Annotated in this window: 58 protein-coding genes and 1 other RNA gene (2 of these 59 running past the window's edge); 26 read left to right on the top strand and 33 right to left on the bottom strand. The window is 56.0% G+C overall.

Annotated features, from left to right (window positions below):
- From CFI10_RS06175 to doeB2, 4 genes are all read left to right on the top strand, one after another.
- On the top strand, positions 1–354 hold the 3' end of the coding sequence (locus tag CFI10_RS06175) for a mannose-1-phosphate guanylyltransferase/mannose-6-phosphate isomerase (protein ID WP_206840587.1). It extends 873 nt beyond the left edge of the window; the window shows 354 of its 1,227 coding nt (coding positions 874–1,227); its start codon lies off the left edge, out of view; its stop codon occupies positions 352–354.
- Positions 248–520: a phosphomannose isomerase type II C-terminal cupin domain gene (locus tag CFI10_RS19350; RefSeq protein WP_277987754.1), complete on the top strand. Its 273-nt coding sequence runs from the start codon at positions 248–250 to the stop codon at positions 518–520. The genes CFI10_RS06175 and CFI10_RS19350 overlap by 107 nt, the downstream gene beginning before the upstream one ends.
- Before the next feature lie 61 nt (positions 521–581).
- Entirely contained in the window at positions 582–1,115 is a 534-nt protein-coding gene (locus tag CFI10_RS06170) for a DUF3750 domain-containing protein (protein WP_206840585.1), read from the top strand.
- A gap of 81 nt (positions 1,116–1,196) precedes the next feature.
- A complete protein-coding gene (doeB2, locus tag CFI10_RS06165) occupies positions 1,197–2,366 on the top strand; it encodes a N(2)-acetyl-L-2,4-diaminobutanoate deacetylase DoeB2 (RefSeq protein ID WP_206840583.1) in 1,170 nt (389 codons plus the stop codon).
- A 332-nt stretch (positions 2,367–2,698) separates the two neighbouring features.
- Here doeB2 and CFI10_RS06160 read toward each other — a convergent pair whose 3' ends face one another.
- Positions 2,699–3,622, bottom strand: coding sequence for an AraC family transcriptional regulator (locus CFI10_RS06160; protein WP_242530136.1), 924 nt, complete (start codon positions 3,620–3,622; stop codon positions 2,699–2,701).
- Between the two features lie 252 nt (positions 3,623–3,874).
- On the opposite strand from CFI10_RS06160, the gene CFI10_RS06155 reads away from it, so the two are divergent.
- From CFI10_RS06155 to CFI10_RS06110, 10 genes are all read left to right on the top strand, one after another.
- Complete coding sequence (locus CFI10_RS06155; RefSeq protein WP_206840581.1) at positions 3,875–4,924, top strand: NAD(P)-dependent alcohol dehydrogenase; 1,050 nt, start codon at positions 3,875–3,877, stop codon at positions 4,922–4,924.
- Between the two features lie 40 nt (positions 4,925–4,964).
- Complete coding sequence (locus tag CFI10_RS06150; protein ID WP_206840579.1) at positions 4,965–6,083, top strand: alpha/beta hydrolase; 1,119 nt, start codon at positions 4,965–4,967, stop codon at positions 6,081–6,083.
- Positions 6,084–6,222: 139 nt separating this feature from the next.
- A complete protein-coding gene (locus tag CFI10_RS06145) occupies positions 6,223–7,440 on the top strand; it encodes an MFS transporter (protein ID WP_206840577.1) in 1,218 nt (405 codons plus the stop codon).
- 540 nt (positions 7,441–7,980) lie between these two features.
- Positions 7,981–9,237, top strand: a complete 1,257-nt coding sequence (locus tag CFI10_RS06140; protein WP_206840575.1) for an aspartate aminotransferase family protein — start codon at positions 7,981–7,983, stop codon at positions 9,235–9,237.
- Positions 9,237–10,538: an ectoine hydrolase gene (doeA, locus tag CFI10_RS06135; protein ID WP_206840572.1), complete on the top strand. Its 1,302-nt coding sequence runs from the start codon at positions 9,237–9,239 to the stop codon at positions 10,536–10,538. The genes CFI10_RS06140 and doeA overlap by 1 nt, the downstream gene beginning before the upstream one ends.
- A gap of 10 nt (positions 10,539–10,548) precedes the next feature.
- Positions 10,549–11,919 carry an NAD-dependent succinate-semialdehyde dehydrogenase gene (locus tag CFI10_RS06130; RefSeq protein ID WP_206840570.1) on the top strand — a complete coding sequence of 457 codons (1,371 nt, stop codon included), beginning with the start codon at positions 10,549–10,551 and terminating at the stop codon, positions 11,917–11,919.
- Positions 11,920–12,112: 193 nt separating this feature from the next.
- Positions 12,113–12,979 (top strand): MBL fold metallo-hydrolase, encoded by an 867-nt coding sequence (locus CFI10_RS06125; protein WP_091828207.1) that lies wholly within the window; start codon positions 12,113–12,115, stop codon positions 12,977–12,979.
- Positions 12,980–13,032: 53 nt separating this feature from the next.
- Complete coding sequence (locus tag CFI10_RS06120; RefSeq protein WP_206840568.1) at positions 13,033–14,772, top strand: bifunctional protein tyrosine phosphatase family protein/NAD(P)/FAD-dependent oxidoreductase; 1,740 nt, start codon at positions 13,033–13,035, stop codon at positions 14,770–14,772.
- 36 nt (positions 14,773–14,808) lie between these two features.
- Entirely contained in the window at positions 14,809–16,536 is a 1,728-nt protein-coding gene (locus CFI10_RS06115) for a SulP family inorganic anion transporter (RefSeq protein WP_206840566.1), read from the top strand.
- Between the two features lie 152 nt (positions 16,537–16,688).
- The gene (locus CFI10_RS06110; RefSeq protein ID WP_091828204.1) at positions 16,689–17,282 is read left to right on the top strand and encodes a TetR/AcrR family transcriptional regulator; all 594 of its coding nucleotides are present in this window, start codon (positions 16,689–16,691) and stop codon (positions 17,280–17,282) included.
- A gap of 65 nt (positions 17,283–17,347) precedes the next feature.
- Here CFI10_RS06110 and CFI10_RS06105 read toward each other — a convergent pair whose 3' ends face one another.
- From CFI10_RS06105 to CFI10_RS06070, 8 genes are all read right to left on the bottom strand, one after another.
- Positions 17,348–18,634, bottom strand: coding sequence for a TRAP transporter large permease (locus CFI10_RS06105; protein WP_341868546.1), 1,287 nt, complete (start codon positions 18,632–18,634; stop codon positions 17,348–17,350).
- Between the two features lie 11 nt (positions 18,635–18,645).
- A complete protein-coding gene (locus CFI10_RS06100) occupies positions 18,646–19,149 on the bottom strand; it encodes a TRAP transporter small permease (RefSeq protein WP_206840563.1) in 504 nt (167 codons plus the stop codon).
- An 11-nt stretch (positions 19,150–19,160) separates the two neighbouring features.
- Positions 19,161–20,201, bottom strand: coding sequence for a TRAP transporter substrate-binding protein (locus CFI10_RS06095; protein WP_206840561.1), 1,041 nt, complete (start codon positions 20,199–20,201; stop codon positions 19,161–19,163).
- Positions 20,202–20,345: 144 nt separating this feature from the next.
- Positions 20,346–21,335, bottom strand: coding sequence for a 2Fe-2S iron-sulfur cluster-binding protein (locus CFI10_RS06090; protein ID WP_206840557.1), 990 nt, complete (start codon positions 21,333–21,335; stop codon positions 20,346–20,348).
- Complete coding sequence (gene dmpG, locus CFI10_RS06085) at positions 21,335–22,363, bottom strand: 4-hydroxy-2-oxovalerate aldolase (RefSeq protein ID WP_206840555.1); 1,029 nt, start codon at positions 22,361–22,363, stop codon at positions 21,335–21,337. Before dmpG ends, CFI10_RS06090 begins: the two co-directional genes overlap by 1 nt.
- A 14-nt stretch (positions 22,364–22,377) precedes the next feature.
- A complete protein-coding gene (locus tag CFI10_RS06080; protein ID WP_206840554.1) occupies positions 22,378–23,289 on the bottom strand; it encodes an acetaldehyde dehydrogenase (acetylating) in 912 nt (303 codons plus the stop codon).
- 14 nt (positions 23,290–23,303) lie between these two features.
- Positions 23,304–25,139, bottom strand: a complete 1,836-nt coding sequence (locus CFI10_RS06075) for a feruloyl-CoA synthase (protein WP_206840552.1) — start codon at positions 25,137–25,139, stop codon at positions 23,304–23,306.
- Positions 25,140–25,175: 36 nt separating this feature from the next.
- Positions 25,176–25,331 (bottom strand): hypothetical protein, encoded by a 156-nt coding sequence (locus tag CFI10_RS06070; protein ID WP_206840551.1) that lies wholly within the window; start codon positions 25,329–25,331, stop codon positions 25,176–25,178.
- Here CFI10_RS06070 and CFI10_RS19345 point away from each other — a divergent pair.
- Entirely contained in the window at positions 25,318–25,521 is a 204-nt protein-coding gene (locus CFI10_RS19345; RefSeq protein WP_206840549.1) for a hypothetical protein, read from the top strand. The two genes, CFI10_RS06070 and CFI10_RS19345, sit on opposite strands and share 14 nt — an antisense overlap.
- Before the next feature lie 81 nt (positions 25,522–25,602).
- Here the strand turns inward: CFI10_RS19345 and CFI10_RS06060 are convergent, their stop codons facing one another.
- Genes CFI10_RS06060 through CFI10_RS06025 form a run of 8 tightly spaced genes read right to left on the bottom strand, consistent with a single transcriptional unit; the run spans position 25,603 to position 31,557 of the window.
- Positions 25,603–26,541, bottom strand: a complete 939-nt coding sequence (locus CFI10_RS06060; RefSeq protein ID WP_206840547.1) for an NAD(P)H-dependent flavin oxidoreductase — start codon at positions 26,539–26,541, stop codon at positions 25,603–25,605.
- Positions 26,542–26,550: 9 nt separating this feature from the next.
- Entirely contained in the window at positions 26,551–27,333 is a 783-nt protein-coding gene (gene hcaB, locus CFI10_RS06055; RefSeq protein ID WP_091825752.1) for a 3-(cis-5,6-dihydroxycyclohexa-1,3-dien-1-yl)propanoate dehydrogenase, read from the bottom strand.
- An 8-nt stretch (positions 27,334–27,341) separates the two neighbouring features.
- Positions 27,342–27,881, bottom strand: coding sequence for a 3-phenylpropionate/cinnamic acid dioxygenase subunit beta (locus CFI10_RS06050; protein WP_206840545.1), 540 nt, complete (start codon positions 27,879–27,881; stop codon positions 27,342–27,344).
- A complete protein-coding gene (locus CFI10_RS06045) occupies positions 27,881–29,227 on the bottom strand; it encodes an aromatic ring-hydroxylating oxygenase subunit alpha (protein ID WP_206840543.1) in 1,347 nt (448 codons plus the stop codon). The genes CFI10_RS06050 and CFI10_RS06045 overlap by 1 nt, the downstream gene beginning before the upstream one ends.
- Positions 29,228–29,246: 19 nt before the next feature.
- Positions 29,247–29,594: a non-heme iron oxygenase ferredoxin subunit gene (locus CFI10_RS06040; protein ID WP_206840541.1), complete on the bottom strand. Its 348-nt coding sequence runs from the start codon at positions 29,592–29,594 to the stop codon at positions 29,247–29,249.
- Positions 29,595–29,600: 6 nt separating this feature from the next.
- On the bottom strand, positions 29,601–30,443 hold the full coding sequence (locus tag CFI10_RS06035; protein WP_091825739.1) for a DODA-type extradiol aromatic ring-opening family dioxygenase: 843 nt from the start codon (positions 30,441–30,443) through the stop codon (positions 29,601–29,603).
- A gap of 5 nt (positions 30,444–30,448) precedes the next feature.
- A complete protein-coding gene (locus CFI10_RS06030; protein WP_206840539.1) occupies positions 30,449–30,733 on the bottom strand; it encodes a hypothetical protein in 285 nt (94 codons plus the stop codon).
- Complete coding sequence (locus CFI10_RS06025) at positions 30,730–31,557, bottom strand: alpha/beta fold hydrolase (protein WP_206840537.1); 828 nt, start codon at positions 31,555–31,557, stop codon at positions 30,730–30,732. Before CFI10_RS06025 ends, CFI10_RS06030 begins: the two co-directional genes overlap by 4 nt.
- A gap of 264 nt (positions 31,558–31,821) precedes the next feature.
- On the opposite strand from CFI10_RS06025, the gene CFI10_RS06020 reads away from it, so the two are divergent.
- The 3 genes from CFI10_RS06020 (at position 31,822) to CFI10_RS19340 (ending at position 36,556) form a co-directional block, all read left to right on the top strand.
- Positions 31,822–32,514 (top strand): dienelactone hydrolase family protein, encoded by a 693-nt coding sequence (locus CFI10_RS06020; protein WP_206840535.1) that lies wholly within the window; start codon positions 31,822–31,824, stop codon positions 32,512–32,514.
- 143 nt (positions 32,515–32,657) lie between these two features.
- A complete protein-coding gene (locus CFI10_RS06015; RefSeq protein ID WP_206840533.1) occupies positions 32,658–34,505 on the top strand; it encodes a sensor domain-containing diguanylate cyclase in 1,848 nt (615 codons plus the stop codon).
- Positions 34,506–34,699: 194 nt separating this feature from the next.
- A complete protein-coding gene (locus tag CFI10_RS19340) occupies positions 34,700–36,556 on the top strand; it encodes a methyl-accepting chemotaxis protein (RefSeq protein ID WP_206840531.1) in 1,857 nt (618 codons plus the stop codon).
- A 41-nt stretch (positions 36,557–36,597) separates the two neighbouring features.
- Here CFI10_RS19340 and hypE read toward each other — a convergent pair whose 3' ends face one another.
- Genes hypE through hypA form a run of 6 tightly spaced genes read right to left on the bottom strand, consistent with a single transcriptional unit; the run spans position 36,598 to position 42,424 of the window.
- Positions 36,598–37,623, bottom strand: coding sequence for a hydrogenase expression/formation protein HypE (gene hypE / locus CFI10_RS06005; protein ID WP_206840529.1), 1,026 nt, complete (start codon positions 37,621–37,623; stop codon positions 36,598–36,600).
- Positions 37,620–38,750: a hydrogenase formation protein HypD gene (hypD, locus tag CFI10_RS06000; protein ID WP_206840527.1), complete on the bottom strand. Its 1,131-nt coding sequence runs from the start codon at positions 38,748–38,750 to the stop codon at positions 37,620–37,622. The genes hypE and hypD overlap by 4 nt, the downstream gene beginning before the upstream one ends.
- A complete protein-coding gene (locus CFI10_RS05995; RefSeq protein ID WP_206840526.1) occupies positions 38,747–38,971 on the bottom strand; it encodes a HypC/HybG/HupF family hydrogenase formation chaperone in 225 nt (74 codons plus the stop codon). Before CFI10_RS05995 ends, hypD begins: the two co-directional genes overlap by 4 nt.
- The gene (gene hypF / locus CFI10_RS05990) at positions 38,971–41,277 is read right to left on the bottom strand and encodes a carbamoyltransferase HypF (protein WP_206840524.1); all 2,307 of its coding nucleotides are present in this window, start codon (positions 41,275–41,277) and stop codon (positions 38,971–38,973) included. Before hypF ends, CFI10_RS05995 begins: the two co-directional genes overlap by 1 nt.
- On the bottom strand, positions 41,277–42,095 hold the full coding sequence (gene hypB / locus CFI10_RS05985; RefSeq protein ID WP_242530135.1) for a hydrogenase nickel incorporation protein HypB: 819 nt from the start codon (positions 42,093–42,095) through the stop codon (positions 41,277–41,279). The genes hypF and hypB overlap by 1 nt, the downstream gene beginning before the upstream one ends.
- Positions 42,092–42,424, bottom strand: a complete 333-nt coding sequence (gene hypA / locus CFI10_RS05980) for a hydrogenase maturation nickel metallochaperone HypA (protein ID WP_242530134.1) — start codon at positions 42,422–42,424, stop codon at positions 42,092–42,094. Before hypA ends, hypB begins: the two co-directional genes overlap by 4 nt.
- Before the next feature lie 122 nt (positions 42,425–42,546).
- Between hypA and CFI10_RS05975 the strand changes: the two genes are divergently transcribed.
- The 3 genes from CFI10_RS05975 (at position 42,547) to CFI10_RS05965 (ending at position 45,601) form a co-directional block, all read left to right on the top strand.
- Positions 42,547–43,527 (top strand): nucleoid-associated protein, encoded by a 981-nt coding sequence (locus tag CFI10_RS05975; protein WP_091825693.1) that lies wholly within the window; start codon positions 42,547–42,549, stop codon positions 43,525–43,527.
- 62 nt (positions 43,528–43,589) lie between these two features.
- The gene (gene paeA / locus CFI10_RS05970) at positions 43,590–44,912 is read left to right on the top strand and encodes a polyamine export protein PaeA (RefSeq protein ID WP_242530133.1); all 1,323 of its coding nucleotides are present in this window, start codon (positions 43,590–43,592) and stop codon (positions 44,910–44,912) included.
- Complete coding sequence (locus CFI10_RS05965; protein ID WP_091825691.1) at positions 44,912–45,601, top strand: pseudouridine synthase; 690 nt, start codon at positions 44,912–44,914, stop codon at positions 45,599–45,601. The genes paeA and CFI10_RS05965 overlap by 1 nt, the downstream gene beginning before the upstream one ends.
- Before the next feature lie 56 nt (positions 45,602–45,657).
- On the opposite strand, the gene CFI10_RS05960 is transcribed toward CFI10_RS05965, so the two are convergent.
- Genes CFI10_RS05960 through CFI10_RS05950 form a run of 3 tightly spaced genes read right to left on the bottom strand, consistent with a single transcriptional unit; the run spans position 45,658 to position 48,190 of the window.
- Complete coding sequence (locus CFI10_RS05960; protein ID WP_206840519.1) at positions 45,658–46,347, bottom strand: VIT1/CCC1 transporter family protein; 690 nt, start codon at positions 46,345–46,347, stop codon at positions 45,658–45,660.
- A 43-nt stretch (positions 46,348–46,390) separates the two neighbouring features.
- Positions 46,391–46,888 carry a DUF2271 domain-containing protein gene (locus CFI10_RS05955; RefSeq protein ID WP_206840517.1) on the bottom strand — a complete coding sequence of 166 codons (498 nt, stop codon included), beginning with the start codon at positions 46,886–46,888 and terminating at the stop codon, positions 46,391–46,393.
- A 15-nt stretch (positions 46,889–46,903) separates the two neighbouring features.
- Positions 46,904–48,190 carry a ferredoxin reductase family protein gene (locus CFI10_RS05950; RefSeq protein ID WP_206840515.1) on the bottom strand — a complete coding sequence of 429 codons (1,287 nt, stop codon included), beginning with the start codon at positions 48,188–48,190 and terminating at the stop codon, positions 46,904–46,906.
- 176 nt (positions 48,191–48,366) lie between these two features.
- Between CFI10_RS05950 and CFI10_RS05945 the strand changes: the two genes are divergently transcribed.
- A complete protein-coding gene (locus tag CFI10_RS05945) occupies positions 48,367–49,203 on the top strand; it encodes an endonuclease/exonuclease/phosphatase family protein (RefSeq protein WP_206840512.1) in 837 nt (278 codons plus the stop codon).
- Between the two features lie 112 nt (positions 49,204–49,315).
- On the opposite strand, the gene CFI10_RS05940 is transcribed toward CFI10_RS05945, so the two are convergent.
- From CFI10_RS05940 to rsmI, 4 genes are all read right to left on the bottom strand, one after another.
- A complete protein-coding gene (locus CFI10_RS05940; RefSeq protein ID WP_206840510.1) occupies positions 49,316–49,849 on the bottom strand; it encodes a hypothetical protein in 534 nt (177 codons plus the stop codon).
- Positions 49,850–49,920: 71 nt separating this feature from the next.
- Positions 49,921–50,208, bottom strand: a complete 288-nt coding sequence (locus CFI10_RS05935) for a sll1863 family stress response protein (protein WP_206840507.1) — start codon at positions 50,206–50,208, stop codon at positions 49,921–49,923.
- Between the two features lie 273 nt (positions 50,209–50,481).
- Positions 50,482–50,835: RNase P RNA component class A (rnpB, locus tag CFI10_RS05930), an RNA gene on the bottom strand.
- Positions 50,836–50,875: 40 nt separating this feature from the next.
- Positions 50,876–51,709 (bottom strand): 16S rRNA (cytidine(1402)-2'-O)-methyltransferase, encoded by an 834-nt coding sequence (rsmI, locus tag CFI10_RS05925; protein WP_206840505.1) that lies wholly within the window; start codon positions 51,707–51,709, stop codon positions 50,876–50,878.
- A gap of 35 nt (positions 51,710–51,744) precedes the next feature.
- On the opposite strand from rsmI, the gene CFI10_RS05920 reads away from it, so the two are divergent.
- From CFI10_RS05920 to CFI10_RS05905, 4 genes are read left to right on the top strand one after another with little or no spacing between them, the layout of a single operon-like run.
- Complete coding sequence (locus tag CFI10_RS05920; RefSeq protein ID WP_091825674.1) at positions 51,745–53,565, top strand: penicillin-binding protein activator; 1,821 nt, start codon at positions 51,745–51,747, stop codon at positions 53,563–53,565.
- A gap of 18 nt (positions 53,566–53,583) precedes the next feature.
- On the top strand, positions 53,584–53,943 hold the full coding sequence (locus CFI10_RS05915; protein ID WP_206840502.1) for a YraN family protein: 360 nt from the start codon (positions 53,584–53,586) through the stop codon (positions 53,941–53,943).
- 18 nt (positions 53,944–53,961) lie between these two features.
- A complete protein-coding gene (locus CFI10_RS05910; protein WP_091825669.1) occupies positions 53,962–54,546 on the top strand; it encodes an SIS domain-containing protein in 585 nt (194 codons plus the stop codon).
- 3 nt (positions 54,547–54,549) lie between these two features.
- Positions 54,550–55,125 carry a BON domain-containing protein gene (locus tag CFI10_RS05905; RefSeq protein WP_206840500.1) on the top strand — a complete coding sequence of 192 codons (576 nt, stop codon included), beginning with the start codon at positions 54,550–54,552 and terminating at the stop codon, positions 55,123–55,125.
- A 63-nt stretch (positions 55,126–55,188) separates the two neighbouring features.
- Here CFI10_RS05905 and CFI10_RS05900 read toward each other — a convergent pair whose 3' ends face one another.
- From CFI10_RS05900 to CFI10_RS05890, 3 genes are all read right to left on the bottom strand, one after another.
- Complete coding sequence (locus CFI10_RS05900) at positions 55,189–55,611, bottom strand: ClpXP protease specificity-enhancing factor (RefSeq protein WP_242530183.1); 423 nt, start codon at positions 55,609–55,611, stop codon at positions 55,189–55,191.
- Between the two features lie 123 nt (positions 55,612–55,734).
- Complete coding sequence (locus CFI10_RS05895) at positions 55,735–56,367, bottom strand: glutathione S-transferase N-terminal domain-containing protein (protein WP_091825662.1); 633 nt, start codon at positions 56,365–56,367, stop codon at positions 55,735–55,737.
- A 92-nt stretch (positions 56,368–56,459) separates the two neighbouring features.
- On the bottom strand, positions 56,460–57,095 hold the 3' portion of the coding sequence (locus CFI10_RS05890) for a cytochrome c1 (RefSeq protein WP_206840497.1). It continues 135 nt past the right edge of the window; 636 of the gene's 771 nt are visible here — the last part of the coding sequence; its start codon lies beyond the right edge, outside the window; it ends in the stop codon at positions 56,460–56,462.

The raw sequence follows: 57,095 nt of genomic DNA, 5'->3' as shown, positions 1-57,095 counted from the left end.
CACTGCCACAACACGCTGTTCATGGGTGGGGAGCGCTTGATTGCAGCCCTGGGGCTGAGCAACCTGTTGGTGGTGGATACCCCGGATGCCTTGCTGTTGGCCGACAAGAACTACGCCAACGAGATGAGGCAACTGGTAGCCGAACTGCAGCAACAGGGCCGATCCGAGCTGATCAACCATCCCCGGGTCCACCGCCCCTGGGGCTTTTACGAGCATCTTCTTGACGCTGATCAGCTTTCGCGTCAAGCTGATCAGCGTCAACCCCGGTGCTGCCCTGTCTCTGCAACGCCACCAGTATCGTGCCGAGCACTGGGTCGTTCTAAGCGGCCATGCCAGCATCTCGCGGGATGCTGAACATATTGAGCTGGGTGCCAACCAATCCATCGCCATTGCGCAGGGACAGCTGCACCGGCTATCCAACAATGGCATGGAACCCCTGTTGATTCTTGAAGTCCAGTCAGGTGATGTACTGGATGAAGCCGATATTGAACGGCTGGATGATCGCTATGGCCGTGGGTGACATGGGTACCGAATAATCCGTATGCAAGCACGCTACGTAAGCTGAATCAGGAGGCCCCTTGATGATACAACCCAAACACCTGCTGATTCTGATGTTGTTACCGTTGCTGACGGCCTGTGCCAACAACGACTGGCGTACCGCCAGCCGTGCCAGTGCCGGCATCGCTCCCGACCCAAGCACAACACCCGAGCCCGTGATACAAGTCTATGCCGCAGACGCCTGGGGCTGGCGAGGGATCTTCGCTGTGCACACATGGATCGCGCTCAAACCACGCAACGCGGATCAGTACACCGTATACGAGGTCGTTGGCTGGCGCGAGCGGCGCGGCTTGCCGGTGCTGCGCATCGAGCAGGACACACCTGACCGCCACTGGTTTGGCGCCAGGCCTGAGCTGATTCTGGATCGTCGTGGCGAAGGCGTGGATGAGCTGATCACCCAGATCGAGAGCACGGCACAAAACTACCCCTGGAAACATGAATACCGGGTATTCCCCGGCCCCAACAGCAATACCTTTCCGGCCTGGGTCGCTCAAAAAGTGCCTGATCTGCAACTGGAACTGCCGTTCAGAGCGATCGGTTCGGGCTGGGCAGACTGACGATCGATTTGGGGGTTGGCGAGACTCTCTGCCAGACTGTGTGACATGACAAGATGTACAACCCACTGACAAGGAGGGGGCATGTCTCATTCATGGCAGGCCATCATGCAAGAGGCTGTTCAATTCAGACACCAGCTGCATCGCCAGCCGGAGCTGACCTGGCAGGAGCAAAACACCAGCCGAATGATCCGAGAACAGTTGGACAAACTGGGGATTGCCTGGCGCAGCTGTGCAGAATACGGCACGCTTGCCACTCTGGCTGCTGATGCAAGCGGACCTCATATCGCCCTGCGCGGCGACATAGACGCCCTGCCTATCGAAGAGCTTACCGACCTGCCCTACCGATCTGAATCGCCCGGCTGTATGCATGCCTGCGGCCACGACGGCCATACCGCAGCTCTTTGGGCAACAGCAGCCTGGCTGAAGACTCACGAAACAGACCTTCCGGGCCCCGTTACACTGCTGTTTCAGCCGGCTGAAGAAGGCGGTCATGGCGCCCGCAAAATGATTGAAGAGGGGGCGCTGAACGGCATTGACCGTATTTACGGCTGGCATAACTGGCCCGCCATACCCTGGGGACAGGCGGCCTGTCCCGATGGACCGGTCATGTCCGGCAACGGCACCTTTCATATCACCCTCACCGGCAAAGGGGGCCACGCCAGTCAGCCCGAAATCTGTCGCGACCCGGTGCTGGCCGCCGCAGCCGTGACCCTTAACCTGCAGCAGATCGTCAGCAGACGCCTGCCGCCACAGTCCGCGACCGTGATAAGCGTTGCCTCCATTGAAGCGCCCAGTGCACCGACCGTGACACCCGAGACCGCTCGCATTGAGGGCAGCATCCGTCTAGCACAGCCCGAGCTGCGTCCACTGGTGAACGAACTCATCGAGCAGATCACCCAAGACACCGCGCGCACCTACGGTGTCACGGCGCAGGTTGAAACCGTGAAGCGCTATGAAGCCACCATCAATCATCCTGAAGCGGCCACAGAATACCGCCGCGCACTTGAGTCCTCCCTTGGGGAAGAATGGCAGATGCAGAACCTGCCGCTGCCGATCATGGCATCGGAAGACTTCAGCTATTACCTGAACGAAGTGCCGGGGGCGTTCGCGCTGATTGGCATGGCACGGGAGGACAACTTCCAGGCACCCTGCCACAGCCCACACTACCAGTTCAATGACGACCTGCTGCCCAGAGTGGTAGAGGTTTTTGCTCGACTGACAGGAGCGCCTTTGCCGGAAAAGGCCGATTGACTACCTATCGAATACCTGGAGCACAACCGGGATGGTTAACCGTTTGTGGACGTCGCAATGGCAACAAAAGACCTTGTGGAGCGCAAAGTCAGATACATACTCCTCAAGTTCAGTAGTAAAGTCTGCAGACTCTACAAACTGTTGTAGGCAATAGCCCAATGAAGCTCAAATTTAAAACCCTGGCCTATGAGACCAATGCTATTGAGTTCGTGGTGGGCTGCTTTGACGGACAACCAATCAGCAGTATTTGGCCCTTTGCATACGTCAGAGTTTGTTGATGGCTCCCAGTGTCAGGGACGTTAACGGAAAAGCGGCCATTACCAATCAATCTATCAGTTGGCCGCCTGGGCACGCAACGCCTCTATATCACGCTTGGGCGAAGTCCCGAACATACGGCTATACTCGCGGCTGAACTGGGATGGGCTCTCATAACCCACGGTGTAAGCAGCACTGGCGGCATCCAAATATTCGCTCAACATCAGCCGTTTAGCTTCGCTAAGACGCAGCCACTTCTGATATTGCAGCGGACTCATGCCTGTCAGTCGGCGAAAATGGCTGTGAAAGCTGGGCGAGCTCATTTGCACGGAGGCCGCCAAGGCATCAATACGCAGTGGCTCGGCATAATGCAGACAAAGCCAGTCGATTGCTTTTGCGATCTTGTACCCTTGCCCCCCCACCGAGGCGATCTGGCGCAGCCGACTGCCTTGGTCACTGGTGAGTAGACGGTAATGGATTTCACGTATGATCCCGGGGGCCAGTGCCGTGATGGCCGCAGGCTCGTCCAGAAGTTCCAGCAGTCGCTTGAATGGATCCAGTATCAGCGGCGTTACAACGCCAGTGCCGAAACAACCGTCGCCGGCACTGCTCTCGGCAGCCGGTACCTCTCCGTGCGCGAGCATCTCGGTTATCAGTCGAGAATCCAGCTCCAGATTCAGCCCCAGGCAGGGAGCCTCGGTGCTCGCCGTCAATGTTTCCGACTTGGCGGGCAGCTCCAGTGAAGTGATCAGGAAACGGGAGATATCGTAGGGATAGGCCTCATCGCCGGCGAACACCTGTTTGTTGCCCTGCACCACCAGCACGATGCTCGGTTTGATCAGGCAAAACGCTGGCGGTGTGGGCGCTTCGCGGCGGAACAGGTTGAACCCCGGGATCGCGGTCGCGACATCCGTCTGCTCCAGAGTCCAACGATCGATGAGAGGCACCAGTGCCTGTTGCAGGGGGCTGCAAGACGCATGCAGCCTGGTTGACGTGTTCATGCCTGATTCCTGTTCCCCCGGTTTGACGATTTCCAAGCGGCTCATGGCAAGGCAAAACAGCGCCTGCCGTACTTTTCAAGCCTACCCCAAACTGAAACCAAAATATCCTGAACGGATGCAAACTCATCGGATCAGGCAATAGAACCAATGGATCGTTATATCGGTGCATGACAAAAGGCAGCAATAATTTATGCCACATCATCAGTGACTCGTGCCAGCGGTCACCCGAATAATTCATGTCGAGGAGTTCCCATGTCCATTCACGCATACGGTGCCCACGCCGGCGACCAACCGCTTGAACCGATGAATATCACTCGCCGCACTCCGGGTGCGCACGATGTGCAGATCGACATCGCCTACTGCGGCGTCTGTCATTCCGATATTCACCAGGTACGCGCCGAATGGGCCGGCACGTTGTTCCCCTGCGTGCCCGGCCACGAGATCGTTGGTCGCGTCGCGGCGGTGGGTGCACATGTATCCGACTATCAGGTTGGTGATCTGGTCGGCATCGGCTGCATCGTCGATAGCTGCAAACACTGCGCGGATTGTGCCGAGGGGCTGGAGAACTACTGCGATGAGATGATCGGCACCTACAACTTCCCCACGCCGGACGCACCGGGGCATACCCTGGGTGGTTATTCCGAGCAGATCGTGGTGCATGAACGGTACGTGCTGCGTATCCGTCATCCTGAAGCCCAGCTGGCCGCCGTGGCGCCGCTGCTCTGTGCCGGTATCACCACCTACTCACCGCTGCGCCACTGGCAGGTCGGCCCGGGACACAAGGTCGGTGTCGTCGGCATCGGTGGTCTGGGTCATATGGGCATCAAGCTGGCCCATGCCATGGGCGCTCATGTGGTCGCGTTTACCACCTCGGAATCCAAGCGCGAAGCCGCCAAGGCACTGGGTGCGGACGAGGTTGTGGTCTCACGCAATGCCGAAGAGATGGCAGCCCATGCCAACAGCTTCGAATTCATCCTCAACACCGTGGCCGCGCCGCACGATCTGGATGCGTTTCTGACCCTGCTCAAGCGTGACGGCAACCTGACACTGGTAGGCGCCCCGTCCTCGCCACATCCGTCGCCGGAGGTGTTCAACCTGATCATGAAACGTCGCAGTTTGTCCGGCTCTATGATCGGCGGTATCCCGGAGACCCAGGAGATGCTGGATTTCTGTGCCGAGCACGGCATCGTCGCGGACATCGAGATGATCCGTGCCGATCAGGTCAATGATGCCTACGAGCGCATGCTCAAGGGCGATGTGAAGTACCGCTTTGTCATGGATATCGCCACGCTTGCCGACTGAGTCGCTGGCGCAGAATGGCTCACTTAACGGAGGCTCCATCATGAACAATGAAACCCACAACACCCCCATTCACCAGGAGGAACCGAACATGGCACGCCGCAACCTGATCAAGCTGGCCGGCATCGGTGCCGCGACTGCGGGCGTGGCCGCGATGACCACCGGTCAGGCCTTCGCTCAGTCAGAACAACAGCCGTCTGCACTGACACTCAGCGATGAATGGGACAAGACCTTTGCCAAGAGCGACAGGGTTGACCACCGCAAGGTCAGCTTCAAGACCCGCTATGGCTTCACCCTGGCGGCGGATATCTACCAGCCGAAAAACAGCAGCGGCAAGCTGGCAGCGATCATCGTGAGTGGCCCCTTTGGCGCGGTGAAAGAGCAATCATCCGGCCTCTATGCGCAGACCCTGGCCGAGCGTGGTTTCGTTACCCTGGCGTTCGACCCCTCCTACACCGGCGAAAGCAGCGGTGAACCGCGTAACGTTGCTTCACCGGATATCAGTACCGAAGACTTCAGTGCCGCGGTCGATTTCATCGGCCTGCTGCCGGATGTCGATCGCGAGCGTATCGGTATTATCGGTATCTGCGGCTGGGGTGGCATGGCGCTGAACGCCGCGGCAGTGGACAAGCGCGTCAAGGCTGTTGTAGCCAGCACCATGTACGACATGACCCGCGTCATGTCCAAGGGGTATAACGACAGCCTGACCCAGGAACAACGCACCCAGACCCTGGAGCAACTGGGTCGGCAGCGCTGGCAAGATGCCGAAAATGGTGCCCCGGCCTATGGCCCGGTTTCGCTTGAGCTGAGCGGCGGTGAACCGCAATTTGTGGTGGAATATGCGGCCTACTACAAATCACCAGAGCGTGGCTTCCATCCGCGCGCAATCAACTCGAACGCGGCCTGGACGCTGACCACTCCGCTGTCGTTCATGAACATGCCGATCCTGAGCTACATCACGGAGATCTCGCCGCGCCCGGTGCTGTTCGTCCATGGTGAACAGGCTCACTCGCGCTACTTCAGCGAAACCGCCTACGCTGCGGCAGCAGAACCAAAGGAACTGATGATCATACCGGGCGCCAATCACACCGACCTGTACGACCAGATGGATGTGATCCCGTTTGACAAGCTGGCAGCCTTCTTCCAGCAGCACTTGGGCTGAGCCACCCAAGGCCAGCCCACTCGTACCGGCACTGCGCTCCCTTTTTTTTGGGGGGGCGCGGTGCCGCCCTCATTCTCACTCCTGATCATCGCCTGTGCGAGTGGTCGGGCTCGCCGTGTTCAGCAACAGGTATCGCTGCATGACTCAATCCTGTGAAGCGTCTTTCGACACCATTTTACCTGCCCAGGAGCCGGCTAAGCCGGTAGCGCGCTGGGGCGCCGTATTCGCCATGTCTCTGTGCGCCTTTATCATGGTCGCCGCCGAGTTTCTCCCGGTCAGTCTGCTCACGTTGATGGCCAACGACCTGGGCGTCAGTGAAGGAGCGGTGGGTCAGGGGATCTCGATTTCAGGCCTGTTTGCGCTGCTGACCGCGTTATCCATCTCTCCACTTGCCGGCAGCTTGAACCGTCGTGCACTGCTGCTTGGGCTGACCGGGGTCATGGTGCTGTCGACCCTGATAGTCGGTTTCGCCTCCAGTTACACCCTTTATATGCTTGGACGTATCCTGGTGGGAGTTGCCCTGGGCGGCTTCTGGTCGCTGTCGGCCGCCGCAGCCGTGCGCCTGGTGCCTATCGACAAAGTCCCCAAGGCTCTTGCCATCTTCAATGCCGGCAATGCACTGGCGATGGTGATTGCGGCGCCGATGGGCAGCTATCTGGGCGCTATCGTCGGTTGGCGAGGAGCGTTTCTCTGTCTGGCGCCGCTCGCTGCGCTGGCCTTTGTCTGGCAGTGGCTGGCGCTGCCGTCCATGGCTGCCGAACAGCGGAGAAAGAAACTGGTCGACATTTTCAAGCACCTGAAACAGGTCCGGATTCTGCTCGGCTTTAGCGCCGTCTCGTTGCTTTTTGCCGGACAGTTTTCGCTGTTCACCTATATCCGGCCCTATCTTGAAACGGCCACCGGTGTGGATAGCGTGACGCTCTCTTCGATTCTGTTGTTGCTGGGGGTCGCAGGCTTTATCGGCACCACGATTATCAATCGCTTCCTGCAGGCGAGCCTGCATCTGACGCTCTGTATCATGCCCGCCATATTGGCGTTCATTGCGATCATGCTGATCGAGTTCGGAGGCAACCTGACAGCAGTGGTTGTTTTGCTCGGCTTCTGGGGGCTGATCGCGACTGCCGCACCCGTCGGCTGGTGGGCCTGGGTGACCCGATCAATGGCACAGGACTCGGAAGCCGGCGGCGGCTTGATGGTGGCATTTGTACAGCTCGCCATCGGCCTTGGCTCCACTGTCGGCGGTATTATGTTCGATCATTACGGCTATCAGGTTTCATTTAGCCTGAGCGCAGCATTGCTGCTGGCCGCGGCCCTGAGCGTGTTGGTGCTGCGTGCGCTGGAATCAGATAAAGACTGAAAGGAGGTTGGCTTTGAACTGGAAAAAACCTCGGCTGCAAGCGCCGTTGTCCTCGTTGCTTTGCTGGCCAGCGGCTATGCCTATGTGCAGCAGCCACAGTTTGGTGCGCTCGCCGAACCGGCCAGGTTGAGCGCAAGTGCCTCACTGTAGTTGCCCCCGCTAAAACGAACACCCCACCTGGGCTTTAATTGTGCCCACACACTACCGGCCCCAGTACGCTCACACCCCTCTGATTTCAAAGAATTTATGGTTCAATATCAGAACTCATAATCCATTGGTAGTACCCGTCCCTGCTCTTGCAGCATACCGTACGTCCCTGTACATAAAAAACGCCCCCTTTACTTGCTGCCCTGCACTTTCTCTTCTAGGGTGAAGTTGCAGGGCTGTGCAAGCCTGTACGTATTCCGCTAACACTCAATTGAACATCTCAGCTGTACATCCACCCGGTGACTCACCGGCAAACACATAACAGTCCGAATTCTGGCGAGGCCCCTGCCTTGCCTGGCTCCATTTCACAATTGGCTACACAAGGAGATCGACATGGATCTGTTTGAAAAATGGGAATCCGAAATCCGTGGCTACTGCCGTGCCTACCCAACCGTGTTTGCAAGCGCATCCAACGCCCGTCAGGTGGATGAACAGGGGCGAAGTTATATCGACTTTTTTGCTGGGGCCGGGGTGCTGAACTTTGGCCATAACAACCCGCACATGAAGGAAGCCCTGATCGACTTCATCCGCTCAGACGGTGTTGCCCACAGCTTGGACATGAGCACGACGGTCAAGCGCGAATTCATCGGCGCCTTTGTGGACACCATTCTTGAACCGCGTCAGATGAACTACAAGCTGCAGTTCATGGGCCCCACCGGCACCAACGCAGTGGAAGCCGCGCTAAAATTGGCCCGTCGTGTCACCGGCCGCACCGAAGTGATCGCCTTCACCCAGGGGTTTCATGGCATGACTCTGGGTTCACTGGCGTGCACCGCCAATCAGGTGTTCCGCAAGGCTGCAGGCGTACCCCTGAACCACGTCACTCATGCACCATTCGAGACCACTTCCGGTTGCGGCATGGGGTGTCTGAACACCCTGCGTGAAGCACTGGAGAACAGCTCCAGCGGTTTCGAGCAGCCCGCCGCGTTTATCATTGAAACCATTCAGGCAGAAGGCGGGGTCAACATTGCCAGCACCGAGTGGCTGCTGGAGCTGCAACAGCTGGCACGGGACACCGGTGCCCTGCTGATCGTAGACGACATTCAGGTGGGCTGTGGGCGCACTGGCAGCTACTTCAGCTTTGACAACACCGGGCTGGAGCCAGACATCATCTGTCTGGCCAAGGGGATCGGCGGTTTCGGCACACCACTGGCGATGAATCTGGTCAAGCCTGAGCACGATGCCCACTGGCAGCCTGGCGAGCATACCGGCACCTTCCGAGGACAGGGGTTCTCTTTTGTGGCCGGGCGCGAAGCTCTGCGCTACTTCGAAGATGACCGGCTGATGCAACTGACCCGCGAGCGCGGTGAGATGATTCACGAGCGCTTGCAGTCACTGGCATCACGCTTCCCCGACGCCGGCTTTGCCGTGCGCGGGCGCGGCATGATTCAGGCACTGGATGTGGTCGATGGCGCACTGGCCAAAACCATCGCCCGTGAGTGCTTTGACACAGGCCTATTGGTAGGGCCCTGTGGTATTGGTGGTCGGGTCATCAAGCTGATCCCTCCCCTGACCATCCCCGATGAGGATCTGGAAACCGGTCTCAACCGACTGGAAGCCGCCGTCATAAAAATCATGGAGGCTGCCTGATGCGCAAACGCGATGATATGACGTTCCCGTTCGAGGAGTATGAGCGCCGCATCGATGAGTTGCGCCAGCGCATGTCAAAACGCCTGCTGGATGCGGTCATCATCTCTGACCCCGAGAACCTGATGTATCTGACCGACTACCAGACCACCGGCTACTCCTATTTTCAGGCGCTGGTGGTACCACTGGAAGACGAGCCGTTCATGATCACCCGTATGATGGAGGAGTCCAACGTTCATGCCCGCACTTGGGTGGAAAAAACGCGGCCCTATTCCGATACCGGCGATGCAATCCAGATGCTGATCGAATCGCTGCGAGAGTTTGGCCTGTCAAAAAAGGTGCTGGGCTATGAGCGTAACAGCTATTTTTTCCCGGCCTACCATCAGGATTACTTTCGCACGGCATTCAAGGATGGGCGGCTGATGGACTGCTTTGGCATCGTGGAAGAGGGCCGCAAGTGCAAGTCCTCGCATGAACTGGATGTGATGCGAATCTCTGCCCGTGCCGCCCGAGCCGGGATGGAGGCCGGCATTGAGGCCTGTCAGGCGGGTGTGACCGAAAACGAGATCGGTGCCGCCATCAGTGACGGCATGTTTCGGGCCGGCGGCGATTTTCCCGCCGTGATGCCCTACGTCACCTCTGGCCCACGCACCATGATTGGCCATGCCACCTGGGAGGGACGTGAAGTTCAGCCCGGTGAGCATGTATTTCTGGAAGTGGGCGGTTGCTACCGTCGTTATCACACCGCCCTGATGCGCACGGTAATCTGCGGTGAACTGAGTGAATCGATGTACAAGGCTCAGGAAACCATGAAATGTGCTCTCAAGCACATCAGGGCTGAGCTGAGGCCTGGGCTTACCGTATCTGACGCCGACCACATTGTGCGCTCCATCATTACCGAAAACGATGTAGGTGCCCGCCTGATCACCCGATCTGGCTACTCCATCGGCATCGCCTTTCCGCCCAGCTGGGATGAAGGCTATATCATGAGCCTCAAGGGTGGTGACAGCTCGGTGCTGGAGCCAGGCATGACCTTCCACCTGATCCCCTGGATGTGGGGTGTAGATGGCGACAAGACCTGTGGCATATCGGATACCTTCTATATAACCGATGACGGCTGTGGCTCGTTTTTCGAGGACATGCCACAGGACTTTGTGGTCAAGCCCGGTGCAGCGGGTGCCAGCGCAGCGACCAAGACCGGGGAGCCCGTCATGACGGCTGCGAGCTCTGCCCCACCGGATACGCCTTGCCACACCAAAGGCAAAAAGCATCCATCAAAGCAAAAATCCGGCAAGAAACACTAAGGAGAGCCACATGCTCAGAGTGATCAATCCCACCAGCGGTCAGCTGCTGCATGAATATCCCGCACTGGATCGCGACAGCATGAACAGCCGCATCGACATGGCGAACAGGGCCTTTGCCGACTGGCGCACACGCAGCTTTGCAGAGCGAGCCGAGGTCTTGCATCAGGTCGCCGCTCTCATGCGGGCCGAAGAAGTTGAACTGGCCCGTCATATGACCGACGAGATGGGGAAACCAGTTAAGGAAGCGCGGGGTGAGGTTCTCAAGGCTGCCTGGTGTGCCGAACACTATGCCGGGCATGCCGAAAGCTACCTGCAGCCCGTGAGTCTGGCCTCGGACGCCAGTCACAGCTATGTCCAGCATCTGCCTCTTGGGCCGGTGTTGGGGATTCTGCCCTGGAACGCCCCCTTCTGGCTGGCGTTTCGCTTCTGCGCACCGGCACTGATGGCGGGCAATACATGCCTGCTCAAGCATGACCCCAATGTGCCGGCCTGTGCTGAAGCGATAGTGGATCTATTCGATCGTGCAGGAGCACCAGAAGGCATCATGCAGAATCTGCCCCTGCAGACACCGGATGTGGAAGCCGCTATCCGTCACCCCGGTATACGGGCTGTATCCTTTACCGGCTCAAGTGCCGGGGGCAGCAAGGTTGCGGCCATGGCCGCATCCGAAATCAAGCCTGCTGTAATGGAGTTGGGCGGCTCTGACCCGGCCATCGTCCTGGCCGATGCAGACTTGGAGCAGGCCGCGGACCTGATAGGCTTTTCCCGCATCATCAATGCGGGACAGTCGTGCATCGCGGCCAAGCGCATCATTGTCGAGGCTTCGGTTTATGACCGCTTTGTGGAACTGCTCAAGGCACGGCTCGAGAAGCTCAATCAGGGCGATCCGGCCGACCCCGAAACCGACATAGGCCCCATTGCACGAGAGGATCTGCGCAACGAACTGGCGCGTCAGGTGGATGAAACCATTGCCGCCGGGGCCCGTTGCCTGCTCGGTGGGAAGCTACCGGAGGGCCCGGGCTTTTTTTACCCCGTGACCCTGCTGGTGGATGTAACCAATGACATGACCGCCTGCCGGGAAGAAACCTTCGGCCCGGTCGCCGTGGTACTCAAGGCCGATAATGCAGAGCATGCTCTGGCACTGGCCAACGACACCGAATACGGTCTGGCCAGCTCAATCTGGACCGAACAGAGCCGTGGCGAGGCGATGGCCCGAGAAATTGAGGCCGGTCAGGTGGTCGTCAACGGACTGGTCAAAACCGATCCTCGGCTGCCCAGTGGCGGTATCAAACGGTCGGGACTCGGACGAGAGCTTGGCCCCCACGGCATCCTTGAATTCGTGAATATTCAACAGGTCTGGGTCGGCCCAAAACAGGAATAACCCCTCCCCTTCACCGGCCGGATCCACCCGGCCGGTATCATTTCACATCCAGCCACTTCCCAGCCTTGCATTGATCCGATTTAGCCACTCAATCATCTCCATAGTCCCAAGGGGGTTGGCAGAGTGTGCAATGAGGATTAGTATCTATTAATAGATTATAAGAATATAACTATTAAGAATATACGCGGGGTTTATTATGCAACCGATCGTTACAGCCTTTTTTGATGAACCGACCTTCACCTACAGCTATGTGATTCAGGACCCGGATTCTTCCAGCTGCGCCATCGTCGACTCCGTACTGGACTTCGACTATGCCGCCGGCAAAACCGATACCCGTTCAGCCGAAGCCATTCTGACCTTCATTGCCGAACAGGGCCTGACGGTGGAGTGGATTCTTGAAACTCATGTTCATGCCGACCACCTGTCAGCAGCACCGTTTCTGCAGGAAAAAACCGGTGCAAAACTGGGTATCGGTGCACACATCACCACCGTGCAGGACACCTTTGGCAAGGCGTTCAATGCCGGAACCGAGTTTGCCCGTGACGGCAGCCAGTTTGATGCGCTGTTCAACGATGGCGACAGCATTCGTATCGGCACACTGGAGGGCAAGGCGATGCATACCCCCGGCCACACGCCGGCCTGCATGACCTATGTCTTTGGTGATGCCGCCTTTGTTGGTGACACTCTGTTCATGCCGGACTACGGTACCGCCCGCTGTGACTTCCCCGGTGGCGATGCCCATATCCTGTTCCAGTCAATTCAGAAGGTATTTACCCTGCCGGACGCAACACGCCTGTTCATGTGTCACGATTACAAGGCACCGGGCCGTGATGAATACGCTTACGAAACCACCGTGGCTGAAGAGCGCGCACACAACGTCCACGTGCACGAAGGGATCAACGAGGCTGATTTTGTCCGCATGCGTACCGAACGCGATGCCTCTCTGGATATGCCGCGCCTGATTCTGCCCTCCGTGCAGGTGAACATGCGTGCCGGCAAGATGCCGCCGGCAGAAAGCAACGGTCAGGTTTACCTCAAGGTACCGATCGATCTGTTCTGAGTTTAACCGTCCCAACTAAACCGATAATAACAACAGTACCGCGGGAGAGTTTTATGGAAGTTCATCAGCTTACGCCTTTTCTCAGTGTCAGCCCCCAATTGACGGCCGCCGATGTGGGGCTCGCCGCCTCCATGGGGTTCAAGGCGATCATCTGTAACCGGCCTGATCAGGAAAGTCATGACCAGCCGGACACCGACGACATCCGCGCCGCTGCCGAACGGCATGGGCTGGAATGGCGCTATCAGCCTGTGGTTTCAGGCCAGATAGCCGATACGGATGTAGCTGCGTTTCATGAGCTGATGAACAGCCTGCATGGACCTGTACTGGCTTTCTGCCGTACCGGTACTCGCTGTACTACCCTGTGGGCGCTGGCAGAAGCCCCACGTCTGGATGTGGACGCCATTCTCAAAACCACGGCAGCAGCCGGATATGACCTGACTGCACAGCGTGATCGCATCAAGGCTCTGGCGGGTACTCACAGCCATGCTGAGGCCATGCATACAGCCAGCCGCAAGCGTCACGATGTACTTATTGTTGGCGGCGGTGCTGCCGGTCAGTCAGTCGCCGGCAGCCTGCTGCAGCGCCAGCCGGATCTGGATATTGCCATCATTGAGCCACGTTCCGAACACTACTATCAGCCGGGCTGGACGCTGGTCGGAGGTGGTGTATTTGAACGCCGTGAGACCGTACGTCAGATGGGCAAAGTCATGCCCGACAGCGTCAAGTGGTACCATGCGGCCGCGTCAGGATTCCGCCCCGAACAGCAGCAGGTTCTGCTGGAAGACGGCGAACAGATCGGCTATCGCATTTTGGTGGTCGCGCCCGGCCTGACGCTGGACTGGGACGCGATACCCGGTTTGCGTGAAAGTCTGGGTCGTAACGGTGTCACATCCAACTACCTGTTCGACCTCGCACCCTATACATGGGAGCTGGTACAAAGTACTCGAAAGGGGCGTGCCCTGTTCACTCAGCCACCGATGCCTATCAAGTGTGCAGGCGCACCGCAGAAGGCGATGTATCTGTCCTGTGACCATTGGATGCGTCAGGGCGTGCTGAAGGATATCGAAGTCGAGTTCTGTACGGCAGGTGCTGCCCTGTTCGGGGTAGCCGATTATGTGCCAGCTTTGATGAAATACGTGGAGAAGTACGGCATCAACCTGAACTATCAGAACAATCTGATTCAAGTGGACGGACAGGCCAAAACTGCCCTTTTCAAGGTTACGGATGCAGAAGGCAACAGCCAGGAAGTCGAAAAACCATTTGATATGTTGCATGTCTGCCCGCCTCAACGCTCACCGAAACTGATCAGCGAGAGCCCGCTGGCGGATGCTTCCGGCTGGATTGAACTGAATCCGGAAACACTTCAGCACAGCCGCTTCGGCGATATCTTTGGACTTGGCGACGCCGGAAACACCCCCAATGCCAAAACTGCCGCTGCCGTGCGCAAGCAGGCACCGGTCGTGGCCGAAAACATTCTGCTGGCGCTAAAGGGAGAAGCGCCACGAGCCATCTACGACGGTTACGGCTCCTGCCCACTGACAGTGGAGCGTGGCAAGATCGTGCTGGCGGAATTCGGCTATGGTGGCAAACTGCAGCCGAGCTTTCCGCTCTGGCTGGTCGACGGCAAGGAACCCAGCCGCTTTGCCTGGCTGCTGAAGGAAAAAATGCTGCCCTGGATCTATTGGAATGCCATGCTAAAAGGGCATGAGTGGATGGCAGGACCCGAGATTCTCAATCACCGACCCGCCGATCACGAGGCCACTCAGGCTTGTGACTTCGGTGATCGGAAATAACACCTATACAGCCCCCTGACTCAGGAAGCCTGATTGATGTTGCAACGCTACTTGCCCATATTACAGTGGCTCAAGGTCTACAACCGTGAAACCCTGACCAGCGACCTGGTGGCTGCCGTGATCGTCACGATCATGCTGATCCCCCAGTCGCTGGCCTACGCCCTGCTGGCCGGGCTGCCGCCGGAAGTCGGCTTGTATGCCAGCATCCTGCCGCTGGTGGCGTATGCCATTTTTGGTACCAGCCGCACCCTGGCGGTGGGGCCTGTGGCGGTGGTTTCACTGATGACTGCCGCTGCGGTGGGCAATTTGGCGTTGGCCGGTACAGCTGAATATCTGGCAGCGGCCATCGCACTGGCATTTTTGTCCGGTGTCATCCTGATCCTGATGGGGCTGTTTCGTCTCGGTATTCTGGCCAATTTTCTCAGCCACCCGGTCATCTCGGGCTTTATCACCGCCTCCGGCCTGATCATCGCAGCCAGCCAGCTCAAACACATACTGGGTGTCGATGCCGGCGGTCACAATCTGCTTGATATCCTGATGGCGCTGGCGGGCCAGCTGGCGCATATCAACTTGCCAACGCTGATCATCGGGGTGAGCGCCACCGCCTTTCTGTTCTGGGTGCGCAAGCAACTCAAGCCTCTGCTGGTGAAAGTGGGGCTGGGTCCTCGCCTTGCCGACATTATCGCCAAGGCAGGGCCTGTGCTGGCTGTTGTTGCCACTACACTGGCTGTCTGGGGACTGGATCTGCAGGCACAGGGCGTGAAGGTTGTCGGACAGGTGCCTTCAGGGCTGCCAGGGCTGACCCTGCCCTCTTTTGATCTGGAACTTTGGAAGCAGCTGTTTGTATCCGCCCTTTTAATCAGCATTGTCGGCTTTGTTGAATCTGTTTCAGTCGCGCAAACGCTGGCAGCCAAACGACGACAGCGAATCGACCCGGATCAGGAACTGGTGGGGCTTGGCGCATCCAACATTGCCGCTGCAGCGTCCGGTGGCTTCCCTGTAACCGGCGGTTTCTCACGTTCAGTGGTCAACTTTGATGCCGGTGCCGAAACACCCGCCGCGGGTGCCTTCACGGCAGTCGGCATCGCAATGGCTACACTGGTACTGACACCCCTGATTTTTTTCCTGCCCAAGGCAACGCTGGCGGCCACCATCATCGTAGCAGTCCTGTCATTGGTTGACCTGGGGGCACTCAAACGAACCTGGGCCTACTCACGCAGTGATTTCGCTGCCATGCTCGCCACCATTGTGCTGACCCTGGTACATGGCGTTGAGCTGGGCATCATCGCCGGTGTCGGCCTGTCTGTGCTGCTTTACCTGTATCGCACCAGCAAACCACACAGTGCCATTGTGGGTCGAGTACCCGGTACAGAGCATTTCCGTAATATCGACCGACACCAGGTCGAAACCGAGCAGCACATCCTCACCCTGCGTGTGGATGAAAGCCTCTACTTTGCCAATGCCCGCTATCTGGAAGATCTCATCTATGATCAGGTGGCACGCAACCCGGAGCTGCGACACCTTGTACTGATGTGCCCGGCCGTCAACCTGATCGACGCCTCGGCACTTGAAAGTCTTGAGGCGATTAATCAGCGCTTGATGGATAGCGGTGTGAAATTCCACCTGTCGGAAGTCAAGGGGCCGGTTATGGACAAGCTCAAGGACACTCACTTTCTACACGACTTGAGTGGTGAGATTTTCCTGAGCCAGTATGCAGCGTGGGAGAAGTTGCGGGCAACGAGCCAGCCATGCGACAACAATTGATCCAAAACATACACATATGGACTTTACGTGGACTGATATATCCCGTTGTTTAATATGAATTCTATCTGAAATAGATTCAGCCTAGTCACTATATTGCCTATAAGCTGTATACTCATATCATTTGGGACAGTGACTAGGGATCAATCAGTACTATGGCTACCAAGCGCTTATCACGCAACGACTGGATAAATGCAGCCACTAAAGTGCTTGCCACTAGTGGCATAGACATGGTGCGCGTGGACAATCTTGCCAAGAAGCTGAAAATTACGCGCGGCAGCTTCTACTACCACTTTGACAGCAGAAAAGAACTGCTTCAAGCGATACTGGACACCTGGAGGCTGAAAGCGACTGAAGCCGTCATCGATAGCCTGAAACAGAAATCCCAGGACAGTAAAGAGCAGTTGATGGAGCTGATGTCACTTCCCTTGAAAGGCGATAAAGCCCAGGAAGCAGCATCAATTGAAATATCCCTTCGGGCCTGGGGTCGGCGCGATGAAATTGCACGTGCTGCCGTGAATGAAGTAGACAGCTACAGAATCGGCTTCATCGAAGGATTATTTATCGACCTTGGCCACACCAGCAGTCAGGCGAATGATCTCGCACACCTGGTATATTCTTTCCTGATTGCCACATCTCTGGTCGATCCCTTCTCTTCTGAGGAAGTCCGCAAGGAACGGGCTCAGCGCATAGCCCACTTTCTGGCAGACAACTGCCCGCTGTCTGACTGCAAATTCAGAAACCTCTAACCTGCTACAAAAAAGCCACCTCATTGAGAGGTGGCTCGGTTCCAAAACCATTGGCGTCGCAGGAGCTACATCATTTCAACCAGAACCAAAGAAAGCGCAGGGAACAGAATAATAAGTGCCAATCTTAAAATATCAGCGACAAGGAACGGGAACACCCCTTTAAATATCACTTTAAGATCAACGTCAGGCACTACTGACTTGAGTACAAATACGTTCAGTCCTACCGGGGGAGTAATCAAGCTGATTTCTGTTGCAATTACCACAATGATACCGAACCAGATAAGGTCCATCCCCATTCCTTCAACGATGGGATAAAAAACCGGCACTGTTAACAGCAGCATTGAAATGGATTCAAGAACAGCTCCAAGAACAAAATAGATCATCAGGATTAAAAGCAGGACGCCCATCAGACCCAGGTTCAGACTTTCCATCCATTGAACGATGGTAAATGGAAGATTGGACACATTAACCAGGTTTGCAAATATCAGCGACCCGATCAGAATAGCCACAAGCGCAACTGTAGTTGCGGCTGTATCCTCAAGCGCATCTCGCATTTTCTGCCAACTCATTCGTCCTCTGATCAACGTAATCAGTATGGCGCCGACAGATCCCACACCAGCCGCTTCTGTCGGAGAGAAAAGCCCAAAGTAGATCCCACCCAATACGATAAAAATCAATAGAGTGAAGGCCCACAACTGCCGAATGGCCAACAGCTTCTCTTTAAGTGTCGCTTCACTCGCATCCGAACATTTATCTTTCAGAACATGAACGACAAAAAGTACAGCTGCAACGTAAAAGATGACACCTAGAATACCGGGTATAACACCTGCCACGAAAAGCTTGCCAATATCAGTTTCGGTAATAATACCGTAGAACACCAGCGCAATGGAGGGTGGTATAAGAATACCCAGAGTCCCGCCCGCAGCAATGGATCCGGTTGCAAGGCCATCGCTGTAACCGAATCTTTTCATCTGAGGGTATGCAATACGCGTCATGGTTGCAGCTGTGGCAAAACTGGAACCACAGAAAGTACTGAAACCGCCTGACGCACCAATCGTCGTGATTGCAAGGCCCCCTTTAAGATGACCTACCAACGCATGAGTGGCATTGTATAACTCATCAGCCAGGCCTGAGCGACTGATGATGTTACCCATAAGAATAAATAACGGAATAACCGAAAACTCATAGGAAAGTACCGTTTCCGTTGCAATCATGCCCAGCTGGCTCATTGCTGGCGACCAACCCTGATAATATGCCAGGCCAAGCACACCGACTACACCCGTCGATATTGCTATAGGTACACGAATAAACAACAGGAAAAGAAGTGAAAGAAAAGCTATAAGCATTACCATAATTTCGCCTGTTATTCCTGATTATTATCGGGGTAAACAACCAAAAGACTGATCAATGCAACCATTGCAAAACCAGCCATAACCGCCAATATTATCCACTTTTCCAATCCAAGGAACATGAACACATCCCCAAACAACCTGGACTCTTTAGCCTGTATATAAACCATATAAACAAGGGCCGAAAAGAAAACGACCTCTATGATATAACTGAACCACGCGAGAAATATTCCAGTCTTGCCTTTGAATATATTTTCAAGCAAATCAATCTTGACATGCTTTCTTTTTTTATGGACATGATACAAGCCCGAGTAAAAACAAACCGCAAGGCATATACCTACCACTTCATAAGCAAAACCAATGGGACTATTGAAGAAAACACGTCCGAATACATCTGCAAAGGTTATCCCAGCCATAACAACAAGAGATAACATTGATATCTTCGAACAGATGTAATCCAACACCTTCAACAAGGACATACTCATAAGAAACCCTGTATAAGGGCCATGCACCAGCATGGCCCTTATCCTCATTTAGAGTTCAGACGTTTAATCTCGTTCATGTAGAAATCAAAAGCTGCCTTACCATCAACACCATTGGCTTCCGCCTTATCGAACCAGTCAGCGCGCACCGGTTCAAAAGCCTTGTCGATTGCTGCATTCAGCTCTTCGCCTGCTTCTTTATAATTTTCACCCAGCCGCTCCTTAAGCTGTGCACGTGCCAGAACATCGTTTTCATGCCAAAGAGATCCCATGCGCACGGCCAGTTTCTCTCCGGAAATATCCATAATTGCTTTCTGGTCTGCAGGGCTTATCTGGTCCCACTTGTCTTTGTTCACAATTACAAAGGTACTGTTTGTGAATATGCCACCCGGTATTTGTGTAATGTGCTCAACGTAGTTATCTACTTTGAACCCAGTCAGCAACTCATCCGAGAGCGTGGTTCCGTCAATAATTCCTCTGGACAGAAACTCCCGAAGCTCGGACAAAGAGCCTGAAATGGGCACCGCACCAAGCGTGGTCAAGGCATCGCCTACAACACTGGTCTGGACACGAATTTTTTTACCGCTAAGGTCTGCAGGATTAACAACCGGGCTCGACTTCATATGTAGATTGCCGCCGGATGTCACATGTACAGCCAGCGTATGCACATTGTCATGCATCCCTGCTGCCTTGAAATACTTTTCATATGCACGCCAATATGCTGCCGAGCTGACGCCTGCATCAATATTGGTGAACGGAAATTCAACCATCTCAGTCAACGGGAAAGCACCCGGCGCATAGCCATGAGGCCCCCAGGCCAGGTCAGCAATGCCAGATACAACGGCCTGGTAGTTACGAGTCGGAGGGGCCAACGGCTTGGCGGATGGCTGTACCTTGACACGCCCTTCTGTCACTTTTTCGATCTCTTCAAAGTACTTATAGAGGCCGTCTTTCTGTGACCAGTGCTGCGATGGGAACCACTGGTTGTAACGCAGGGTCACCTCTGCCGCAAAAGCTGTGGAGGTCAACAACGCACCAGTAACAGCAATGGTGGCTTTGAACAGCGTGGATTTTTTCAATAATGACATCGCTATGGCTCCGTTTGTTTTTATGTTTTTTACATACAGTACAGTACTGTATTTTCTACATACGCACCATTAATGCAACACTAAGTTCACTATTTGATAATCAACTTTGGTTCAGGTGCGAGATAATGGGATCAGTCAAAACCGCTATACGAAGGCATCTGCAAAGAAATTGCTTTCCTGCAGACCACATTTTGCTGTGAAATCACGTCGAGCTGAGTCGATCACAACAGGTGCACCGCAGGCATACACCTGATGTGAAGACAGATCCGAATAGTCTTCAATGACAGCTGCATGCACAAATCCCGTACGGCCACTCCACCCGGATATATCATCTGACAGTACAGGTGTGTACTCAAACCAGTCCAGTTCAGCTTGCCATTGACGGCAGAGGTGGTCCATGTACAGATCCTGCGCAGCACGCCCACCCCAATACAGATGCACCCGACGCCCGCTGCCGCTGGCGATCAACTGTTCCATCAAAGCCTTGATCGGTGCAAAACCGGTTCCACTGGCCAAAAAGATGGCAGAGGCATCACTGTCACGCAGATAGAAGGTGCCGAACGGCCCCTCGATCGTCACCACGTTCTTGAGCTGAACCTCTTCAAAGATCATCGGCGTCGCCTGACCTCCCGGCACCAGCCGCACATGCAGTTCGATACAACCATCCACGGCCTCAGCAGTTGCCATTGAATAACTGCGTGTGACGATATTCTTGATCGTCAGATCGACATACTGTCCGGGTACATAATTGAATACGGTTCCCGGTGCCAGCTTGCAGGTCAGCTTCACCACGTCGTCTGCAAGCGGCTCTTTACCCATCACACGCGCAGCCACTTTCTGCACTGTTACGCCTTCAAAGCTGGTTACTTCAGGCGAGTGCAACACCAGATCACTGAGCGGTCGAGCCTGACAGGCCAACACGGTTGTACCAGCCCTGTCGGTTTCGCTCAGTTCCAGCCCTTCCGGGTACTCCACCTGTCCTGACTTCAGCTCAGTGCGGCACTCACCACACTGGCCATCACGGCAGCTGTGCTTGAGCACAACCCCAGCCTTCAGACCGGCATCCAGAATACTGTCGCCTGCATGTACATCGAAGGTTTTTCCAACCGGATCAACAGTAACGGCATGACTCATTAGACCAACCCCTTCTCTTTCGCCATGGTCAGTGCCAGGTCTTCAATCATGTCTTCCTGTCCGCCTACAGTACCGCGACGGCCCAGCTCTACCAGAATGTCGCGCGCCGAGATGCCGTACTTCTTCTCCGCTCGCTCCGCGAACAGCAGGAACGACGAGTACACACCGGCATAGCCCAGCGTCAGGGCGTTGCGGTCCACGCGGATCGGCTGGTCCATGATCGGTACGATCAGGTCTTCCGCCACGTCCATGATCTTGTACAGATCAACGCCTGTTTCCACACCCATGCGGTCCAGCACGGCGCAGAACACTTCCAGCGGAGTGTTGCCGGCACCGGCACCCAGACCCGCAACGGAGCCGTCGATGCGCGAGGCACCGGCTTCGATCGCCGCCAGGGAGTTGGCGATCGCCATGCCCATGTTGTGGTGACCGTGGAAGCCGACTTCGACCTCTTTCGGCAGTTCGGCACGCAGCAGGCCGATGCGGGCGGTGACGTCATCCGGCAGCATGTAACCGGCGGAGTCGGTGGCGTAGATGCAGTTGGCACCGTAGCTGACCATCAGTTTGGCCTGTTCCAAGATCTTCTCCGGGCTGACCATGTGCGCCATCATCAGGAAGCCAACGGTGTCCATCTCCATTTTGGCGGCCATGCCGATGTGCTGTTCGGACACATCCGCTTCGGTGCAGTGGGTGGCGACACGGATGGTGGACACGCCGCAGTCCCGGGCCATTTTCAGGTGGTCAACGGTACCGATCCCCGGCAGCAGCAGCGCGGAGATTTTGGCGTTTTTCATCTTGGGCACGACGGCGCTGAGGTATTCTTCGTCGCTGTGGGCCGGGAAGCCGTAGTTCAGTGAGCGACCGCCGAGGCCGTCACCGTGGGTGACTTCGATCAGTGGCATGCCCGCCTCGTCCATCGCCGAGGCGATGCTGACCATTTCGTCCAGGCTGATCTGGTGGCGCTTGGCATGCATGCCATCGCGCAGGCTCATGTCGTGCAGGGTTACTTTTTTGCCGTTCAGGTTCATGTTCTGTTCTCCCCTTAGCCGCGTGCCGGCAGTGTGATGGTGCCGTTGGCCGCTTCTTCAGCAAACATCTCGGCGGTGCGCAGACCAGCAGCCGTCATGATGTCCAGGTTGCCGGCGTACTTGGGCAGGAAGTCGCCCAGCCCTTCCACCTGCATGAAGCAGGAGACCTTGTTGCCATCAAACACGGGGCCGTTGACCAGGGTGTAACCCGGTACGTATTTCTGCACCTCTTTCACCATGGCGTGGACGGACTCGGTGATGGCGGCCTGATCCGGCTCGCTCTCGGTGAGGCAGTGGATGGTGTCACGCATCATCAGCGGTGGCTCGGCCGGGTTGATGATGATGATCGCCTTGCCCTCTTTGGCACCGCCGACCTTTTCAACGGCACCGGCCGTGGTGCGGGTGAATTCGTCGATGTTCTGACGGGTACCCGGGCCTACGGAACGGGAGGAGACGGTGGCGATGATCTCGCCGTATTCAACCGGCTGTACGCGGCTGACGGCAGCGACCATCGGGATGGTGGCCTGGCCACCGCAGGTGACCATGTTGACGTTCATCTCCAGGTTCTTGGCATGGTCGGTCAGATTGACCGGCGGGATGCAGAACGGGCCGATGGCGGCGGGGGTCAAATCGACCATGATCACGCCCAGTTCATTCAGCTTGCGGCTGTTCTCGGCATGGACATAGGCGGAGGTGGCGTCGAAGGCGACACGGATATCGTCTTCAATGATGTGCGGCAGGATGCCGTCCACGCCAGTGGCGCAGGTCTTGATGCCCATTTCGGCGGCACGCTTGAGACCTTCGGACTCGGGGTCGATACCCACCATCCAGACCGGCTCGATCCACTCGGAACGCTGCATTTTCATCAGCAGGTCGGTGCCGATGTTACCCGGGCCAATGATGACCGCTTTGAGTTTATTGCTCATTGATTCTCACCCAATCAAATAATGCTCAGAACCAGCTCATCCGGCTTCGCCGCATACAGTCGCTCGACATCCGCAGCACGCGTTTCAAGCATCTTTCTCTGGTTCAAATTGCCCTTGTCGGTTATCTCACCTTTTTCGATCTCGGCCGGCGTATCCAACACCACTAAGCGACACACCTTTTGTGCCGAGCCTTTGGCAACCTGTGCCATCAGCGTCATGGCCGTGTGCAGCTCTTCACGCACATGTGGGTCCTGCAGCAGTTCGGAGCCGGTCATCTTGCCTTCGCAATCTTCGGCCAGCTTGCGCATGCGCGGTCCGGGTATTACCAACAGTCCCAGGTAATCTCGATCATGACCGGTCAGCACCACATCGGTTACCAGATCGCCAAAGAACTTGTGAACGTTGGCTCGAATACTGGCAACACACACCCAGGTCCCGGTACTGAGTTTGAAGTCTTCCGATACGCGACCATCAAACAGAATCCCTGCAGAGGCGTTTTCAGGATCCTTCAGCTTCCCTGCATCACCGATGCAATAAAAGCCTTCCTCATCAAAGGCCTGTGTGGTCTGATCCGGTGCATTCAGGTACTCCCTGAAGACGATCGGTCCTCTGATGCGCATCTCCAGCTTGGAGGCATTGGGAACAAACTTGATTTCAACCCCCGGCAGTGGCACACCGATATTGCCGGGCTTGTCGAGCCGCCAGTGCACGTTAGTGATCGCTGGTGCCGTCTCGGTACCACCCCATTCAGTGGTAAAGAAAACGTCGTTGCCAGTGGCTTCGCAAAGGTGCTTGAGTTCATCCCAGACCGGCCGGGACAGGGCTGCGCCGGCATAGAACAACATATCCAGATTGGAAAAGAAGGTCTGGCACAGCGCTTCGTCATCCCGCATGTGCTCAAGCAGCACTTCATATCCTTTGGGCACATTGAAGAACAGGTTGGGCTTCACATGGCGAATGTTGCGAATGGTTTCACCGATCAAACCGGGCAGCGGCTTGCCATTGTCGATATACAGCGAACCGCCGTTGCGAAGCACCATATTGAAGTTGTGATTGGTGCCAAAAATGTGGCTCCAGGGGAGCCAGTCGAGGACACGCGGCGCCTTCTTCTCAAGAAACGGCATGTACTGTGCAATCATCTGCTGGTTGGAGCACATCATGCGCTGTGTGTTGACCACTACCTTTGGGGTGCCGGTGGAGCCGGACGTCAACAGATATTTTGCATGAGTATCCGGGCCGATCGCAGCAAACAGCCGGTCAACCTCCCCTGTGCTTTCTTTTGACAGCATCTCTTTGAGGCTGTGAATGCCAGAGTTTTCAGGAATGTTTCTGGAGGCAATCACGGCATGATCGCCTCTGCACGCCTCAATGGAAGTGCTGAAATGCTCAGCATCATCGGCAAAGATGGCACAGGGGTTGAGCTGTCTGACAATCGCCTGCAGACGGTCATGCGAACGTGACATTAAAGAGTACGCGACCGACACGGGAGTTACGGCAATACCAATATGCATGGCGGCCATTTTGATCAACGCATGATCAACCGAGTTACCCGACAGAATCACCAACGGTCGCTTGTCGCTATTGGGCAAACCAAGATCGATCAGCCCCTGCGCCACGGCTCTTACACGATTGCGAAATTCGGCATAGCTGACTTCATCCCAAGTACTGCCATGACGTTCGGCTATGAATACCTGACCCGGCCTTTCGTCGGCCCACTTTTCCAGCCAGTCACCCACACAGCGATCATAGGTTTTCAGTTCTGTTTCTGATCTGACGACAAATGAGCCGTCAGTACGTGTTTCAACTGCTACTTCAGTACTTGGCAGTTGTGAAAAGACATCTGCACCCATAATGAACCTTCTATCTCTTTTATTGTTATCCGCGACTCAGTTGGCTTTAAGCACCAACTCGTCAAGCTGTTCAAAATTGAATCTGAGATCTACACCCGGCTTGATGTTCACCATCGGCGCCATGGCACCTGACAATACCAGATGACCTTTTCGCACAGGCGTACCCAGTTCGATCAATTTGCGTACCAGCACCGGAACGACGCTGCATAGCCGCGAACAACACACCAAAGTCCGGCTGATCCACATCCAGTTGTTGCTGCACGGCAGTGGAAGTCGGCCCGATTTTGTAGCCCACAACACGGCCACCCTGGTCTTGCCTTTCGCGCTTGATCAGCTGCTGGATGGCGTAAGCGTCACCCATGCCGAAATGAGGATAATCTGACGAAATCGGCCCTGTGGCGCAGGCGTCTGCTCGCGCCTTGATAATTCGTTGCGCTACGGCGTTAAATTCTTGCTGGCTCATTTACAGATATCTCTCTGACAGGCGCTTCATGTTTTCCAGAGCCATCACATATTCTTCATGCAACTCATCAACAATCTTGCCGGCTGATGCCACGGCACGAATCGCTCCGACCCCTTGCCCTGCCGACCAGACATCTTTCCACGCCTTGTTGGCCGTCGAAATGTTGCCGGAAAAATCGATCGCCTTACCGGGGCCGGCCTGTTCCGGATCAATTCCCGCCTGTTCCAGACTGGCTTTCATCCAGGTTGCATTGACGCCGCTGACCGATTTGGTCTCAACAATATCCTCAAGACCCGAAGCCACCAGCATCGCGCGATAGTCGTCATTGGCAAAACTCTCTTGCGCAGCGATAAAGCGTGTACCGGAGACAACAAAATCAGCCCCGGCCGCCTGCATTGCCAGCACATCCGCACCTCGCGAGATACAGCCCGCAACGCCCAGGGGGCCATCCCAGAAAGTGCGTACCTCATTGATAAAGGCAAGAGGATTGTATTGCCCGGTATGGCCACCCGCTCCACTGCACACCAGAATCAGGCCATCAACACCGGCTGCAATCGACTTTTTCGCCATCGCCGGCGTGATCACATCAGCAAACACTTTGCCACCATACGCCTTTACGGCATCGGTCACGCGTGCAGGTGACCCCAAGGCAGTCGATACGATAGCGGGTTGATAACGACGCACCAGATCCAGCTCTGCATCAAAACGATCGTAAGAAGAGTGCACAATCATATTGAGCAGCCAGGGCTGCCGACTGGCATGCAGGGCTGCGTGAATCTGCACCATCCACTCATCCAGTGTTTCCACTGTACGTGCGTTGGCCGCCGGCAAGGCTCCAATCACACCCGAGCGCGCGCTGGCGATAATCAAATCCGGTGAAGACACCAAAAACATTGGCGCTACCACCAGTGGCAAACGCAATTCATTAAACAGGTTCATAAACCCTCCTCAGCGTGCAACCCAACCGCCGTCACTGTGAATGACACAGCCGGTCGTCATCGGGGACTGTTCATTAGAGGCCAGCACAACATAAAGCGCGGCATGATCCGAGGGAGAGGCCATCCGCTTGAGCGGCACGGCATTGGCCGCATTTTCATGGAATCCCTGAATATGATTGAGTGGCTGAGCACGCCCCGAAATGCCGTCCACCGACTTCATCTCGGTATCGGTTGCACCGGGAGACACTCCGTTAACGCGTACATTAGGTGCCATCTCATAGGCGAGCTGTTTAATCATGCCTACGACCGCATGTTTGGACGTGACGTACAAAATGCCGCCGCCACCGGGGTAAAAGCCGGAGTTGGACACGGTCAAAATGATATTTCCGCCGCTTTTGCTCAACTCTTCCTGTGCCGCACGCACCCCGTTCAAATACCCCAATACGTTGACGCGAAACAGGCTATCGAAATTGTCGGCGAGTTTTTCAGGTGCGATTTTGCGCAGCGGTACGAAGTAGTCGAACAGCGCCGCATTACCCACGAAGATATCAAGTTTGCCGAACGCGGCGACCGTTTCGGCCACCGCGCGTTCGTTATCTTCGTACCGGGTCACATCGCCCTGCACCGTGATCAGCCCCTTGGGGAAGTCACGTTTGAGCGCATCCAGCTTGTCGGCATTGATATCGAACACCGCTACCCGGGCGCCTTCGGCCAGGTAACGCTCGACCACGGCCCGACCGATGCCATCGGCACCCCCTGATACAAGGGCCACCTTGGAATCCAGTACTGTCATGTGGCACCTCAGAGGAAGGTGTTGATGTTTTTGCAGGTCAACGTCGCGTTCGGGATCAGGATAAGACGCTTCTTGATCTTGAAGCCCTCCCCGTTCTCCACGATCAGATCCTGACGACGACCATAGATCACATATTCTTCATCCAGACCACGGCTTCGCACGCTCTGAAAGGTGGAATACACGACATACTCACCATCGTTTTCACCGTAATAGACTTCGATATTGGTCAGCTGATGCACATTACGGGTTGCCGGATTTTCCGCCCAGGCAGAAGGTTGCTTGAAACGTGCAACACGGCGCCCAAGGTCGCGCAAACCGTCATCAAAAAATGCCATGTGGTCTGCGGCGTAAAAACCATGCTCCAGCAGATTCTCACGACGACGGTTCTCGATGCCCGGCATCCAGTAATGGACCTCTTCGTGCATCAATCCCAGCCAGTCATCAAAGCGCTCGTCATCCAGCAAACGGTATTCGTAGTTCAGAAAGTGAGATACGCGGTAATGCTGTTCTACTGAAACCGGACGCAGTTCATCATACAGAGCAGTCATTATTCAGCCTCCTGCTTGCCAACGTTGCGATTGGGAACTTCGTTCCAGCTGCGGGAATTCAGCATGTCATACCAGTACTGGTAGAAAGCACGGGAGTTGGCCTCATTGAGCTGGCCTTCATAAACGTTAGCCGGCAGCGGAGTATCGGTCAGCAGAGTATCCATGCCCAAACCTACAAACAGGTCCTGCTGAGCCGTGACACGCCCCTTGGCGGTCTTGGTGCAGTATTCCCAGTTTTCGCCGTCGTCCATTTCGAATACGCCGGTCGGGGAAAAGGTCATCATGGCACCCTTGCGCCATTTTTCCTTCACCTCTTCGGGTGCACTCTTGTTCACCACGACCCAGGTAAACAGTTCCATCTTGTTCGGCCCACGCGGCTGCCATATACGCACGGTGTTCTGGCCCGGCAGGAAAGAGAAGTTCGGGAAGATGGTGCAGGACGAAACCGAACCGATCATGTTGGAGCGGAAGTCGCCAAGGCGCTCGGCCACGGACGGCTTGATGGTATGCAGGTACTTATTCAGGGCACTTTCACCCAGTACCGCCACGTTGCCCACGGTATCCAGTGCAAATTCGTATCCGTGACCATTCCAGTTGACGGAATAGGACTCTTCGAAGTCGCTGACCTTGGCAACGGAGCCACCCAGCATCGCACGGGCAGCGGAGTCATGTGTCCAGCCTGCGTGCAGAATGTCGCCCACAAAGTTTTCAGCGGCAATTTTCCAGTTGCACTCATAGGTAGAACGGATGCAGCCACCGACAAACTCGGTACCGCCCTCCTGATTGTCGAACAGGGCATCCATGTACCAGGCGATCGGACCCAGGTACTCCTTCAGAGACGGAGCATTGGCATCGAAGGTGGCAAAGACCAGACCCTTGTAGGAATCGACCTGAGCAACCTCTTTCAGACCCCACTTGGACTTGTCGAAATTGCTGTCTTCGTAAACGCCAGACTCATGCTGGCCAACCAGGTTGCCTTCGACATTGAAGGACCAGCCATGGTAGTTACAAATAAAACCACGCGTGCTGCCGGACTCGGCAAAGCAGACCTTGTTGCCACGGTGCGGACAGGCATTCAGAAATACCTTGATGCCGCCGCTCTTCTGGCGAATCACGATCACTTCATCTTCACCCATGGAGGTAGTGATGTAGTCACCGGTTTTCGGGATCTGTGATTCGTGCGCCACAAACAGCCAGCAACGTGCGAATACCTTTTCCAGCTCCTGCTCATAGATCTCCTGATCGTAGAAGATCTTGCCTGCAATGCGACCGTTCTCAAGGTCACAGACATCCTTGAGCCCCGTCAGCGAATCCGTTACATCGAGTGTTTTAATTATATTTCCCATGGTCTAACACCTTTTAGCCTTAGCCTTTCGCAATTAACGCCGGATCTGCCTCAATCAAGGCAAATATCTCGTCACCCTCAATCTCGACCGGATAGGTTTTCAGGTCGATTTCGCAGGGAAACCCCTGCGCCTTGCCAGTCGGTATATGAAACTGTCCCCAATGAACGGGGCAGGTGATCAGATCATCTTCAATATCACCCTCAGCCAGAGATGCCGTGGCATGCGTACAAAGATCCGCAGTCGCGTAATACTGACCACCGAGGTTGTACACCGCGATGTCACCAAACTCGGCGTTATCGATTTTCTTGACCTGATTTTCGGCAAGCTCTGACACCTTGCACAAAAACACCTTTTCAATAACTTCCATTGCTGCTCAGCCTTTCTTCAATTCAATAAAGCCCAGACCGGTCACCCATTCCGGCACCGGCTGATACTCGATCAGTTCGCCGCGTGGTGCATTCACGGCTGCCATGGCGCAAATGAAGTTACGAATTTCCATCGCACCGTTACCGCCGTTCTCCAACACCTGCTCATCGGTAAAGGCCACTAGCCCATCGATATTGGCGTTGCAGCACAGGTCAATGATCTGACGATCGAATTCTTCGTTGACCTTGCCGGTTTCCTTGACGCCAACCCAATGGCTGATACCGCCGCTGCCGATTACAAATACCTGCTCGTCACTATCGAACGCTTCGACGGCACCTCGGATCTGTTCACCCAACTGACGCGCGCGAGTCTTGGTAATAAAGGGGTCTACAGCGCTGGCCAGGTAAACCGGTATCGCACTGATGCTGCGGCCGCTGATTTCCTCGGCACGACGCACAATCAGCTTGTAGGGGATGGAGAACGCGTGATCCGTGGTAAACGAGCGTGCCACGGCCCAGTCGAATCCGGTTTCACTGCCATGAGCCGCGATGTGTTGCGCCAGCGCTTCGTGGTTCTGCACCTGCTCTTTCTTTAGCCCCGGCAACTGGTCCAACGGACCTTCCACATGCCCGGTGGCAATGCAGTACTTGGGCAGGCAAGTGGTGCCAAACAGCATGTAATGGTCATTGCCAACGATAATGACGCTGGACGCGCCACTCTCGGCCAAACGTTCAGCACAGGCTTCGTAGGCATCCCACACTTTTTTGGCTTTCTCCGCCTCGGGTGCATCAGGGGCCACAAACATGACCGGGTCGTGCGGTACCAGAAATCCGCCAGTAATCTCTGCCATGATGCTTACCCCTTAATGGATGCGGAGTGGGCGGAATCAGAGCCCAGCTTGCGGTTGTAGGAAGAAACCCGGCGATCCGGTGACATCTCGATCCAGTAGCCAAGCGTCAACATCGGGTTCACGCCGACTTCCTGCATTCCCTTGACGTCGAACTCAAGAATCATGCGTACGCCCTCTTCATCAACCGGGAAGCGACTCAGGAATTTTTGCGGGTCTTCGCGGTATTTTTCTTTTGAAAAGCGATCCACGGAGAGGCTCCAGAGGATGCGCTCAAGCACGTCCCGACTCATGCCTGCCCCCCGCCGATAAAGCTGTTCAGAATTTTGAGGAACTTCTGTTTCTGCTCGGTCTGCACCCAGTGGCCGCACTGACCAAACACATACAGATCACTGTTGGGGATGTTCTCGGACAGCACACGCCCACACTGAACTGGCACTACATTGTCTTCACGTCCATGCAAAACCAGAGTCGGCGCCTTGATGTTCTTAACGGCCTTTTCCGGGAAGCCCTTCACCATGGTTTCGCCATCTGTACTTGGCTGAGGAATGAGTTTGCGCAAGGCATCCTGTGCACCGGGTCGCGCACTGGCCTCATAGCGTGACTGCACCAATTCATCCGTGATCAATGACGTGTCGTAAGGGAAAAGCTCCATCAGTGAGCGCATGTTCTCGACTGACGGTTCGTACAACCAGGCACCCGCCAGCCCCTTGGTCTGTACAAAAGTACCTGCCGGCGTACCCAGCAGCACCAGCTTGTCGAGACGCTCCGGATTGAACAACGCCAGACCGATACCGACCGCGCCACCGAAGGAATTGCCGACCAGAGACGCCTTATCCAGACCGATGGCATCCATGAATTCAACCAGATGATTAACCCAGAACTTGATGTCGTAATGGGTTTCTTCCTTGAACTCGGTAAAACCGAAACCGGCAATATCCGGCACGATGACATGGAAGTTTTCCGCCAGCTGATCCATGACGCCGCCCCAATTGGTCCAACCGGATACACCCGGACCTGAACCATGCAGCAGCAACAGAGGCGCTCCGGCACCGCATTCAAAGTACGCCGTTTCATGACCGGCCGCCTGAACAAACTTGCGATCTGACTCTTTCATCACACCTCCGAACATACAGTTGTGTATCCAGATACTAGTGAGTACGTACACAACCGTCAACAGATCGAGTGATTCTCAACACTGAAAAACATTCATAAACAAGATAAAAAATGATCAAAAAACATATAACCTGTTGTTTATAAACATATAAAAACTGTTGCATTAACAGAATAGTATGTTCTTTAAAAACAAAACCATTTTACAAGACTGTGATACCAACAATAAAATAAGATACATATATGTATGTATTGTAGAGGTGGTGACATGAACACGATTTCGGTGAGTTTGGGTGAAGCATCACACAGGCATGAGCTATACCCGATGAAGGAGACCTCACACGGCAGACAGATACTGGTTTTCTCCACCTGGGCAGGGATTACAGACTTCGAACGCGACGTGGCCGAAAGACTTAACAGAGCCGGACATAGCGCAATACTTGTCGATTTCTTCGGGGAAAGTGCCGACTTATCAACCTTTGAGAAGAAACAACGCGCCATATCGCCCTACCTTCAGGACCTGGCCGTACTTCAGGCTCACGTAAGCGCATTGATTGTTTCAGTCAAGCGGGCAATACCGGCAGTGAACCAGCCCATGTCTGCAATAGGTTTTTGTCTTGGCGGACTGTGTGCCCTGCACGCCGGCCTGCAGGAGCATGACGTTGACACCGCCGTGAGTTTTCACGGGTTACTGAAGCTGCCATCCATAACCGGCCATGCAGCCCAAAATACTCGCTTCCTGATTCTGAACGGGAGTCGGGACCCAATGGTTTCATCTGATGAGGTGACTTCTGCCATTCAGTTTTTTGATGACCGGGCACTGGACATGACACTGGTTTCGCTTGGTGGTACTTATCACTCATTCATGCTGCCGGATGCTGACAACCCCAAGGCTGGTGTGCTCTATAATCCCCAGAGTGCTTATCGTGCGTGGGCTTTGTGTGAAAACTTCCTCCGTTAGGCAAAACAGCAGGTAACAGGTAAGGCAGGTATCCATTGCTTTTATATACTTAGACTACCTGTCTATATACAGGTACAGATATAACCTTCGACGTGTATAATTCTCGACCATCTTTAACGGGTGGGTATTGAAGGAGCATTGGGTTGAGGGAGTGCCAGATTGACCGTTGTCGTCAGCTGATCCTGTCCATTTCGCTGGTTGGCATTCTACTGACAGGGACTCTGGTCGGTCTAAGCAGTGCCCTGCCCATGTTTTTTTCCGCCCGTGAGCATGTTGAAAACTCAGCACTGGATAGCTTGGAAGCCCGTGCCGCGGCAATCAACAGCCTGTTGGCCGGCTATCAGGATATTGCGCGCCAATTCACAAGCCGTACCGAGATTAGGCGCCGACTCGAAGCGTATGAAGCCGGAGAGTTGGGGTTTGATGAGCTTGTGGCTTTTACTCGGCCCCGCCTCAAAGACCCCATGAGCAAGCTGCCTGAACTGCTGTTCATGCGTCGCAGCGGCCCCGATCTAAAACCGGTTGTCAGCCTGGGGCATAACCCGGGCCTTGAACTTGAACATATCGACACCACCGGCGTGAGCCTCATGCCATTACCAACCTCGACCGGTTTTGTGATTCGGGCGGTGGGTGCAATCACGGATGATAATGGTCGTCGTGTTGGTATCGATACCCTGCTGTTCAGCTCAGAACGGCTAAAGGCGCTGCTTACATCAGACAGTGGCTTCAGTACTCAGGCACGCCTGACGCTGGTACAGGTTTCGCCCTCTGGCACGGTGTTGGCGTCGCTGGACAGTACAGGGGAGTTTGTCCGTCTCCTGCAGCAACATCAGCCCTACCTTGCCGCGCTCACACCCCGCACTCTGATTCATGCAGTCGATGGCAAAAACCGCCTGTTGCTGACACCTCTGGCACTGGACAGCTGGGTTCTGGCGGTACGACTGCCTCGATCTGACCTGTATGCCAAAGCCAATCAGCAGTTGCTGACCACCTCTGGTGTGATACTCGCCATGATGCTGCTGGGCCTGTTCCTGACGCGCAGAGCCCTGTCTCCGCTGGTAGCACGCATTACTCAGCAGACTCAGAGGCTTGAAGAGTCCTCTGCTGAGTTGCGCCTGTCTGCCAATGTGTTTGAGCACGCCCAGGAGGCAATCATCGTCACTGATCCCGGTCTCAAAATTCAGCGCAGCAACCGCACCAGCAGTGAAGTCACAGGTTACTCATCCGAACAACTGCTTGGCATCGGGCTTGATCAGTTGTTCGATCAGTCCAGCCGTCAAGGTGATCAGATTGAGCTGATCCTGCACACCCTGAACCGTGATGATGCCTGGCAGGGTGAGATCAACTATCGTCATGCAGACGGACATATCATTCCAACACTGCAAACCATCAGTGGTGTGCGGGATGATCAGGGGCGCATCAACCACCTGATCCATATTTTCAATGACATCACCGATGCCAAGGAAAATGAGCGCAGAATGCAACGACTGGCCAGTCAGGACTCACTCACCGGACTGCCCAATCGCGCCAGCCTGAACCGACAGATCGAGCAGCAATTGCAGCAGGCGGCACAGCAACAACAGCGTTGTGCACTTCTGTTTATCGACCTGGACAACTTCAAACCGGTGAATGACAACTTTGGTCACGCTGTTGGTGATCAGCTGCTGAAAACGGTTGCCAAACGTCTACAACATGCATTGCGTGAAGAAGACAGCGTGGGCCGCCTTGGTGGCGATGAGTTTCTGGTATTGACCGGGAACCTGCAAAAGCCGGAGGAAGCCGATGTCATCGCGGCCAAATTGATTGCGCACCTGCTGGAGCCCTTCCATATAGACGAACACAGTATCAATATCGGCGCCTCCATCGGTATCGCCTATTTCCCGGACGATGGCTGTGACACACAAACCCTGACCCGCATGGCGGATGAAGCGATGTATGCCGCCAAAAGGCAGGGGCGCAACTGCTACGTCAAGACTACCTCTCTCGACTGAAAACGATTATACAGCCCCTGTTCGGTTACACCTGAATGGGGCACATATAAGATCCTGCGCACTCAAGCAGTGCACCTCTGGGAACCCACGTCCCTTGCCCGCCCTTGGCGTGCACTCCACTGCCCAATAGCTGATCTGATTTACTGGAACGAAAATTGCTTTACTGCTGGTAGAACAGATCTGGAGTGATACCCATGCTATTTCGACGCCGCAGTAAAGCCGAAACACAACAGAGCAGACTGCTTGAATGTCTCACGCACCTGGAAAGCTCTGAACTGACCCGCAAACAAGTGCCAGACGATGCTTTAAGACAGCAGCTTGAACAGCTGCAGCTTCAGCTCAGAGAGCGGCATAGCGTCAACTCCACCCAGGGAGTTCGGAGCATACTGCACACAATCAGTAGCCTGCTGCAACGCTGCGGGCTGTTTGCCGGTCATACTCGCCGTACACTGGTTCAGCAGGAAGGTCTGATTGAGCAAATGGAGCAGCGCTCTTCGCTGCTGGAAAGCGAGCTGAATGCCGCTGCCGACAAGGTCGGACAGTCACGGGACGAAGTCGGGCAACTGCAACAGACGCTGGGCGACACCGTCAGTGATACCAGTAAAGCGGTGATAAAAGCCATGGAGGGCATCTCAGCCAAACTGGAAGACAAGGCGAACGGCGCCCATTCAGTACTTGAAAACATCATTCGTATTGGTGCGCAGATTAACCTGCTGGCCCTGAACGCGGCCATAGAAGCCGCCAGAGCCGGCGAGCATGGTCGCGGTTTTGCTGTCGTTGCCAACGAAGTACGCAATCTGGCCGAAGTCACTGTCAAGCATGTCAACGAAGCCCGTGAACAGCTTGATTTTGCAGCGATTGAAGAGGACCTGACCGAGCTGCGTCATCACACGATGAGCAAGCTTGAATCATCGGACCAGGCGGTCCGCTTCTCTCAAGAGCGTCTGGGTAATCTGTTTGACCACATCAACGAGGACATCGGTCAGGTACGCCAGAATACGGATATCCTGTTCGAGACCCTGCATCTGCTTAAAGATTCCATGGGACGCATTGAGGACAAGCAGCTTTGGATCTCCACGCTTTCAACGCAGATCAGTCAGGCACTTGAAGTACTGCCCTCCGGGCTTGAGAGCCTGAACGCCGCCGAAACACCGCTGGAGCGACTGCGCGCTCAACTGGGATTCACCTCACACAAAGACCGGCTAAGTCAGATTCAGCAGCGAGGTATTTTGCGTGTGGCGGTGGAACCACAGTTTGTCGGGCTGTCATTCCGGCGCAAACCGGGAGAGCCCTTGCAAGGCCTTGATATCAGCTATGCCCATGCATTGGCTGAACACCTTGGGGTTAGGTGCGAGTTCGTCGAGACCCCATGGGATTTGTGTACTGAGCGCCTGTTCAGCAGCGAACAACCCGGCGGGATGCCAGTCGATATCGTTATCAGCGCACTGCCACCGGATGAAGGCTATGCACACGTTGCCTATTCAGACCCCTACACCTATTTACACTGCGTTTTGGCGCGCCGCGTGGGTGACAGCAGCATTCGGTCCCATACCGACCTGGAAGGCAAGGCACTGGGTATTATCAATGACCCCGCCGCTTTTGCCGTACTGGACAGCCTTGGCATCGGTACGGATACCAACAGCCGAATCAGGCTGTCGAACCTTCTTGCCTACTCAGACCAGAGCCGCATCCATGACTGTCTTGCCAGGGGAGTGGTTGATGCATTTATTGTCGACCTGCCGATCTACCACTGGGCCTGCAACAACCCTGACAGCCCCTGGTTTGGCAAGATTGAAACATTGCCGGGGAACCTGGCAGATCAGTCCTATTTTTACTCGATGGCCGTGTCAGCGGATGCGGACAATGCAACACTTCTCAGCGAGGTCAATCGATTCATCCAGCACTTTACGACGACTGCAGAGCGGGAGAAAATCGAGCGGTTCTGGCAGGGCCAGGTGATTCAGGACAGCCTGAACCTCGACAGTCTGCCCGGCGAACTGAAAGGGGCAGACGATCTGCATTCCATGGCTGCAGCTGCCCAAGCAGCTTGAGGCAAAACCGTCCGCCTTAACTCTCTTGCACCCTCTGCCGCTCAGCAGATCCGTGGCAGCGGTTCACTGTTCAACCAGTCCAGCAGGCGGTTGCCGCCAAAGCGAGTGCGCAACTGTACAAACTGCTGCGGGTCAGCAGTGACAGTGCCGATAATGGCTGCGCTCTTCCCCTGCGGGTGAGCGCGCATCAGAGCCAATAGCTCAGGTGCCTGTTCCGGCGGACAGATCGCAACCAGCTTGCCCTCGTTGGCGAGGTAGAGCGGGTCCAGTCCAAGCAGTTCACACACCGCCTGTACCGGCTGGATCACCGGTATGGCGGCCTCTTCCAGCTGCATTCCGACGCCGGACTGCTGTGCCAGTTCGTTCAGTGTATTGGCCAACCCACCGCGAGTGGGATCACGCATGCAGCGCAGTTGTGGTACCTGCGCGACCATGGCTTGTGTCAGCCGGTGCAGTGCGCAACTGTCGGAACGAATATCCGCCGCAAAGCCCAATGACTCACGCTGGGTCAGAATACAGGCACCATGATCGCCCACACTGCCCGACAGCAGGATACAGTCGCCGGGACGTGCCCGGTCACCTGAAAGATCAAGCCCCTCAGGCACAATGCCGACACCGCTGGTGTTGATAAACACGCCGTCGCCCTTGCCGCGTTCGACCACCTTGGTGTCACCAGTCACGATTGGTACGTTCGCCTCGCGGCTGGCCTGCGCCATCGATTCCACAATGCGGGCCAGTTCGGACAGTGGGAAGCCCTCTTCCAGAATAAAGCCCACCGACAGTGCATGTGGTCGGGCACCGCACATGGCCAGATCATTGAGGGTGCCATGTACCGCGAGCGAGCCGATATCACCACCAGGGAAAAACAGCGGCGACACCACATGGCTGTCACTGGCGAAGGCAAGTCGCCCGGCTGGCAGGCTCAGCTGAGCCTGATCATTGCCCTGCGCCAGCCACTCATTGTCAAACGCCCGTGCAAACAGCTGACTGATCAGCTGTGCCATCGCCCGGCCTCCGCCTCCATGTGCCATCTCGACCTTGCCGTTGGTCAAATCCAGTCGACTCATTCTCTCTCCTGCATCGCAATCCGCCCCCGGTTGTAACGGTACCAGGCAGCACAGGCCCCTTCCGATGACACCATACAGGCACCCAGCGGATTATCCGGTGTACAGGGCGTACCGAACAGTCGGCACTGATCCGGCCGCTTCTGTCCACGCAGAACAGCCGGGCATTCGCAGGCTGGATGCTCTCTGGCCCTTGGCGCTGACAGTTCAAAACGCTGTTCGGCATCATAACGGGCATATTCTGGTCGTATTTTCAGCGCACTTGCCGGCACCTCACCCAGACCGCGCCATTCAAAACTGTCCCGACGCTCAAACACCTGCTCGACCAATGCCCTGGCCTTTGGGTTACCGCCAGGCGTAACGGCCCAGCTGAACTGGTTTTCAACTCTGGCCTCATGACGATTCAGCTGCCCAACCAGCATACTGATGGCCTGTAGCAGGTCCAGTGGCTCAAATCCGGCAATCACGACCGGTTTGCCAAACTGCCGCGGGAAAGGCGCGTAGGCTTCACTGCCGATCACGGTACTCACATGCGCCGGACCGATAAAACCATCGATGGCAGTAGCCTCGCCCTCACTCGGGGTCAAAATGGCATGCATCGCCGCCGGGGTCAGCACATGGTTGCACAGCACTGAAAGATTGCTGATGCCCATTTCATCGGCACGCTGAATCAATACCGCCGTGGGCGGTGTTGTGGTCTCGAAGCCGATGGCAAAAAACACCACCTGGCGCTCGGGGTGCTGCTGCGCCAGCGTCAGCGCCTCCAGCGGTGAATACAGCATGCGTATATCAGCCCCGTCAGCACGCGCCTTGAGCAGACTCTGCCCCTTGCCGGCGGGTACCCGCAACATGTCACCGTAGCTGCACAGAATCACCTCCGGCAGGCGGGACAGCTCAAGCGCCTGCTCCAGACGCGTGACCGGCAATACACAGACCGGGCAGCCGGGGCCGTGGACCAGTTCCACATTGTCAGGCAGCAGCGCGGGCAAGCCATAACGGAATACCGCATGCGTGTGTCCGCCACAGAACTCCATCAACCGGTAATGGCGCTCTGGATCAGCCTGCTGATGGATATGCTGCGCCAACTGGTGGGCCAGCTTGGCATCACGAAATACGTCCACGTACTTCATTGTTGCTGCGCCGCCATCTGCTGCAGCATTGCCAGAGTCCTTTCGGCCTCGACCCGGTCCAGTTTCTGCAGCGCAAAACCCACATGCAGAATCACAAAATCACCCACTTCAAGGTCATCCAGCAATGACACGTCTATCTCGCGGCGCACGCCCCCCATATCGGCCAGCGCACGCCCCGGGCCAGTCAGTGCCACCACCTCAACCGGTACAGCCAGACACATCAGCCTTGCTCCCTTTCCCGTTTGACATTCGCACGCATGATCGACACCCATACCTGCCCCAGCGACAGCGCGGCATCACCCGGCGGCAGATTTATCGGCAGGCGTGGCGTCAGCCCCTGCCGCTTCAGCTCTTCCACCAGACCGGCTCGCAGCCAGCTGTTCAGCAGGCAGCCACCGCTGAGAATAACATCGCTGATACCCTGCTCATGCGCGGCTTTACCGGCCCATGCAGCCAGCGCAGCGATCAGGTTGGCATGAAAGCATTCCGCCCCTTCAGGGGCATTGTCCATTTCAAGCAGACGCTGCAGCAAGGGGGTCAAATCCAGACAGTTGCCATCACTCACACGCCAGAGCGCGGCATCAGGTTCAGGCAGCCGCCTGACCTGTGCTTCCAGCAACATGGCGGCCTGGGCTTCAAAGGTCTGTACGTCACAAACAGCCATCAACCCCGCCACCGCATCGAACAGTCGCCCAAGACTGCTGCTGGGCGGGCAATTGATATCTGCACGCAGCATCTGTGCAACCTCCTGCCAAAGAGGCTGGTGGCCAAAACGCTCGGCCATCAGGTCCTCCCGCCCCAGCTGAAACAGAAGGGCCAGTGCCAATCGCCAGGGCTCCCGTGCGGCACGGTCACCACCAGGTAAAGGCAGCGGTTTCAAGGCACCCAGCCGTTCATGGCCACTCGCGTTTACTTTCAGCAACTCACCACCGCGCAACTCACCCGCTTCACCCAACCCTAGTCCATCCAGTGACAGTCCGATTACCGGGCCGGTCAATTGATGTTCGGCCATCACGGCGGCCACATGGGCATGGTGGTGCTGAACCGGCGACAGCGAGATGTTCCGTGCATCAGCATACTGCTGTGCCAGTCGATAGCCGTAACTGTCCGGCTGCAGGTCGACACTGACCTGTGCCGGGGTTACACCATACAGCGCCGGCAGTTGCTCAACCTGTAACTGCAAACGGCGACAGCTTTCGACACTGGCAAGATCACCCAGCGGGGGTGACAGCCAGGCGCGCGGCCCCTGGCTGAGGCAGAGACTAGTTTTAAGGTAGCCGCCCAGTGCCAGCATGGGTGGGCCGGTAACCGCCAGTTTTATACTCTGCGGCGAAACGCCTCGGCCTCTGCGCACCCAGGCCCCGGAGGCCGCCAGTACGCTGATCACAGGGTCGTCCTGAGGCTGAACGATGTCGCGATCATGCAGCAGCAGCCGATCCGCAATGTCCCGCAGTTGCGTTCGGGCATCTGCGTTGGTGTGGATCAGTGGCTCCCCGCTCAGGTTGGCACTGGTCATGACCAGCAACAGGGACTGCGATTGAACAAGCCAATCGGTGCCGACAGGTCGTCCTGCCGCCTCATGGAACAGCAGCCAGTGCAACGGGCTTTGCGGCAACATGACGCCAAGTCCATTCAGTCCCGGCGCCACCGTGTCAGGCAACATCCCTTGCCTGACACAGGGGGCTATCACGATCGGCGTACCCGGATGCGTTAGCCAGCGTGTTGCGATCTCGCTCAGCTGCACCAAAGGGTCCAGCGACTGCGTGTTTGCAGCCATGATGGCAAAAGGCTTGTGCGGGCGCTGTTTGCGCTGGCGCAACCGTGCAATGGCGTCAGGGTTACGTGCATCACAGATCAGATGAAATCCGCCCACCCCCTTGAGTGCCAGAATCTCACCGCGCCGAACGGTATCCAGTGCCTGCTCCAGAGGATCTGCCTCATCGAGCCGAACTCCATCAACCGTCTCAACCCAGACCGAAGGGCCGCAATCGCTGCAGGTATTGGGCTGGGCATGAAAGCGCCGATCGGCGGGGCTGTCATATTCATGCAGGCACGACGGGCACGGAGGAAACATCGCCATGCTGGTATTGTGACGGTCATACGGCAACCGCCTCAGAATGCTGTAGCGTGGGCCACACCGGGTGCAGTTGATAAAGGGATAGCGCCAGCGCCTGTTACGAGGCTCGAACAGTTCAGCCAGACAGTCATCACAGGGAGCAAGATCCGGCAGTATCTCACCGCTGTCGTGGATTTCATCTTGAGAAGGCTGAATACAAAACCCGACAAGGTTCGGCTCATCCGGCATTGTGACGCGTTCGATGCGATCAATCCGGGCAATCACCGGTAACCGGTCCTGCAACCGAGGCTCAAACTGCTGCAGGGCTGCCGCATCACCCTGCAGCTCAATACAGACGCCCGCCGGCGTGTTATACACCCGCCCCTGCAAACCCAACTCGCACGCCAACCGGTAGACCAGTGGACGAAAGCCAACGCCCTGAACCAATCCCTGAACACGCAGATACTGCACTAGAGCAGAGACTCCAGCCGGATCGCTTCAGCCTGCAGTGCACTGATTCTCTGTTGCAGCCGTTGCTGTCGTCGCTGATTGACCCAGTCGACCCAGCTTTCCATGCCTTCACCAGTGCGGGCTGAGAGCTGGATCACCTCAATGTCGGGGTTGATGCGCCGGGCGTAATCGATGCAGGCATTCAGATCAAACTCCACGTAAGGCAACAGGTCGATCTTGTTGATCAACAACAGGTCCGAGTGGTGAAAGATGTCGGGGTATTTCAGCGGCTTGTCATCGCCTTCGGTCACCGACAGAATCACAACGCGATGAGCCTCACCCAGATAAAAGCCGGCCGGGCACACCAGGTTGCCCACGTTTTCAATGAACAGAAGCCCCCCCTGCAGATTGGGCAACTGCTGCATGGCATGGCCAATCATGTGCGCATCCAGATGGCAGCCCTTGCCGGTATTGATCTGCAGTGCCGTCGCACTTGCCGCGCGGATACGTTCAGCGTCACGGCTGGTCTGCTGATCGCCCTCAATCACCGCCAACGGCACCTGGCCGGACAAACGCGTGATCGTGGCTGTCAGCAGGCTGGTCTTGCCGGAACCGGGACTGGAGACCAGATTCAGCGCCAACAGCGCCTGCTGTTCAAACAACTCACGATTGGCGACGGCATAACCCGCGTTTTCACTCAGGATATCCTGTTCAATCTGCACTAGACGGCGTGTGTCATCCATCTGATGAGGTTTATGTTGATGCTCATCGTGCCGGTGCCCGTTCGTACTGCCCACCTGCACTTCGTCCTTGCCGCAACCACAGACGCCACACATCATTCCACCTCCAGCTCATGTACCCGCATTTCATCCCCTTGCAGCAACTGCAACCGATAGCTGCCGCAGTGAACACAGGCATCAAACCGGCTTGTGACCGGCTGCTCCTCGCCACAGTGCTGACAGCGGGCACGCGCTTCAGGGCTGATAATATCCAGGGCCGCCTCCTCTGCCAGAGTACCTCGACAGGCGGCGGTGAAACAGAAACGCAGTGACTCGACTTCAACCATCGCCAGCGGCCCAACCTGCAGCCAGACATGTTTTACCCGCTTGAAATGCTGCTCCTGCGCTTGCTGCTGCAACAGTCGGATGATGCTATTGGCAATCGACATTTCATGCACTCGACCATGCTCCCTGCAGCCTTTGTTGACTTGAGAATAGCAGCCTGACAAGACGGCCGGCACCCTCATTCTATATAATCGTGCCCCTGTTGATCATCTTGCGGAGTCCCCCCATGCCTGCCACCGACGCGATTGCCCACCGCCTGACCCGCCGTACCGGCGAGCAGTCCTACAGTTTGCGCGAGCAGCCGTTTGATTCCGAGTCGCTGAACAACCGATTGCTCAGCGAGATCAAGCCGCTGTTTACCCGGCGCGCCAGCAAGCGCTATGGCTGCTTTGCGGATGAGTCCGGCGCTTTCAAGGGGCTGGTGCTAAGCTGGCTCGACCAGAACCTGAGCTTTACCCAGTTCAGTCGCAAGGTGATCGAACAGCTCGCCATGCTTATGGAGCAGCAGGATCTGGAAACCGATGGCCACTGGCTGTTCATCGTCGAAGAGCTTGAAGCGGCACGACGGCTCTGGATTGCCAACCTGAAGCAGAAAGAAGGTCTGCTGCTGAACAGCGATAATGATCTGCAGGACACCCTGTATGTGGATTTCGCCAAAACCGGGCTCTGCGCCTGCCTTGACCTGCAGGATATCCAGCACCCTGACAAGAAGCGCTACCTGACCCTGAGTTTCGGCTTTGGTGATCGCCCACTGCAGGGCGCACTGATGGAGTTTGTCAGCTTTACCGATACCGTGGACACTCAGGCAGACACCGAACGCTTCATGGGACTGGTACAGGATTACAGCGCCGCCATGCCGGAAGAGAACGCCAAACGCTACCAGAAAGAGGTCGCCGAGTTCTGCATGGAGCAGTCAAAGGAAGGTGAGGCGGTCAACTACCGTGCCCTGGCCGAGTCGGTGGATTCCGTAGCGGAAGTCGGCTTCGATGATTTCATCGCCGAACGTGCGCCGGAGCTGAAGGAGGAATTCATTCCCGATCGCAGTAGCCTGAAAAAGTACATCCGTTACACCGGCCGTACCCGCGAGGTGTCGATCAGTTTCAGCAACGAGTCACTGGGCAAGAGTATCGCCTTTGACCCGAGCACAGAGACGCTTACTCTTACAGACTTGCCCGCCAGCCTGATCAAGCAACTCAAGGGCGAGTAATCCTGCCGGTAAAGTGCCAGAATAGTCTGACAACCCCAGCCTGCACTGCCTGATCGGAGCCCATGATGCCTGGCGAGTTATTGATACTGTTCCTGCTGATCCTGTTCAGCGGTGTATTTGCGATCTCCGAAATCGCCATCGCGGCGGCCCGCAAGATCAAGCTGCGGGTGCTGGCCGAGGAAGGCAACGAGAAGGCCCTGGCGGTACTCAACCTGCAGGAGCAGCCCGGCGCCTTCTTCGCCATGATTCAGATCGCGCTGAACGCCATCGCCATTCTAGGCGGCATCGTCGGCGAACAGAGCCTGACCCCCTACATGAAACAGCTGCTGCAGCTGTTCTATGACGGTCCCCTGCTGGACAAGGCCAGTTTCGCGCTCTCGTTCATCACCATCACCTCGCTGTTCATTCTGTTTGCCGACCTGCTGCCCAAGCGTCTGGGCATGATTCTGCCGGAAACCATGGCGATGCATCTGGTGCGTCCCATGCGCTGGGTCACCCTGCTGCTGACGCCGCTGGTGCTGCTGTTCAACGGCATCACCAATTTGATTCTGCGCCTGCTGCGCCTGCCCACCCAGCGCGAGGAGATCGTCACCACCGATGATATCGTCGCCATGATGGATGCCGGCGCCGAGCACGGCAGCATTCAGCAGCAGGAATATCACCTGATCGGCAACGTGTTCGAGCTGGAAGGCCGCACCCTGCCCAGCGCCATGACCACCCGCGAGCATATCGTCTATTTCGACATCAACGATAGCAGCGAAGAGATCAGCGCCAAGATCATCGAACACCCGCACAACTGGTTTCTGGTCTGTGACGGCTCGCTGGACAAGGTGATCGGCGCGGTGGAGTCCAAAGAGATTCTGCGCAAGGTGCTCAAGGGCGAACCCTCGAGCATCATGACCGAGATGATCGAGCATGACCTGCTCTACCTGCCCGATACCCTTACCCTGTCGGAAGGGCTGAACGCATTCAAGACATCGGCCCAGCCCTTTGCCGTCATTTTGAACGAGTATGCGCTGGTTGTAGGCATTCTGACGGTCAAGGATCTGATGAACAGTTTTATGGGCGACCTGATCTCCAGTACCGGTGACGAGCAAATCATCCAGCGTGACGAGCACTCCTGGCTGGTAGACGGCACCACTCCGGTCATCGATCTGGCCCGTGTACTGGGGCTGGATATTGAAGATTTCCCCAACTACAGCCAGTACGAAACGGTGGCGGGTTTTCTGATCTATCACCTCAAGCGCATTCCCAAGCGCACCGACTTTATCCTCTTTGCCGGCTTCAAGTTTGAGGCGATGGATATTGACAACCTGAGAGTGGATCAGTTGATGGTCAGCCGTATCGGTGACGAAGACACGCTTGCCGGCGCTGCATCGGTCTGATGCGACTGGATCGCTTTATCTGCAAGCACACCGAGCACGGCCATCAGCAGGCGAAGCGGCTGGTGGCGAGCGGTCGAGTATCGGTGAACGGCGAGGTTGTCACCAACCTGCGCGCCGAAATCGATCGCTTCATGTGTGTTGAACTGGACGGCCGGCGCCTGCAGCAACAGCAGTCCCACTACCTGATGCTGAACAAGCCCACCGGCTATCTCAGCGCCACCTCGGACCCGCAACACCCTACGGTGCTTGAGCTAGTGCCACCGGAGTTGCGCACCAACCTGCACCTGGCCGGCCGGCTGGATCGCGCCACTACAGGCCTGCTGTTGCTGACTAACGATGGTCTCTGGTCACGACGAATCACCGCACCCGAGCAGAAAATTCCCAAGGTTTACCACGTCACCACCGCCGAGCCCATTCACCTCGATGCCGAAGCCTGCTTTGCCGCGGGTGTCTGGCTGGCACGGGAAGGTATATTCACCAGCCCTGCCCAGCTTGAACGGATCAGTCCCTGTGAAGCGCACCTGACGATTTACGAAGGCCGTCATCACCAGGTGAAGCGCATGTTTGCCGCAATTGGTAATGCAGTGACAGCCCTGCACCGTGAAAGCATGGGTTCTATCCGGCTCGACCCGGATCTTGCACCGGGTCAATATCGCCCCTTGACGGCAACGGAGCTGAAACAAGGCTGAAGTGCAGCTGAGAGGAAGATCCAATATTTTGTGTGTATTCGTGTTTTCCTGCACCATCATGCGACTACGCCAAACATCTTGCCGACTCCCGCCGTCAGCGCCATGGCCAGGCCTCCCCAGAAAACAACTCGGATGGCGCCGATCACAAGTGATGCGCCACCGGCTTTTGCAGCAATAGCACCCAGCATGGCGAGAAACACCAGTGAGCACAGAGCAACCAGCGTAATCAGATACCCGGTGGGCACCATCCAGGCCACCAGTAACGGCAGAGCTGCACCGACAGTAAAGGTGACCGCTGACGACAGGGCTGCCTGAACGGGTTGAGCACCGCCGTTGGCCGAAATTCCTATTTCATCGCGGGCATGCGCATCAAGGGCATCGTGCGCCATCAGCTGTTCCGCAACCTGACGCGCCAGTGCTTGCTCAACTCCTCGATTTTGGTAGATCTCGGCCAGTTCCTGTGTCTCGAATTCGAGATCGGTATCCAGTGATTTTTGCTCAAGCGCCAAATCGGCCTGCTCGGTATCCGACTGTGAGCTGACCGAAATATACTCCCCTGCCGCCATCGACATGGCACCCGCAACCAAACCGGCCACACCGGCCAGAATGATACTCTCATGGGACGTGTTCGCAGCGGCAACGCCGATGATGAGGCTGGCGGTCGAGACGATGCCGTCGTTTGCCCCAAGTACCGCTGCACGCAACCAGCCAACACGGTGCGATCGGTGAATTTCCACGTGGCTCATAGATATACTCCAAGGAAGCAGACTGATCACAGGTTCAGCCTGTTCAAAAAGTGTAGGTCAAGGACTGGACATAGCTTTGTCCGTTGACCGGCTTTCCAGCTCCGTCAGTGGTAATGGGCACGATAATGTCTGCCGGCCGATCACGCAGATCTTCTACAGCTGCGTCCACACGAATCTGGTAGCCACTGTCAATCAACGCATCATCCAGATTCACGCTGATCTGCAGGGTCTCGCCCTGGGTAATGCTGGCGCCGGTCAGCCCGTCATACTCGGCACGGCTCCGGTTACTGCCACGCTCCCAGTCACTCAGATGTTTGTAGTATTTGCTTTTTTTACCGGCAACCCAAAGGGTTTGCTGATACACACCCCTTGCGTCCGTGAGATAAATGGCCAGATAGGCACCATCACCCCGGTACTGACTCAGTTGCGTGTCGATGGTGACCTCTCTGGCTTGAGCCACTGCAGGCAAGGTTACCAGACCGGCGAACAGCACCGCTGGCAGCCATGTTTTAAGGGCGTTCCGACGTTTCAGCTCGGGCATCTTTAATATCCTCATTTACCTGAATTCAAAGCGTTCCTGATGAAAGCGCAGCGAGACAGCCGAGTCGCTCAACCCACTGCGAAGCGCTGCTGCCAACCCCTGGGGCCCACAGAACCAGATATCCACTTTTGCTGACTGAATTTGTAACCCATCTGCTGTCAGCCTTTGTCCCTGCCTGCTGTCATGGATCTGCAGGCTGACGTCCGGCAACTGATTCACCAGCACATGCAGGTGCTCCACGTTGGGGTCATCAATCGCACTTTGCGTGCAGTAGTGTACGGTCACTGGCTGATACTGCGTGTCTGTGTTGGCCAAACGGTTTTCCAGGGCGGCGAGGAATGGGGTAATGCCGACGCCGCCGGCCACCCAGATCTGTTGGGCACTGGACCGGTTTTTCTCGGGATTGAAACAGCCATAAGGTCCTTCAATCGTGACTGCATGACCGGCATGCAATCGGCGTGGCAGAGTACGGGTATAGTCGCCCAGCGCCTTGATATGAAAACCGAGCTGACCATTCTGCCGGTCTGCCGTTGTCAGGGTGAACGGGTGCGCTCCTTCGGCCCGGTCGAATGTCACCAATGCAAACTGCCCCGCACGATGCCCCGGCCAGTTCCGCCCCATGTCACAGACGACCTCCAGGGTGGTCTCGGATATCTGTCGCGCAGACTTCACCACACCTTTCCAGCGATGGCTTTTGCCGATCAGCCCCGCCAGCGACTGCAGGCTGGCGATGCTGCCTGCACCGATCAACAGCGCCATCAGCCAGCCGGTCGGCTGCTGCCACCAGCTCAACGGTGCCAGCAGCAGAGAGTGGGCTGCCAGGCTTAGATAGATCAACGGCATAACGCGGTGCAGATAGCGCCAGAAACGGTAAGGGACCCAACGGATCAGGGTGATGACCACAAGGCCCAGAAGCAGATACAGGCCGGGCTCTCCCCAGTCCTCAAACATTCCCTGCAAATTGTCTAGCAGGCCGGAAAAGTCGGCTTCACGCAGGCTGCGATCCTTGCCGAACAGCGCCTTGAAGGCGTCATCGCCCATCTCGACCAGCCAGTGTGCCAGAGCAAAAATGGCGCCTAGAATGCCGGTCCACTTGTGCAGGTGATACTGCTTGTCCAGACCACCTAAGGGGAGCTCCAGCCATTTCGGTCGTATGGCCAGAAGCATGGTGATGGACATGAAGTTGATGGCCAGAAAGCCGCTGAGGGTGAGAAAATGTTCATAGCTGAGACTCCATTGCCAGACACCCAGCTGTACCGCCAGCAGTGCAATGAGACTCAGGATCAGATTTCGATTGGGCATACAGATAATCCTCCAGATATGGAGCCATTCTGTATCGCTCTACCTGATACCAACCTTAAATTGCGTTTTGGGGTTGAAAAACAGACAACCGGATTATGCAATTAGCCTTTACCTGCCAACAGTACTTGCCTAGCCTAGGAACTGACCACTTCATTCAAAAAGGCCGTGCCACCGTGATGCAAGAACCCACCCCGGTCCCGCAGTATCCCGCCAGCCCAGGCCTCGTTGCTGATCATGACAAGCAGCCCCGCAGCCCCCGTGACAGTTTGAAGCTGCTCAGTTTCAACATTCAGGTCGGGATCAATACTCAGGCATACCACCATTATGTCACCCGCAGCTGGCAGCACCTGCTGCCCCACCGGCAGCGCAACCGCACGCTGGACGAGATTGCTCAGGTACTGCGCCAGTATGATCTGGTCGCTTTGCAAGAGGTTGACGGAGGCAGCCTGCGCAGCGGGTTTGTGAATCAGGTTGAGTATTTGGCACAGTCCGGGCAGTTTCAGCACTGGTACCAGCAACGCAACCGAAATTTGGGCAAGCTGGCACAGCACAGCAACGGTGTACTCAGCCGAATTGAGCCCAGCCTTGTGGAAGATCACCCGTTACCGGGGCTGATTCCCGGTCGTGGTGCCATTGTGGTGCGCCTTGGCAGTGGCGAGAATTCACTGCTGGTGATCGTTCTGCATCTGGCGCTGGGTGTTCGCACTCAGGACCGCCAACTGCGCTACATCCGCGAGCTGATTGAACACCACCCTCACGTAGTGCTGATGGGTGACATGAACAACCCGCTGGAGCATCTACTGAACCGCCCTGCACTGCAGGGGCTTGGGCTGGTATCGGCTGAGCAGGTGATGCCCACCTACCCCAGCTGGAAACCAACGCGGGCACTGGACCATATTTTGATTACCCCAAGCCTTGAGATGCGCCACGCCGAAGTCCTGAACTGCACAATTTCAGACCACCGTCCCATCGCCATGGAGATCGGCCTGCCGCAGTGCCTGCATGGGTTATGACCGCCCCAGACGTTCGTAACGGCGCCTGCTCTTCTGCAACGGCGGCAGGCGCCGTCATAATAGACCTTTAGACGGGGAAAGCGGGTCCCCGCTTCAGGCCCCTGTATCGCTGTTAGACCGATGCAGCCAGTTTCAGATGTCGACGTTCAAACGATGTCTTGGCCTCTTTCATTTGCCGGTGGCTATCGGCATGTACGGTTACAACATATTGGCCCTTGCTCAACGCCGATTGGGCACTGATCAGATAAGGTGCATGGTCAGGACGAAGTGTGACAGCACCTCCGGCCAGCAAGCCGAATACCCCACCAAAGAACATCAGTAACAGCGCGGCTACAAGACTGTTATTTGTAACAAGGCCAGCGCCCAGCACAAACAGAAGCCAGAACAGAGCAAAGCCAACCACCACACCGACAATACCCAGTCGAATATGCGCACGTATTGCCGTACGGGCTATGCCTTGATCTTCAGGCTCCAGCTTGCGCCCCTCATGATTGTCATCGGGAGCCACAACGATCACCTGTTTCTGCTCAAGGCTCGTTTCATCAACTACCTCCTTAGCGACGGCGTTTGCCTCGTTGCGTGTATCAACAATTGCTGCGATTTTGTGATCAAAGGATTCACCTGAAACATCGGTTGTGCTGTTCATGGCTTGGTCCTCCTGCAAAATTGCGTTTTGGTTCCACTTTTACCAGTAGCATAGAAGAGATCAGCGACTCTTCACTTGAACCTTGAAGCTGCGGACCTTAATGCATGCCCCAAAGAATCCCTGGCACTATCCACGCCTGCCTTGAGATCCTCCCAAGCGTCATCGCTGGAGTCTTTAAGTTCCACAAGTTTATCGTTCGCAGCCGCCTGCAATGAGCGCAGCTCTTCGATTTCCTTGTAGTATTTAAGTTGAGCATCGGCTTCCTGACTGTCGGCCTTCGCTTTAAGCCTGTCGATCTCTGCACTCCATTCATCCAGCTGTGCCTGCAACTTCTTTTCATATGCCTCTTTCATAGCCATGTCATTCCTCCTTTCGGGATCAAATGCCTGTGTTTATAACAGGGTAGCTCAAATAGAGGGATTGCAAGGTCAGCTAACCGAACAGTGTTACAGTCCAGGGGCGACAACATAGTCAGCCGGAAATAGGCACGTTTTTTATTGCACAGTAGGGAAGGAGGCGCCACAAGGGGCGTGAGCAGATTCAGATGGGATGCGGCAGCACTGTACCTGCGTTGACACCGTTTTCAGTCACCATGCAAAAGGCATGGCTGGCTGAAATGGCTGTAGGCAATGGGAGAGAGTCTGCCGATAAGCCGGGTTTTGTCGTGGACAATCATTCATCTAGGACCAGCGTCACCACTGGTCTCAAGCGACCTACCCGGACCCGGCGCGGGCCACGCCTTAATGGGTCCCTATTTGGTCTTGCTCCGGGTGGGGTTTACCATCGCCGTGGAGTGTTGCCACCCACGCGGTGCGCTCTTACCGCACCATTTCAACCTTACCGGCATCCGAGGATGCTTAGGCGGTATACTTTCTGTTGCACTTTCCGTCGGCTCGCGCCGCCCAGACGTTATCTGGCACCTTGCCCAGTGGAGCCCGGACTTTCCTCCCCCGCTTAAAAGCGGCGGCGATTGCCTGGCAGACTCTCGGCGCGCAGTATAACGCCAAGGCGCAGTTAAGCAAGCACTTACTCGATCAGCAGCTGATACAGTCGATTTTTCTTCTCGCCGGTAATTTCGGCAGCAAGGCCCGCAGCCTTTTTCGGTGGCATCTCTTTCGCGAGAATATGCAGAATGCGTTCGGCTTCAGGATCGATCTGATCGCCCTGCTCTGGTGCCGGGGCACCATGCACCAGCACCACGAACTCTCCCCTTTGCTGATTGCTGTCCGCCTGAATCCATTCCAGCAGGTTCTGTAAGGTATCGCCGTGAATGGTCTCGAAGGTTTTGGTAAGTTCCCGTGCCACTACTGCGTAACGCTCGCCCCCGAACGCCTCAGCCATCGCAGCAAGACTGTCAACGATGCGATGCGTCGATTCGTAGAAAATAAGCGTTTCAGTGTGGGCAGCATAGGGCTTCAGTGTCTGAAGCCGTGCTCCGCTTTTGGCCGGCAGAAAACCAATGAACTGGAACCGGTCAGACGGCAGCCCCGAAGCGGACAGAGCGGCTACAAAGGCACAACAACCCGGTACAGGCGATACCCGATACCCTGCTTCGCGAACGGCCCGTACCAAATGGAAACCGGGATCCGAAATCAGTGGAGTACCGGCATCACTGACCAGCGCAATTGAGTGGCCCGCCGCAAGCAAATTGATAATATGCTCGGATCGTTGGCGTTCATTGTGATCATGCACTGAAATCATGGGCGCTTTAATGGTAAAGTGCGCAAGCAAACGCCCACTATAACGGGTATCTTCGGCCGCGATGTAATCGACGCTGCCCAGCACCTCCTGAGCCCGTGCCGAGAGGTCTGCCAGGTTACCGATCGGCGTGGCTACGATATAAAGTACTGGTTCTGACATTAGGACACCCATCTGTTGGCAAGGACCCGGATTATATGATGAATCTACGACGGCTGTCTTTCAGCCTGCTGGTGACAGCAACCTTGATGGCCGGCTGTTCAGCGCCCTCAAAGCCACCACAGGTGGTAGATGCAACCGGCAGTACTCAGGCTGCCAGCGTTGATATGCTGCTGAGCCAGGCTGAAAGAGAGCGGCCAATCCGTTCAGCCGAACTCAAACTGCAGGCTGCCCAGTTGCTGGTGCAACAGGGCGAGCGTAATCGGGTGGAGCGGATTCTTGCCACCATTGATACGAACATCCTGCCTCCTACTCTTGCCTTTGAGGTCGCCAAGCTGCGTGCCGGCGACAGCATGGAGCAGCAGCGTGCTGCAGAGGCCTTGCGCTATCTTGATCGTCAGCGATTCAGTGCCCTGCCTGCGCCACAGCAGGCAGAGTTGAGCCAGCTGCGTGCCGATGCATGGCTGGCACAGGATGATCGTGTCGCCGCCAGCCGTGAACTGATCATGAGCAGCCTGCTGGTGGAGGATGACACCGAACGCCAACGCTATCACGATCAGATCTGGCAACTGCTGCAGGCAGTGCCTGATTCCAGTTTGCGTCAGGCTATTCAATCCGGCAACAGCTACCACGAACAGGGCTGGTTTGAACTGGCCGAGATGGTACGTGCCAGCAGTGATCTGCCCAGCCGTGAAGCAGCCCTTGAGCGCTGGCGTCAGCTCTGGCAAGCACACCCTGTAATGATTCTGCCACCCACAGGCCTGATGGGGCTGCAACAGGGTGGTGAAATGATACAGGCCCGCAGAATCGCCGTTGTATTGCCCTTGACCGGAGAACTGGCTCAGCCTGCCAACGCCATCCTGGATGGTATCCGTGCAGCACAGTCTGTGCAGAGCCGCCAGGGGCAGGTGCCTGCTCAACTGTCACTGATCGATTCAAGTCTGTATTCAAATGCCGACGATATTGTACAGGCTGCACGCCAACAGGGTGCCGAGATGATTATCGGACCACTTGACCAGGCGCTAGTTGCACAGTTTTCCAACCAACCTGAACGTGAGCTGCCTGTTTTGGCACTCAATCCGGCACCCAATGGCCCCTCGACGCCCTGGCAACTGGAGCTGTCTTCAGAGCATGAAGCACGCATGGTTGCGAAGCGAGCACTGGCTGAAGGTCAACGCAATGTTCTGCTGATTACCCCTGCTGCCGAGTGGGGTGACCGGGTGCAGGCCGTGATGCGCGAGGAGCTGTCAGCCGGTGGAGGCCGTGTTGTCGGTACGCTGCGGTATCAGGCCGGAGGCAGCTATGACGAACAGATTGCACGTTTGATGCTTACCGATCAAAGCAAACAGCGTGAACAGCAGTTGCGGCAGTTGCTGCGGCATCGACTGGAGTTTCAGGAGCGGTCACGCCAGGATGCTGATGCAATTCTGTTGACTGCACTACCGGATGCTGCACGCTTGATTAAATCGATGCTTAACTACCATTACGCAGCTGACTTGCCGGTGTATGCAACATCCCACCTGTATCCGGGATACCCTGATGCCAGTCGCGATCTGGACCTGAACAACATCACCTTCTGCGACCTGCCGTGGATTCTGGAGCCGCCCAGCGAAGCACACCGGGCACTCAGTGCTGAAGGCAAGGATACCCTGTCACGCTTTGGTCGCCTTTACGCCCTGGGGGTCGATGCGATCAACCTGTATCCGTGGCTAGAGCAACTGCAGAGTGCCCCAGGCGCTTTCCTGCAGGCCGAAACCGGAATGCTCAGCATTGATGCCAACCGCAGGGTACAGCGTGTATTGAGCTGTACCCGCTTTGTTGATGGTGTACCGGCCCCCGTGCCGTCAAACCGCCCCTGACCTGATGGAGATATTGCGATGGATCGCAGACAGATCGGCATGGATGCCGAGCGCCGGGCCGAAGCCTGGCTTACTGCACAGGGACTCACCCTGTTGCAGCGCAACGCACAGTGCCGCCTTGGCGAGATCGACCTGATCATGCGTGATCATGATCAGATCGTATTTGTTGAGGTCAGAACCCGCGGCAGAGCCGGCTTCGGTGGCGCCGCTGCCTCAGTAGACTGGCGCAAGCAGCAAAAACTTATTCGTGCCGCTCGATTCATGCTCAGCCGTAATCCACACTGGAACAATTTCCCCTGCCGCTTCGATGTACTGGCCTATGAGGGAGATTCGGAGACTACCCCTCCAGTGTGGTATAAAGATGCCTTTCGTCCATGAACACCGGAAATGTTTTTAATGGAACTTGAAGACCGTATTGTCAGTCAGTTTCACAACAGTATGGAGATCAATGCGCTCACCATTGAGCAGCACACTCCCCTTATCGCAGACGCAGGTGAACTCCTGCTGCAGTGCCTGGTCAGTGAACAGAAGATTCTGTGTGTCGGTAACGGCGGCTCATCCGCACTGGCCCAGCATTTTGCATCACTGCTGCTGAACCGCTTTCGCCATGAAAGACCTGGCCTGCCGGCGCTGGCACTGAATGACTCGGCCGCCATGAGTGGCATCGGAGAAGAAACCGGTTTCACAGAGGTTTACTCGAAGCAGATTCGAGCCTTGGGTCAACCTGGCGATATACTGCTGGTGATCTCCACTCACGGACGCGCCAACAGTCTGGTACAGGCCATACAGGCAGCCCATGACCGTGACATGATGGTGATTGCACTCAGCGGTGGTGATGGAGGCAACATGGCAGCACTGCTGCTGCCGGACGAGATCGAAATATGCATTCCAGGCGGCGAAGATGCACTGATTCATGGCGCTCACCTTTTGGTGCTGCACTGCTTGTGTGACCTGATTGAATATCAACTATTTGGAGGCTGACCCATGCTGAAACACTCCTTGATCGCCATCGTAATGACGTCCACTCTTGTCACCGGCTGCTCCAACATCATCAGTGCGACGCGCGACGAGCCCATCCGCGAGAGTAAGGACAGCCGCACACTGGGCAGCTACCTGGAAGACGAGGCTATCGAGACCAAGACACTGGTCAACATCAGCAAGGGCTCTCAACCACTGGCCCAATCTCACATCAATGTGGTCAGCTATAACGGCCAAATACTGCTGGTGGGACAGGTTCCGAATGAACAGGTCAAACAGGAAGCCGAACGGGTAGCCAGCCAGGTGCGGCATGTGCGCAAGATTCATAACGAGCTGGAGATAGCAGGTCCCACATCCACCATTGTCCGCAGCAATGATGTCTATCTGACCAGCCGCATCAAGGTACAGATGCTGGCTGACAAGAGCATTGAGGGCAACCGTATCAAGGTCGTCACCGAAAACGGTGTGGTCTATCTGATGGGATTGGTGCGACGGGATGAGGCTGATCGCGCTGTTGATATTACGCGCTCGGTCACCGGTGTGCGCAAGATCGTCAAGGTATTTGAGTATATTGGTGGCTAAACCCAAGCCACCTGAAGCCTTCTGTGGCCGGGTATCCTTCCCGGCCGCTTGAGTTCACAGAGTCTACTTCACTACCCGTAACGCAGGCTTGCGTCCACCCTTGGGAGGCTCTGGCGGTTCATCATCCGGTGGCAATTGCACACCAGCTTCAGCCTGCTTCAGAAGCTCCTCAACACCCGGCTCCACACCAAACCCCATCCCCATGCCGTTTTCACGCGTGAATATCGCCATGACAGCCACCATTGGCACATAAACATTCATCGGCACACCACCAAAACGCGCACTGAAACTGATGCCATGATCGTCAATCATCAGTCCCTGCACTGCCCCAGGCGCGATATTCAGGGTAATTTGGCCATCCTGTACAAACTGTTCAGGCACTTGCACGCCTTGCAGCGTGGCATCAACAGCCAGATGGGGTGTCAGGCCATTATCCAGCACCCACTCATGGAGGGCGCGAAGCAGATAGGGACGGCTCGGCTTGATACTGCTCATGATTTGACTCCTGATAGTGCCAAAGCGCCAGAAGCAACAATGGCATATCTTACGTCCTGATATAAAAAAGGGACGAAGTTACCTTCATCCCCCTGTTGTCCGGTATCGACTCTCTCAGTCGCGCATTTCGCGCTCGAGTTCGGACAGGCTGTCCTGGAACGACTCACGCTCGAACAGGCGCTGCATGTATTTCTGCAGCGGACGCGTTTGCGCTTCCGGCAGCTCAATACCCAACTGAGGCAAACGCCAAAGAATCGGGGCAATACAGCAGTCCACCAGGGTGAACTCTTCACTCATGAAAAAAGGCTTCTCGGCAAAGATCGGCGATACCGCTACCAAACTGTCGCTCAATTCCTTGCGAGCGGCATCCAGCTCGGCATCAGTCCCCTCACCCAGAAGAATCTGATCCACAAGCGCACACCAGTCTTTCTGAATACGATGCATGTAGAGACGGCTTTCGGCGCGTGCAACCGGGTAGACCGGCAGCAACGGCGGATGCGGGAAGCGCTCGTCAAGATACTCCATCATCACATTCGGTTCATACAACACCAGCTCCCGATCCAGCAGAGTCGGAAGCGCGCTGTACGGGTTCTGCGCTGCCACATCCTCCGGCAGCTCATTCTCTTTGCACTCGACGATATCGACTGCCACACCTTTCTCACAGAGTACGATACGTACACGGTGACTGTAATGGTCGGTACCATCAGAGTAAAAGGTCATGGAAGAACGCTTTGCCACTACTCCCATCGAACTATCCCCATAAAAATATTGCGTGCAGAAACAAAAAATCTACGCGGCCTTTCGACCGCGTAGTATTGGACGTGCCAACCCCGTGGGGATCAGTGTACGTCTTTCCAGTACTCTTTCTTCAGAGCAAAGGCAAAGACGAACAGGATCGCCAGGAAGATCAGTACCTTGAAGCCGATACGCTCGGACTCCATACGTGACGGCTCACCCATGTAGGTCATGAAGTTGACCAAGTCATAGATGGTACGATCAAACTCTTCAGCAGACTGAGAGCCGGCTTCGGAAACAGTCAGACAGCCACCCATTTTCTTGCCAGTCAGCGGATCGATTTCATCGTTGCCGCCATGTGCGAGCTCTTCAGGTGTACAGTGGTTAACCACCTTGCCCTGCAGATCTTCCAGTACGTTAGGCATACCAACATCCGGGAAGACAGCGTTATTCACGCCCCAGGGACGGTTTTCGTCAGCATAGAAGCTGCGCAGGTAAGTGTACACCCAATCAGAGCCACGCAGGCGTGTTTCCAGCGTCAGATCCGGCGGCGGTGCACCGAACCAGCCAGCTGCATCGGTCTTGGCCATGGCGATCTTCATGTGATCACCGATTTTGCGTTCGGGATCAAAAATCAGATACTGCTCAACCAGTTCATTTGGCATGCCCAAATCCTGAGCCGAACGCTCGAAGCGCTGGTAGCCGGCTTCATGACAGCCCATGCAACGGTTGACGAAGGT

Source organism: Marinobacterium iners (genome assembly GCF_017310015.1).
Classification (GTDB): Bacteria; Pseudomonadota; Gammaproteobacteria; order Pseudomonadales; family Balneatricaceae; genus Marinobacterium; species Marinobacterium iners.
This window is presented reverse-complemented; position numbering and strand designations above follow the sequence as displayed.

Bases quoted from the DNA above. Each gene is read 5' to 3' on its own strand.
- CFI10_RS06170 (WP_206840585.1), top strand. From the start codon at position 582: ATGATACAACCCAAACACCTGCTGATTCTGATGTTGTTACCGTTGCTG.
- doeB2 (WP_206840583.1), top strand. From the start codon at position 1,197: ATGTCTCATTCATGGCAGGCCATCATGCAAGAGGCTGTTCAATTCAGA.
- CFI10_RS06160 (WP_242530136.1), bottom strand. From the start codon at position 3,622: ATGAACACGTCAACCAGGCTGCATGCGTCTTGCAGCCCCCTGCAACAG.
- CFI10_RS06155 (WP_206840581.1), top strand. From the start codon at position 3,875: ATGTCCATTCACGCATACGGTGCCCACGCCGGCGACCAACCGCTTGAA.
- CFI10_RS06150 (WP_206840579.1), top strand. From the start codon at position 4,965: ATGAACAATGAAACCCACAACACCCCCATTCACCAGGAGGAACCGAAC.
- CFI10_RS06145 (WP_206840577.1), top strand. From the start codon at position 6,223: ATGACTCAATCCTGTGAAGCGTCTTTCGACACCATTTTACCTGCCCAG.
- CFI10_RS06140 (WP_206840575.1), top strand. From the start codon at position 7,981: ATGGATCTGTTTGAAAAATGGGAATCCGAAATCCGTGGCTACTGCCGT.
- doeA (WP_206840572.1), top strand. From the start codon at position 9,237: ATGCGCAAACGCGATGATATGACGTTCCCGTTCGAGGAGTATGAGCGC.
- CFI10_RS06130 (WP_206840570.1), top strand. From the start codon at position 10,549: ATGCTCAGAGTGATCAATCCCACCAGCGGTCAGCTGCTGCATGAATAT.
- CFI10_RS06120 (WP_206840568.1), top strand. From the start codon at position 13,033: ATGGAAGTTCATCAGCTTACGCCTTTTCTCAGTGTCAGCCCCCAATTG.
- CFI10_RS06115 (WP_206840566.1), top strand. From the start codon at position 14,809: ATGTTGCAACGCTACTTGCCCATATTACAGTGGCTCAAGGTCTACAAC.
- CFI10_RS06110 (WP_091828204.1), top strand. From the start codon at position 16,689: ATGGCTACCAAGCGCTTATCACGCAACGACTGGATAAATGCAGCCACT.
- CFI10_RS06105 (WP_341868546.1), bottom strand. From the start codon at position 18,634: ATGGTAATGCTTATAGCTTTTCTTTCACTTCTTTTCCTGTTGTTTATT.
- CFI10_RS06100 (WP_206840563.1), bottom strand. From the start codon at position 19,149: ATGCTGGTGCATGGCCCTTATACAGGGTTTCTTATGAGTATGTCCTTG.
- CFI10_RS06095 (WP_206840561.1), bottom strand. From the start codon at position 20,201: ATGTCATTATTGAAAAAATCCACGCTGTTCAAAGCCACCATTGCTGTT.
- CFI10_RS06090 (WP_206840557.1), bottom strand. From the start codon at position 21,335: ATGAGTCATGCCGTTACTGTTGATCCGGTTGGAAAAACCTTCGATGTA.
- dmpG (WP_206840555.1), bottom strand. From the start codon at position 22,363: ATGAACCTGAACGGCAAAAAAGTAACCCTGCACGACATGAGCCTGCGC.
- CFI10_RS06080 (WP_206840554.1), bottom strand. From the start codon at position 23,289: ATGAGCAATAAACTCAAAGCGGTCATCATTGGCCCGGGTAACATCGGC.
- CFI10_RS06075 (WP_206840552.1), bottom strand. From the start codon at position 25,139: ATGGGTGCAGATGTCTTTTCACAACTGCCAAGTACTGAAGTAGCAGTT.
- CFI10_RS06060 (WP_206840547.1), bottom strand. From the start codon at position 26,541: ATGAACCTGTTTAATGAATTGCGTTTGCCACTGGTGGTAGCGCCAATG.
- hcaB (WP_091825752.1), bottom strand. From the start codon at position 27,333: ATGACAGTACTGGATTCCAAGGTGGCCCTTGTATCAGGGGGTGCCGAT.
- CFI10_RS06050 (WP_206840545.1), bottom strand. From the start codon at position 27,881: ATGACTGCTCTGTATGATGAACTGCGTCCGGTTTCAGTAGAACAGCAT.
- CFI10_RS06045 (WP_206840543.1), bottom strand. From the start codon at position 29,227: ATGGGAAATATAATTAAAACACTCGATGTAACGGATTCGCTGACGGGG.
- CFI10_RS06040 (WP_206840541.1), bottom strand. From the start codon at position 29,594: ATGGAAGTTATTGAAAAGGTGTTTTTGTGCAAGGTGTCAGAGCTTGCC.
- CFI10_RS06035 (WP_091825739.1), bottom strand. From the start codon at position 30,443: ATGGCAGAGATTACTGGCGGATTTCTGGTACCGCACGACCCGGTCATG.
- CFI10_RS06030 (WP_206840539.1), bottom strand. From the start codon at position 30,733: ATGAGTCGGGACGTGCTTGAGCGCATCCTCTGGAGCCTCTCCGTGGAT.
- CFI10_RS06025 (WP_206840537.1), bottom strand. From the start codon at position 31,557: ATGAAAGAGTCAGATCGCAAGTTTGTTCAGGCGGCCGGTCATGAAACG.
- CFI10_RS06020 (WP_206840535.1), top strand. From the start codon at position 31,822: ATGAACACGATTTCGGTGAGTTTGGGTGAAGCATCACACAGGCATGAG.
- CFI10_RS19340 (WP_206840531.1), top strand. From the start codon at position 34,700: ATGCTATTTCGACGCCGCAGTAAAGCCGAAACACAACAGAGCAGACTG.
- hypE (WP_206840529.1), bottom strand. From the start codon at position 37,623: ATGAGTCGACTGGATTTGACCAACGGCAAGGTCGAGATGGCACATGGA.
- hypD (WP_206840527.1), bottom strand. From the start codon at position 38,750: ATGAAGTACGTGGACGTATTTCGTGATGCCAAGCTGGCCCACCAGTTG.
- CFI10_RS05995 (WP_206840526.1), bottom strand. From the start codon at position 38,971: ATGTGTCTGGCTGTACCGGTTGAGGTGGTGGCACTGACTGGCCCGGGG.
- hypB (WP_242530135.1), bottom strand. From the start codon at position 42,095: ATGATGTGTGGCGTCTGTGGTTGCGGCAAGGACGAAGTGCAGGTGGGC.
- hypA (WP_242530134.1), bottom strand. From the start codon at position 42,424: ATGTCGATTGCCAATAGCATCATCCGACTGTTGCAGCAGCAAGCGCAG.
- CFI10_RS05975 (WP_091825693.1), top strand. From the start codon at position 42,547: ATGCCTGCCACCGACGCGATTGCCCACCGCCTGACCCGCCGTACCGGC.
- paeA (WP_242530133.1), top strand. From the start codon at position 43,590: ATGATGCCTGGCGAGTTATTGATACTGTTCCTGCTGATCCTGTTCAGC.
- CFI10_RS05965 (WP_091825691.1), top strand. From the start codon at position 44,912: ATGCGACTGGATCGCTTTATCTGCAAGCACACCGAGCACGGCCATCAG.
- CFI10_RS05960 (WP_206840519.1), bottom strand. From the start codon at position 46,347: ATGAGCCACGTGGAAATTCACCGATCGCACCGTGTTGGCTGGTTGCGT.
- CFI10_RS05955 (WP_206840517.1), bottom strand. From the start codon at position 46,888: ATGCCCGAGCTGAAACGTCGGAACGCCCTTAAAACATGGCTGCCAGCG.
- CFI10_RS05950 (WP_206840515.1), bottom strand. From the start codon at position 48,190: ATGCCCAATCGAAATCTGATCCTGAGTCTCATTGCACTGCTGGCGGTA.
- CFI10_RS05945 (WP_206840512.1), top strand. From the start codon at position 48,367: ATGCAAGAACCCACCCCGGTCCCGCAGTATCCCGCCAGCCCAGGCCTC.
- CFI10_RS05940 (WP_206840510.1), bottom strand. From the start codon at position 49,849: ATGAACAGCACAACCGATGTTTCAGGTGAATCCTTTGATCACAAAATC.
- CFI10_RS05935 (WP_206840507.1), bottom strand. From the start codon at position 50,208: ATGGCTATGAAAGAGGCATATGAAAAGAAGTTGCAGGCACAGCTGGAT.
- rsmI (WP_206840505.1), bottom strand. From the start codon at position 51,709: ATGTCAGAACCAGTACTTTATATCGTAGCCACGCCGATCGGTAACCTG.
- CFI10_RS05920 (WP_091825674.1), top strand. From the start codon at position 51,745: ATGATGAATCTACGACGGCTGTCTTTCAGCCTGCTGGTGACAGCAACC.
- CFI10_RS05915 (WP_206840502.1), top strand. From the start codon at position 53,584: ATGGATCGCAGACAGATCGGCATGGATGCCGAGCGCCGGGCCGAAGCC.
- CFI10_RS05910 (WP_091825669.1), top strand. From the start codon at position 53,962: ATGGAACTTGAAGACCGTATTGTCAGTCAGTTTCACAACAGTATGGAG.
- CFI10_RS05905 (WP_206840500.1), top strand. From the start codon at position 54,550: ATGCTGAAACACTCCTTGATCGCCATCGTAATGACGTCCACTCTTGTC.
- CFI10_RS05895 (WP_091825662.1), bottom strand. From the start codon at position 56,367: ATGGGAGTAGTGGCAAAGCGTTCTTCCATGACCTTTTACTCTGATGGT.